We start from the raw sequence: 56,481 nt of genomic DNA, 5'->3' as shown, positions 1-56,481 counted from the left end.
GGTGGTTGCCGTAACCACGGTTGGCGCGGGTAATACCCGGGGTCTGGGCCATCACCTGGTCCAGCGAGACCAGATTCTTGTCGTCCATCAGCTTGCGCGTGACCACGGTGACCGACTGCGGTGTGCGACGCAGCGACTGCGGAGTCTTGCCGATGGTCACGGCACCGGTGGTGTACGAACCGGAACCTTCGGTGGTTTCACCCAGGCCGGTGCTGTTGATGCTGGTGGCCCCCAGTTCCAGCGCACCGTTGGTGGCGGCCGGTACCACGGTGAAGGTGCCGCTGCCGGTGACGATCACCTGCAAGGCATTGCCCGCCAGGGCCTTTTGCAATGCCTGCTGCACGCTCATCTCGCCGCGAATGGCGGGTGCCTGCTTGCCGGCAACCAGTGCAGGGTCGAGGGAAATGACCTGGCCGCTCTGCCGGGCGATGGCATTGAGGGTCTGCGCCAGGCTGGCGGCCGGCAGGTCGAAAGTCTGCACCTGTTGCCGGGAGGAGCTTTCGGCCTGAACGAAGGCCGCGGGCAAGACGGCCAGAGCGACGGCAAGGGCGAGGGGCCAGGGTTTGAACATGTTGGATGCTCCTGATGAGGTGAGTGTTGTCAGGAGAGAGGTGCAACGAGCGCGAAAAACCGGACACGAATGAGAAAAATTTTTACTTGCATCGCCATCAGCGCGCTTCGATCAGGGTCAGCCAGGGGCCATAGCGCTGGATGCGGATCGGCAATGTTTCGGCCAGGGCGGCAAGGGTGCGCTGGCTGTCATCCAGCGGGAACACGCCCTGCACCCTCAGGTCACGTACCTGCGGACTCACGCGGATGAAGCCGGACATGTACGGACGCAAAGCATCGATCAGCGTCGAGAGCGGTTCATCCAGCACGCTGAGGCGGCCTTCGACCCAGTCGGCGCGGTAGCTCTGGCCGGCCGCCAGCGGCTCGATGCGTCGCGCATGCAGCAAGGCCGCCTCGCCCTGCGCCAGATCGAGGCTGGGGCCCGTGGGCAACGACACCCGCACGGCATGTTCGAGTACCACCACACGGGTGCTGTCGGAAAGCTGCTCGACCAGAAAGCGGGTGCCCAACGCACGGGCATCACCTTGGGCGCTGCGCACAATGAACGGCCGCGCCGCGTCGGGCGCCACCTGGACCACCAGCGAGCCGCGATAGAGGCGCAACAGGCGTCGTCCGGCAGACAGGTCGAAATCGGCCGCGCTGTCGGCGTTCAGCACCACACGGCTGCCATCGGCCAGCGACAGCGTGCGACGTTCACCGGTGCCGGTGCGCAGCTCCGCCATCCATGAGCGCCCTGTGTCGCTGCGAGCCCCGAGCCAAAGGCCACCGCCCAGCAGTCCGAGCCCGGCGACACCGCGCAGCAGGTCGCGGCGACCGGTGTCCGCTTGCAGCAGGGTGTCGCGCAAGCTACCCGGCGCACGCCGCACCACGTCGTAGTGGCGGCCCAGGCCACGCTGCAATTGCTCCCACGCGGCGGCATGGGCCGGCGCCTGGGCCAGCCACTGCTGGAAAAGCGCCTGCTGCCGGGCTTCATCCTGCCCGGAGCGCAGCCGCACCATCCAGCCGATGGCCTCTTCGGCGACCGGGTCCAGCGCCCCCTGGCTCATGACTGCGCCCCGCTCAGATAGCACTGGCGCAGGGCCTGGGTCATGTAGCGGCTGATGGTGCGCTCGCACAGATCCAGGCGACGACCGATCTCGGCATAGCTCAGGCCATCGAGCTGGCTCATCAGGAAGGCTTTCTTGACCACCAGCGGCAAGCCGGCAAGGCAGCGGTCGATCGCGTGCAGGGCTTCCAGCAACAGGTGCGTCTCCTCCGGCGAGGGCGCCAGTGCTTCAGGCAGCAGCATTAGCCGTTCCAGATAGGCCTGTTCCAGACGCCGGCGACGGTGGCGATCGAAGATCAGCCGACGGGCAATGGTGGAAAGGTAGGCGCGGGGCTGCTCGATGCTGTCCGGATCGACCCGTGCAGCGAGTATCTGGCAGAACGCCTCGGCCGCGGTGTCCTCGGCATCCGCACGATTGCGCAACTGGCGCTGCACATGCTGGAGCAACCAGCGATGGTGATCGCTGAAGAAGAAACCCAGTTTGCTGAGGGAGGACGCTGGCACGGGGAAGACCTGGGAGAGCGAATGAGAATTTGTCGCATCTTATCGATTGCGCCCCCTCTCCCGCAATGCTCCCGGTTACGCCCCGCTCAAAACCCCGCGCCCGAAGGCTGCAAGGTATTCACCACCTGCTGGCGGAACCAGCGTCGCAACGGGTCTTCATGGGTGCGGGCATGCCAGATCTGCATCACCTCCACCTTCGGCAGGTGCAGCGGCAGCGCGTGGATGCGCAGGTCCGGATCACGCTGCACCGCCTCCTCGGCCAGCGAACGCAGACAGGTCAGCAGCAGGTCGGTGCCACGAACCAGGCGGGTGGGCGCGATGAAACTGGAAAGCCCGGCAGCGATCCGGCGGCTCAGGCCTTGTGCCTGAAGGGCCCGGTCCACGAGGCCGTCGAGATCCCCGGTCAATGTAGTGATCAGGTGCTCGCACTCGATAAAGGTCTGCAGGTCCAGGCCCTCTGCAAGCCGCTGATTCTGCGTCGAAGCCAGTACCACGAAGTCCTCGCTCAACAGCCGCTGCTGGTGAAAGGTGTCGGGCAGATCGGTGTAGAAACCGGCGATGGCGAGGTCGCAGGTACCTTTTTCCAGTTCGTCGCGGGGCAACTGGCCACGGGTGTTGTGGGTGATCAGCACCAGGTTGGGCGCCTCGCGGCGCAGTACCGGCAGCAGCCCGGGCAGCAAGGTCTGCTCCATGTAGTCGGTGCTGTACAGGTGCAGCCGCTCGGCGCGGGCGAGGAAGTCCTGGCCGTCGCACTGTTCGTAGAAGGCTTCCAGTTCGCCCACCAGCCGCTGCACATGGGGCGCGAGTTCGTGCGCCCGCGGCGTCGGCGTCAGGCCACGCGGGGCGCGAACGAACAGCGGGTCGCCGAACTGATGGCGCAGCTTGTTCAGCTTGTGGCTCAGGGCCGGCTGGCTCAGGGACATCCGCGCCGCCGCCACGGAACCATTGCGCTCCTGGTAGAGCACATGGAACACCAGCAACAGGTTCAGGTCTTTGTTGGCGATATTCATTTTCTGAAAGAGAGAAATAAAAGCTTTCGAATTTTCGAATCATAGGCCCGGCCCCAAGATGGCGTCCATCGACCCATGCTCACTCCGGAGAACCCCATGACCAAGACCACCCGACTGGCACTGGCCATCGCCGGCGCCCTGCTCGCCGGCTCCGCTGCCGCCGCCCCCAAGGGCGAAGTGCTGGTGCTGCTGTCCAGCGAGAACGTGCTGCCGCTCAAGGACGGCAAGCACTACCCGACCGGCTACTACCTCAACGAGTTCGGCGTACCGGCCGACCAACTGATCAAGGCCGGCTACAAACTGGTGCTGGTTACGCCCAGGGGCAACGCGCCGAGCGTGGACAAGCGCTCCGTCGATCCGCAGTACTTCGCCGGCGATGCCGCGGAAATGAAGCGCATCGAAGGCGTGGTGAAGGGCTTGCCGGACATCGGCGACACCCTGTCGATCAAGGAGGTGCTGGCGGGGAACCTCGACCGCTACGCCGGCCTGTTCATTCCCGGTGGCCACGCACCGCTGATCGACCTGGCCAACAACCCGGATGTAGGCGCGCTGCTGCGGCATTTCCACCAGGCCGGCAAACCGACGGCGGCGATCTGCCATGGCCCGATCTCGTTGCTGTCGGCCCAAGCCGACCCGGCCGGCTACCAGGCCGCGCTGGCGCGTGGCGAAACACCGGCGGCGGAAGACTGGATCTACCAGGGCTACCGCATGACCATCTTCTCCGACCCGGAAGAGCAGGTGTTCGAAAGCTCGCTCGAAGGCGAGCGCATCCTTTTCTACCCGGCCAAGGCGATGGAAGCGGCCGGCGGCAACCTCAGCTACGCCAAGGCCTGGAGCCCCAACGTGGTGGTGGACCGGGAACTGATCACCGGGCAGAACCCGTTTTCCGACCATGAACTGGCCAAGGCGCTGGTGAACAAACTGGACGAGGCCAGGGGCCGCTGATCCGCGCTGAGGGTGCAGAGCGTTGTGGACGCCACATCCGGGTGTACCATGACGCCCTTCGAATACAGCAAACACGACCCATGCCCAACGATTCCACAGTTTCCAACGGCCCCGGCCGGCCCAAGGACCTGGCCAAGCGCCAGGCCATCCTCGAGGCGGCCAAGGAGCTGTTTCTCACCCATGGCTATGCCAGCACCAGCATGGATGCGGTCGCGACAGCGGCAGGTGTGTCGAAACTCACGGTCTACAGCCACTTCAACGACAAGGAAACCCTGTTCGAGGCGGCCATCGTCGCCACCTGCCAGGCGCAGTTGCCTGGCCTGATCTTCGAACTGCCCGACGGCGTGCCGCTGGCGCAGGTGCTGATGAAGATCGGCCGGGGCTTCCAGGTGCTGATCAACAGCGATCACTCGGTGAAGCTGCACCGGTTGATCATCGCCCAGGGGCATCAGGACCCGAAACTCGGACAGATCTTCTTCGAGGCCGGGCCCTTGCGAGTGCTGCGCGAGACCGAGGCGCTACTGAGGCGGGCTGACGAGCGCGGCCTGCTGCGGATTGCCAATCCGTGTACGGCGGCCGAGCACTTTTTCTGCCTGCTCAAGGGCGGGGCGAATTTCCGCCTGCTGCTGGGCTATGCGCCGCCACTGGAGGCCGAAGCGGCCGAGGCGCATGTGCAGGAGGTGGTGGAGCTGTTCATGCGGGCGTATCGGATCTGACCTGAGGGCCTCATCGCTGGCAAGCAAGCTCCCACTGGTCCTTCATTGTGGGAGCTGGCTTGCCAGTTCGCTACGGCTTCAACGCCTTCTTCGGATAGATGTCATAGCGGCTGGATTTCCCCTCCAGGCTATGGCTCGGTTTCGCCCCTTCGATGATCGGCGCCTTGCGCGGGCGCTTGACCACCACCCGGTGCGTCGCCAGCGCCAGCGCCGCCGCCAGCAGCGACGGCGCATCCAGGTCGTCCCCCACCAGCGGCCGGAACACGCGCATTTCCTTCTTCACCAGCGCGCTCTTGTCACGGTGCGGGAACATCGGGTCGAGGTAGATCACCTGCGGTGGCTCACCCTCCCAGTTGCGCATGCGCTCGATGGAGTTGCCGTGCAGCAGGTTCATCCGCGCCACGATCGGCCCGACCTCAATGTCGGTCGCAGCCCGGGCCAGGCCGTCCTCCAGCAACGCCGCCACCAGCGGCTGACGCTCGATCAACTGCATCTCGCAACCAAGGGTGGCAAGCACGAACGCATCCTTGCCCAACCCCGCCGTGGCATCCAGCACTCGCGGACGCACGCCTTGGGCAATGCCCACCGCCTTGGCGATCATCTGCCCGCTGCCACCGCCATACAGCCGTCGGTGAGCGGCGCCACCTTCGAGAAAGTCCACCCGCACCGGTCCCGGCGCATCGGGACCGAGCTGCTGGATCTGCAGGCCATCGGCGCCGACCTGCACGGCGAACGCGGCGTGTTCGTCGGCCAACGGCAAGCCCAGTCGTGCCGCCCACTGCTCGGCCTGCGCCTGATAGTCGGCGGCCAGTGCCTCGACCCGGATCCCGCCTTCCAACCGCTGCTCCACGCTCACCTTCCTGCTCAAAAAAAGTTAAAGATCGGCGCTGGCGGCCGATAAAAAAAGTACGCGCTATTTTGCCAGAGCTCTTCGACGCCCATGTCAGAGATTGTTCAACTAAACCCCGGCTACCTGTCACCCGCTGACAACTATGGTCGACACAACACCCAGACCCTCGGTGGCGTCAGCCATCTGTGGCAGGACTTCTTCGCCCGCGCCCTGGCCGCGCAGCAGGAAGAAGGTGTGGTGCACGAACCGCTGCCCGTGGAAGAAGTGGACGTCGAGACCGGCGAGCCGATCACCGGCGCCCAGACCCTGGCGCAGATCCAGAGCCAGCGCCTGTGCAACGTGCAGGACACCGAAGTCGCCCCGCCGGAGCCGCTGTTCCTGCCCATCGCCGAATTCGAGCTGGACCTGCTGGACAAACCCGCCCCGCCCTTCAGTGCCGCTGAACTGATCGAGCAGCAGCGCCAACTGGACATCAGCAGCAACTGGGTGCGCCCGATCGTCATGAGCCAGGGCCATCCGCATCCGGAGCCCGGCCCGGCACCTTCACCGTATCCGCTGCATCTGCCGATCGCCGAGCTGGAGCGCAAGCTACTGGATCCGGCGCCAGAGCCGTTCGACGAAGCGACCATGGCCAAGCAGCAGCACGACCTGGAGTTCGACCAGCAGTGGGCGCGGCCGGTGGTATTGAACAACGTGCGCATCGCTGCTTAACGACATACTCGCCAGCCGCCCATATCCAGGTGGAAATGATTGTGGTGCGCGGCGTTGTAGTCCGGCCCCAGAACTGTGTTGAAACTCTCGCAAGCACCTTCGCGCACCTCTCGCAGAAAACGTGCTTTCTGCCCCTCACCGTTCCAGTCCCTTTGCAAATCGATGCGCTGCCCGTCCGCCAGGCGGAATCCGGCGATATCCAGGGCATTGGCCGTGGCGTGCTGGCTGCGCCGGCCTTCGGCGCGGTTGTAGACATTCCGGCAGGCGAAGCTGCCCAGATGATCCACCTGCGTCACCGACTGGCCGAACACCCGTTGCGCCGCCGGTTGCAGGCCGTGGCGCTCGAACAGGGCGAACGCGACTGCCACCGGGCACGTGGCGAGGAAGCTGCTGCTCAAGCGCACCGGCGCGCCCTGCACACGGACCACGTTGGTCAGCGGGCAGGTGGCGGTGGCGGGAGAATCAGCCTGCGCGCTATAGCGCAGTCCAGAGCTAGCAAGGGTGGCGGCGCACAACTGTGGGTCGTCACGCAAGCGGCCCAGTTTCCAGGACGTCAGCAGGTTTGGTGGCGTACGCACATCCAGCGGCGCCCAGGGATTCCACTCATCAGGCAGGCGCCAGCCCTTGTGCCAGCCGTACAGCGCCACCGCGCCCAGCACGGCGAGCAACACCAGTCCGCCAGGGCGCATGGCGTTCAGCGCCGAAACAGCTGGTTCAACTGATCGAAGGACAGCGCCCGGTCGGCGTAGTCGAACCGGCCATCGCCACGAATGCCCTTCGCCGCCTCGAAGAAGGCGCCGTAGGCCGCCCGGGCGAGGGACGAACCGACGCTGATGCGCTTGACCCCGACAGCCTGCAGGTCGTCGAAGGTCAGGCTGACGCCACTCAGGCCCATCAGGACATTCACAGGCTTGGGCGCCACCGCCCTGACCACGCGCTGGATGTCTTCGAGCGTGCGCAGGCCAGGCGCGTAGAGCACATCGGCGCCGGCCTCGGCGAAGGCTTGCAGGCGCGCGATGGTGTCATCCAGGTCGTTACGACCGTGCAGCAGGTTTTCTGCGCGGGCACAGAGCATGAATGGAAAGTCGAGGCTGCGGGCGGCGGCGACGGCGGCCTCGACCCGCTCCACTGCGCGGTGGAAGCTGTAGATCGGCTCGTCGGCGCGGCCCGTGGCGTCTTCGATGGAGCCACCGACCAGGCCGATACGGGCGGCTTCGAGGATGGTCTCGGCGCAGCCGGACGGCTCGTCGCTGAAGCCGTTTTCCAGGTCCGCCGCGACCGGCAACGCTGTGGCATCGACAATCGACAGTGCATTTTCCAGGGTCTGCTCGCGGGTAATGGCGCCTTCGGCGTCCGGCAACCCCTTGGCAAAGGCCAGGCCGGCACTGGTAGTAGCCAGGGCTTCGAAGCCGAGGCTGGCAAGGAGCTTGGCGGAGCCGGCGTCCCACGGGTTGGGGATGACGAACGTGCCAGGACGCTCATGCAGGGCTTTGAAGGCTTCGGCACGCAGGGTTTGCACATCCATGGTCAGAACTCCCAGGCAGACGACAGGAAATCACAACAGGCCGAGTTGTTCGACCTCCGGGCCCCGGTCGGGTTCAGGCAAAGCCGGCAGCCCCGGCAGGCGTTCCATCAGACCACGATGGAAACGCTGGGCCAGGGCCGCGGCGAGGTAATTGTCGGCGGTGTGCAGGAACACATAGGGCTGTCGGCCCTCTTCGATCCAGGCAGCGACCTTGTCCAGCCACTGGAGGAGGAACGGCTCGTTGGCCTCCAGCTCAGGGTGACCGATGAAGCGCACCTGCGGGTGCTGGCTGAACGCCGTGGGCCGCGGCGGCACCCGTGGTTTCTTCGACTGGGCGTGGAGCACGGCAGGCTCGCGAGAGGTGCAACTGAACAGCGCACGGGGGTCGAGGCAGATGCGCTCGACACCCCGGTCATTCAACAGTCGGTTGAGCAGGCGCTCGTCCTCGCCTTTGGCGAAGAAGGCATCGTTGCGCACCTCCACGGCGACCGGCACGCCGATCTCGTCGATGAAATGCACCAGTTCACCAAGGCGCGCCGGACCGAAAGTGGCCGGCAACTGCAACCAGTACGGCGACACCCGCTGATCCAGCGGCCGCAGCAGCTCGATGAAACTGCGGGCGGCATCCATCTGGGCGAAGAGGTCGCCGCTATGGCTGATATCGCCCGGAAACTTGGCAGTGAAGCGGAAGTGCGCAGGCATGACCTGAGCCCAACGCTGCACGGTGGCGGGCGCGGGACGGGCATAGAAGGTGGTGTTGCCTTCGACGGCATTGAAGACCTGGCAGTACAGGCCGAGGAAATCAGTGCTTTTGGCGTCGGAAGGATAGAGGTAGTCGCGCCAGGCGTTTTCACTCCAGGACGGACAACCTACGAAATACGGAAGGGATGACAGGCTCATCCGTTCAAATGTAAAGATCCAGCCCCAGTACTTCCATCTCCCAATCGACGAAGCCAGCCGTGGTCAGGTAGCTGGCCAGGGCGCTGGCGGTACGGCGGTTACGGGCACGGGGGAAGATCATGTCTTGCGGACGAGCCGGCAAGCCCGCGCTGCGGCTGGCGTTGCCGGCACTGTTGGCGGGCTGCGCCTCGACTTCGAACTCGCCGGCGATCGCGTCTTCCGACTCGTCTTCGACGCGCACCGGCCCTTTGCGCTGGGGGCGCTTGAGGGGGTAGGACTGCGATGAAAAGCCGTCGATGCGCATGGCGGAATACTCAGGGCGAATGATGGCAATTTAGCGGCACCTGAGATCCTGCGCAAATGCCTTACTGATAACTGGACCACATATAGCGGAAAAGGTTTGTGCCGATTGGCGATAACCGACCAGAGGTCGTCAGACGCCCTTCGGCGTTGCCACCTTGTCCCGCAGGTATACCGGTTGCGCCTGCTCGGCAGGCACGCTTTCGCCGCGCTGCCAGGCGAAGTGCGCGAGGGTCAGCAAATCCAGGGCATGAGGCAGCATGCTCGCATCCTGACCGTCAGCCTTGACCGCCAGACGCTCGCCGTAACCCCAGCCGGTACCGGCACCGAACCACTGGCCGCCACTGCCGTTCGGCAAGGCAACCTGCTCGGGCGGCAATACCGCTTCAACGCCCTGCAAACGCATCTCCCCGGCCTGCTCCGTATAGCAGCCCCAATAGACTTCATCCATACGCGCATCGATGCCTGCGGCGACCTGGGTCGCACCGTGCTCACGCAAGGCGCGCTGCGCCAGCACGGCAAGGTTCGACACCGGCAACACCGGACGCTCCAGGGCGAACGCCAGGCCCTGCACCACGCCGATGGCGATGCGCACACCGGTGAACGCGCCGGGGCCGCGGCCGAATGCGATAGCGTCGACCGCCGACAGCGCGATGCCCGCATCAGCCAGCAGGGTCTGGATCATCGGCAACAGCTTTTGCGCGTGCTGACGCGGGATCACCTCATAGTGGCTCGTGATCTTGCCGTCATGCAGCAAGGCAACGGAGCAGGCTTCAGTGGCGGTATCCAGGGCCAGCAAGGTGGTCATCGGGGGTTCCAGGCAATAGAGAAAAAAGAGCGGCATTATAAGCGCAGTTGCTAGCGTCAAGTGGCAAGCTGCAAGAAGAAGCCGACAGGGGCAGTATCGGCTTCTTCTTGCAGCTTTCAGCTCGTGGCTTTCAACTGAAAATGACAACGGCCCGCAAGCGGGCCGTTGGCGGAACCTCGGTAGCGGATCAGCTCAGGGCTGCCAGTACCTTGGCGGTGATGGCTTCGACCGAACCCACGCCAGGAATGTGGCTGACCTTCGGCTTGCCGTTGGCCGCTTCCAGCTTCTGGTAGAAGTCCACCAGCGGCTTGGTCTGCTCGTGGTAGACCTTGAGGCGACCACGCACGGTTTCTTCGTTGTCGTCCGGGCGCTGGATCAGGTCCTCGCCGGTGACATCGTCCTTGCCTTCGACTTTCGGCGGGTTGTAGACCACGTGGTAAACGCGACCGGAGTCCAGGTGCACGCGGCGACCGGCGATACGCTGGACGATTTCTTCGTCGTCGACAGCGATTTCGACCACGGCATCCAGAGCGACGCCAGCGGCAACCATGGCTTCAGCCTGAGGAATGGTGCGCGGGAAACCGTCGAACAGGAAGCCGTTCGCGCAGTCGGCCTGGGCGATGCGGTCCTTGACCAGGTTGATGATCAGGTCGTCGGAGACCAGCTTGCCAGCGTCCATGACAGCCTTGGCTTCCAGGCCCAGCGGGGTGCCGGCCTTGACCGCGGCACGCAGCATGTCGCCGGTGGAAATCTGCGGAATACCGAATTTCTCGGTGATGAACTTAGCCTGAGTACCTTTACCGGCCCCGGGAGCTCCCAGCAGAATTACGCGCATCTTGTGCTCCTCATTTTTTATAAGCAAATCAATGGATTCGCGAGATCGGCGAATCGCAGGAAATCGGGCGATGACCGCAAATCGGTCAAAAGGCTGCCCAAGATACACAGCGCACCGGGACCATACAAGCGGTCGAAAGTCGGAAAAACCTGCGACAACAAGCCACGGTGTACACGGGTTGCGATGAGCGCAACCAACCGTTCCTACGCCCGATTCCTATCCATCGCAGGGCGCCTTCCGACGCCCTGCAAACAGATTTCAGTCGCTCAACCGGTGTTGCGCAAACCGGCGGCGATACCTGCCACCGTCACCAGCAGAGCCTGCTCCAACGGGCTGTCCAGAGCGGCTTCGCGTTCCCGGGAGCGCGCCAGCAGCTCGGCCTGAAGCAAGTGCAGCGGATCCAGATAGGTGTTGCGCAGGCGAATGAACTCCAGGGTCGCCGGACTGTGCGCCAGTAGCACCGGTTGGCCGGTCAGCCCCAGCACCACCTGGCACGCCTGCGACAATAGGTCGCGCAGATGCGCACCCAAAGGTCGCAGTTCCGGTTGCACCAGACGTTCGTCGTAGGACCTGGCGATATCGGCATCGGCCTTGGCCAGAACCATCTCCAGCATGTCGATGCGGGTACGGAAGAACGGCCACTCCTCGCGCATCTGCGCCAGCAGCGGCCCCTGGCCGCGGGCCAGGGCATTGGCGAGCGCCGCTTCCCAGCCGAGCCAGGCCGGCAGCATCAGGCGCGTCTGCGTCCAGCCGAAGATCCACGGAATCGCCCGCAGGCTCTCGATACCACCGGCACGGCGTTTGGCCGGACGACTGCCCAGCGGCAGGCGGCCCAGTTCCTGTTCCGGCGTCGACTGGCGGAAGTACTCGACGAAGTCGGGGTTCTCTCGCACAACGCCACGGTAGGTTTTCACCCCGTCGGCGGCCAGTTGGTCCATTACTTCACGCCAGGCCGGCTGCGGTGGCGGTGGTGGCAGCAAGGTGGCTTCGAGCACGGCAGCCAGATAAAGGTTGAGGTTCTGCTCGGCGATGTCCGGCAAGCCGAACTTGAAGCGGATCATCTCGCCCTGTTCGGTGGTGCGGAAGCGCCCCGCCACAGAGCCCGGCGGCTGCGACAGGATCGCCGCATGGGCCGGGCCGCCTCCGCGCCCCACGGTGCCGCCACGGCCGTGGAACAGCAGCAGTTCGACCTCCTGCTCGCGACAGATCCGCACCAGGGTTTCCTGGGCGCGGTACTGTGCCCAGGCTGCGGCGGTCGTGCCGGCGTCCTTGGCCGAGTCGGAATAGCCGATCATCACTTCCTGCGGGCCATGCAAACCGGCGCGATAACCCGGCAGGCCGAGCAGGCGCTCCATCACCGGCCCGGCGTTGTCCAGGTCGGCGAGGGTTTCGAACAGCGGCACCACCCGCATCGGTCGCAGCAGACCGGCTTCCTTGAGCAGCAATTGCACCGCCAGCACATCCGAGGCGGCACCCGCCATGGAGATCACGTAGGAACCCAGCGAAGCCGCCGGGGCATTGGCAACCTCGCGGCAGGTGGCAAGCACTTCGGCGGTCTCGGCCTGGGGTTTGAAATGAGCCGGCAGCAGGGGGCGACGGCTGCTCAGTTCGCGCTGAAGGAAGTCGATCCGCGCCTCTTCATTCCAGTCGGCGTAGCGGCCAAGGCCAAGGTAATCGGTGATTTCACTGAGCGCAGCGGCATGGCGGGTGGAGTCCTGGCGTACGTCCAGGCGCACCAGGAACAGGCCGAAGGTCACCGCCCGGCGCAAACAGTCCAGCAGCGGCCCATCGGCGATCACGCCCATGCCACATTCGTGCAGGGAGTCGAAGCACAGTTGCAGCGGCTCGAACAGTTCGCGGTTGTCCTGCAGCACCAGCGGCCCGGGCGCCTGCGGTGCGGCCAGCGACGCCTGGGCCCACGCGCGGGTTTCCCGCAGGCGCTCGCGCAGCGGCTTGAGCACGGCGCGATAAGGCTCGGCACACTCGCCCACTTTCGCCCGCAACGCCGGACTGGCCTGTTGCATCGACAACTCGGCGGCCAGCGACTGGATATCCCGCAGGAACAGGTCGGCGGCCATCCAGCGCGCCAGCAGAAGCACTTCGCGGGTCACACTGGCGGTGACATTCGGGTTGCCGTCACGGTCGCCGCCCATCCACGACGCGAAGCGGATCGGTGCGGCCTCCAGCGGCAGGCGCAGGCCGGTGGCGGCATGCAGTGCCTTGTCGGCTTTGCGCATGTGGCTGGGGATCGCGTGCCAGAGGGAGTGCTCGATGACCGCGAAGCCCCACTTGGCTTCATCCACGGGCGTCGGCCGGGTGCGGCGGATTTCCTCGGTGTGCCAGGCTTCGGCAATCAACCGCTGCAGACGCTCGCGCACCTGTTCGCGCTCGGCGGGGACGAGGTCGCGGTGGTCCTGGGCCGCCAGTTGCGCGGCGATGGCATCGTATTTCTGGATCAGGGTACGGCGCGCCACCTCAGTGGGGTGGGCGGTCAGCACCAGTTCGATATTCAGCTTGCCGAGTTGCCGGGCCAGGGCGTCATCACTGTGGCCGGCGGCCTTGAGACGGGCCAGCAGTTCGGGCAGCACAGTGGCTTCGAACGGCTCGGGCTGGTCGGCGTCGCGACGGCGGATCAACTGATACTGTTCGGCGATATTGGCCAGGTTGAGGAACTGATTGAACGCCCGCGCCACCGGCAGCAGTTCATCGTCGGCGAGATCCGCCAGGGTCGAACTCAGCTGTTCTTCCCCGCCACTGCGGTCGGCCTTGGCGCTGTGGCGAATCGCCTCGATCTTCTGCAGGAAGGCCTCGCCGTGCTGTTCACGCACGGTGTCCCCCAGCAACTCGCCCAACAGATGAACATCTTCCCGCAAGCGCACATCGATATCGGTCATCAACCTTTCTCCACACCCTGGAAACATCGCGTTGCCAGCAGAGTGCCCCACTACCGCTCGTGCTTTCAAGGCGCATGCGCGAACGAACTGGCTACGCTTTAACCAGTCCCAATGGTTTTACGGAGGGCATCATGAAAATTCGCGAACTTGCTCAGTACTGGGAACAGAACGCCAAAGGCCGCTTGAGTCCTACCGGCCACACCCTGCACCTTGACGTCGAGGCCGCCGCGCGCCTTGCCGCCCTGGCCGAGATGTACCCCAAGCGCACCCCGGAGGAACTGCTCGGCGAACTGCTTGGCGCCGCCCTCGAAGAGCTGGAAGCCAGCTTTCCGTATATCAAGGGGCAACAGGTGATCGCCACCGACGAGGAAGGCGATCCGCTGTACGAAGACGTCGGCCCCACGCCGCGCTTCCTCACCCTTTCGCGCCAGCATCTGCGGGCGATGAGCAGCGGCAAGAACCGCCCGGCCCACTGAGAATTCAGGGGCCGCGTCGCGACCCCTACCCCTTTTTCACAGCAAAAGTTCCCCGTCAAACCCACTGACCGATCAGTCAGCAAAAGTCGCCTATCAAGCGGTACTTTTTCTGAACTTTTGAAAAAACGGCCAAGTCACAGCCAGTAGCCACTACGGCAAAAACCCTTCGCCGGCGGGCCTCTTCAGCCCGGGGGAAGGAGCCAAGTCGATGGACTGTTACGGAACTCGTCGTTCATCAGGAGTGATCCAATGGAGTTGACCACCATGAAGACCCGCATCGAGAAAACCCCGTTCCACCTGCGCGGGATCAAGCTCGCCGCCCTGGCCCTGGGCAGCAGCCTGGTACTGGCCGGTTGTGCTGGCAAGCCACCTACCGAGCAGTACGCCGTGACCCAGTCCGCGGTCAATTCCGCGGTCAGCGCCGGTGGCACCGAATTCGCCGCCGTCGAGATGAAAGCCGCGCAGGACAAGTTCAAGCAGGCCGAAATCGCCATGCACGACAAGAAATATGACGAAGCCAGGCTCCTCGCCGAACAGGCCGAGTGGGACGCCCGCGTCGCCGAGCGCAAGGCCCAGGCCATGAAAGCCCAGAAAGCCGTGCAGGACGCTCGCCAGGGCGTTCAGGAACTGCGCGAGGAAGGCATGCGTGCCGCCGAACCGACTCAGCCACAGCCTTGAGCGCTCTCGCCCCGTGCATTTCGTAATTCGATCAAAGGATGAACACTATGCGTAACCACGTGATGATCCCCGCCCTCCTGGCCCTGAGCATCGGCCTGGTCGCCTGCGCCACGCAGCCGAACCCGAACCTCGAATCGGCCCGGACCAATTTCTCGGCGCTGCAGAGCGACCCGCAGTCGAGCAAGGTCGCCGCCCTTGAAACCAAGGACGCCCAGGACTGGCTGAACAAGGCCGACAAGGCCTTCATGGACAAGGAAGACTCGAAGAAGGTCGACCAGCTCGCCTACCTGACCAACCAGCGTGTCGAGGTGGCCAAGCAGACCATCGCCCTGCGCACCGCCGAAGCCAACCTGAAAAACGCCGCCGCCCAGCGCGCCCAGGCTCGCCTGGATGCCCGCGACGCGCAGATCAAGCAGCTTCAGGAAAGCCTCAACGCCAAGCAGACCGACCGCGGCACCCTGGTGACCTTCGGTGACGTGCTGTTCGACTTCAACAAGGCCGACCTGAAAAGCAGCGCCTACCCCAATATCACCAAGCTGGCGCAGTTCCTTCAGGAAAACAGCGACCGCAAAGTGATCGTCGAGGGCTACACCGACAGCGTCGGCAGCGCCAACTACAACCAGACCCTGTCCGAGCGTCGCGCCAACTCCGTGCGCATGGCGCTGGTGCGTGCAGGCGTCGACCCGACCCGCATCGTCGCCCAGGGCTATGGCAAGGAGTACCCGGTCGCCGACAACACCAGCGATTCCGGCCGCGCCCAGAACCGTCGGGTGGAAGTGACCATCTCCAACGACAACCAGCCGGTAGCGCCGCGAACCATGAGCAGCGTGCAGTAAGCACCGGGCTGAAATGAAAAATCCCGCCAGGCTGGCGGGATTTTTTTGTGTTCGCGCAGGATGAACACGTTTAAGAGCACCTTTAAAAGCACTACAAAAAGCACTACCATCGCGTTGTTCAGGTCCGCCGAAAGCCGCTGCTGTTCGCCATCAGCAACGCCCTACGGCAATCAGGGCCGCACCCGACAGCCAACCCAATCAGGAAATGTTGCCATGGCAATGACATTCGCGGTCCTGGCCGATGTAGCCGCCTCGGTCACCGACCTTAAAAAGGATCCCATGGGCACCCTGCGCGAAGCCAACGGCGAGACCGTTGTCATCCTCAACAGAAACGAACCGGCTTTCTATGCGGTGCCGCCGGATCGCTACGAGGCGATGATGGAACTGATCGATGATGCACAACTGGCAGAGCTGGTCAGGCAACGACGTGGGGAGCCTACCGTCAGGGTAGATATCGATGAGCTCATTGCGCACGCCGGGGGCTCCGGCAACTGACTATTTGCTGGAGTTCAACCTGAAAGCGCGGAAGGAATTCGACCGCCTGGACGCTTCGATCCGGCTGCAACTGGCGAAAAAACTGAAAGCCCGCCTGGCCGGGCCACGGGTCGAGGCCGACAGGCTCGCGGGCATGCCGGATTGCTACAAGATCAAGCTGCGAAGCATCGGCTATCGGCTGGTCTATCAGGTGGTCGACGATCGGCTGGTCGTTCTGGTGATCGCCGTTGGCAAGCGAGAGAACAATCAGGTCTATTGGGCGGCAGCGGCTCGCATCACCCACTGACTGAAAAAAGCCATTGCCGGGAAGCCGGCAATGGTTTTTTTGCAATCACTCTGTCTGCTGCGGCGTCTCCTGCCCCATGCAGCGCACGGCCTGTTTCTTGTTGTCCACCAGCACACCGGTCAGGCCTTTCTGCTGCATGTCGAACAACACCAGCACGCCATCGATGCACTGGGCCATTTGCGGCGCGGGGTTGAGGGAGACCTTGTAGTCCTCGCCCGGCACGGTCTTGAGCATGGTGAACTCGGACAGCAGCAAGGCATCCTCCGGCTTGGCGAAATGCAGGTAGCCGTAATACCAGAGGGCACAGACGGTCCCCACGATGCTGCAGACTCCGGTGATGATCAGGGGGACGGCGTTGCGTTCTTCACTCATTGCGACTTCTCGTCAGGATAATTCGGGACTTCGGCCAGCCGGCGCAAGCCGTTGAAATGTTCGGGGTCGTCAAGGAAGCGCAGCATCACCTGGCGCCAGGTCGGGTCACCGAAGGTCTGCACATGCGCCCCTCGCACCAGTTGCAGGACCCGCGGCGGCGGCGCGGCCTGGTACAGGCGAATGCCGTTGTCCATGGGCACCAGAGCATCGTCGATGCTATGGAAGAACAGTTTCGGCGGGGTCTTAAGCTGGCCGATCGCCCGTATCGCGCTGTCACCGTCGGGCACCAGCCACGACAGCGGCACCTGCAATGGCCAGGTCATCCAGGAGGTGCTCAGGGCAAAACGCCCCACATCACGGTAACTGGCCGGTACGCCATCGAACACCAGCGCTTTGAAACGCGGCAACTGGTCCTGATGCTGCGCCAGGTAGTGAATCGCCATGGCGCCACCGAGACTCTGGCCCAACAACACCAGCGGCTTGTCATGGACCTCTGGCGCTTTGCCCAGCCAGTCCAGTGCGGCGCCAATGTCCTGGTAGACCTCCGGCAGCCGCGGCTTGCCTTCGGACAATCCATACCCACGGTAATCGATCATCAACACCTGCCAACCCTGCTCCGGCAGCCAGTAGCTGCCGCCCAGGTGCCAGGCCAGATTGCCGCCGTTGCCGTGCAGGTGCAGCACGGTGCCCTTCACTTCCACGCCCTCCTTGGCCGGCAGCCACCAGCCATGCAGGCGGGTGCCGTCTTCGGCGGTCAGGCTGACGTCGCGCCAGGCCAGGCTGGCCTTCTCGGGGGTGAACGGCTGGCCTGGCTCGGGGTAGAACAGCAACGAGCTACAGGCAGACAGCCCCAGCACCAGGCACAGGGCCAACAGCCCGCGCCAGCGCTCAGAGAATGTTCGAGTAGTCGGCTTCAATCCGGTCCAGGCTCAAGTGGTTGAGGAAGTTGGAAAAACACATCCAGGCCGACAGCGCGTTGAGGTCGCGGAACTGCTCCGGCAGGTACTTGGGCGGTGCCACCAGCCCCTCGTCCACCAGTTGACGCAGGGTGCGCATGTCTTCCAGGGTGGTCTTGCCGCAGAACAGCAGCGGGATCTGTTCGAGCTTGCCTTTTCTCACGGCCAACTGAATGTAGTTGTAAACCATGATGAAGCCCTTGAGGTAGGACAAGTCTTTGGTAAATGGCAGCCCGCCAGGCACCGAACCGCGGAACACCCGGCTGGCGTTGCCGTAGCTTTCTGCCATCTCGAAACCCTGGGCGCGGAAAAATTCGTAGACCTGCAGGAAGTCCGCCCCCTCTTCCACCATGTGAATGGCGCGGGTACGGTTGGTCAGCTTGCGCAGCCGGGTCGGGTAGGACGCGAAGGCGATGACTTCCATCAGGATCGCCAGGCCTTCCTGGGTCACCGTCGACGAGGGCGGGCCCTTGGCAAGGAAGGTGCAAATCGGCTGGTTCAGACCATTGAGGGTGGTGCCGACGTGCACCAGGCCCTCGTGGACTTCCAGGGCGCGCACATCGCGGCTGTTGAACATGGCGTCGGCGCGGATCTTGATGTAGTCGGCACCTGCCGCAGCATCGGCGACGATACCGTCGGACTCGAACACGCGGATCGTTTCCTCGGCCTCGCCGAACACCTTGTTCAGGCGGTGCTGGAGAATATCCACGGCCTGCTTGGCCGTGAGGTTCTTCGGTTCGTCCTTGAGGTCGCCACGACCGTCGATGTTGTTCAGGTAGTCCGAGAGCATCAGGCCGAGATCGGCCAGGGTCGGATCACCGGCATGGAACGCGTCGGAGGCCGCGCCGTACAATTCCTGCGAGATCAGGCCGAAGTCCTCGGTGCCGCGCGCTTCGAGCATGCGCACCACCATGCGGTACTCCTTGCACATGCGCCGCATGATCTGCCCGACCGGATTGAACTGCCCCAACTGGCGGGTGATGTCGCGCTCGATGTTCTGGAACTCCAGCTTCAGCGCGGCGGAATCGAACGACAATGGCCGGTTCAGGTAGTACGCCCGGTCCACCGCCGGCGGTTCCTTGCCCTTGGCCTTGAGAAAGCCCTGACGGATACTGTCGTCCCACTTCACCGCGTCGAGCACGCGAATCGGCGTCTGCGCCTGGACAATGCGGTCGGAAAGGGCCCGTATCGTCTGCTGGTACTCGTCCACGCTCACTCCTCGTTCTTCCGTTATTTGCCAGCCCGCTGGAACCGCGCCACTTCGACGAAGAGGTCGGAGTTGGCCGGGTCATCCAGATAGGCCAGGACACGTTCCATCGGGCTGTCGATCAACACCCCGTCGCCGTTGTCTTCCGGCACTTCGATGGTACGGCCGCTGAGTTCTTTCTTTTCCAGAGCCTGGTTGACCTGCTCGACATCGAGGTTGTAGACCACCAGTTCCTGGTTATCGATCACTTCGAAGCCGCCGATCAGGAAATTCCCGCCCATGGCCTTGGGCACGCCGGCCGAGAGGTACCAGCGGCTGCCGTGGCGCGAAACCGTGAAGGCGTACTCCTGACGGGGTTTGCCCTGGGCCTTGGCCAGCGCCTTGTAGGCGTTGCCGCCGGACCGGCTGATCTGCAGGGTCAGAGGCTCGCCCCAGGCATCCTTGCTGGTCCATTTGCCCAACAGGGCCTTCGGCGCTGGCTCGTTGGCCGGGATCGGCTCGTTGAACGTCACCAGGCAGCCATTCAACAGCAGGAAAGACAGGGCCAGCAGCACACGCCAGGCTTTCATCAGGATCTCCTTAAAGGGGCCGGCGACTCACTCCGCCGCCAGCACCAGGTGCAGGTAACGGACAAGAATAGCGAGCATCTGCCCTTCAGCCTGCGGTTTTGCGGCATCGAGCAGGCCCTGATATTCCATCTGCTCGATTATTGCCGTCAACACAATGGCGTCCTGCTGCGGCTGGCGCGAGCCCACGACCTGCAACAACTGGCAGGCGCCGCGCAGGAGAATCTGCTCATGGGCCCTCACCAGCTCCGCCAGCCGCGGGCTCAGCAGGGCTTCCTGGCGGAAGGCCTGTTCGGCCATGAGGAAGTCGCGACGGTTGTGCAACTGACGCTGCACGTACTCGGTGGTCATCTTCGCCACCTCGTCGGCCAGCCGCGCCCGCGAGGCCGGACTGCCATCGCCCTGGGCGAGCAACTGGCGCAGCACCACTTCGGTGTTTTCCCACAGTTTGGCCATGTAGGCGGCGCTGCGTTCGACGTACTGGGCGAAGGTGTCGGTCAGCAGGTCCTGGATATCGTTGAAGTAGTAGGTGGTAGCCGACAGCGGTACACCCGCCTCCGCCGCCACCGCGCGATGGCGTACGCCGCGCACGCCGTCACGCACGACAATGCGCATGGCCGCGTCGAGGATCTGCTGGCGGCGCTGCTCGCTGCCCTGACGGCTGGCCTTGCGGCCCTGGTACTGAACGCTTTCCGCTACGGCGGTGGCAACGCCGGCGGCACCCTGCTCAACCAATGTTGGGGACACTCTGGAAACCTCGGAAATCTGGGAGCTACAAGCAGCAAGCTTCAAGCTGCAAGAGAAAGCCGTCAGCAGCGCCGCAGCTTTTCCTTGCAGCTTGAAGCTTGAGGCTTGCAGCTCAGGAAACTCAGGCCGAAAAAAGCCGCCTCGAGGGCGGCTTTCTGGGTCAGGCCTGCGGACGCATGTGCGGGAACAGGATCACATCGCGGATCGACGGCGAGTTGGTCAGCAGCATCACCAGACGGTCGATACCGATACCTTCACCTGCGGTCGGCGGCATGCCGTACTCCAGGGCACGGACGAAGTCGGCGTCGTAGTGCATGGCTTCGTCGTCACCGGCGTCCTTCTCGGCCACCTGGGCCATGAAGCGCTCGGCCTGGTCTTCGGCATCGTTGAGCTCGGAGTAGGCGTTGGCGATCTCGCGGCCACCGATGAACAGCTCGAAGCGGTCGGTGACGTTCGGGTTCTGGTCGTTGCGACGGGCCAGCGGCGAGACTTCGAACGGGTACTCGGTGATGAAGTGCGGCTGCTCCAGCTTGCTCTCCACCAACTCCTCGAAAATCATCACCTGCAGCTTGCCCAGGCCTTCGTGGCCAAGGACCTTGGCACCCGCTTTCCTGGCGATTGCGCGGGCCTTGTCGACGTCCAGCAGGTCGGCCTCGGTGAGGTCCGGGTTGTACTTGAGGATCGAGTCGAACACACTCAGGCGCACGAATGGCTCGCCGAAGTGGAACACCTTGTCGCCGTACGGCACATCGGTGCTGCCCAGAACCAGCTGCGCCAGCTCGCGGAACAGCTCTTCGGTCAGGTCCATGTTGTCGGTGTAGTCGGCATAGGCCTGGTAGAACTCGAGCATGGTGAACTCGGGGTTGTGCCGGGTCGAAACGCCTTCGTTACGGAAGTTGCGGTTGATCTCGAAGACTTTTTCGAAGCCACCGACCACCAGGCGCTTGAGGTACAGCTCCGGGGCGATCCGCAGGAACATGGCCATGTCCAGCGCGTTGTGGTGGGTTTCGAACGGCTTGGCCGCGGCACCGCCAGGGATGGTCTGCAGCATCGGCGTCTCGACTTCGAGGAAGTCGCGCTTGGCCAGGAAGCTGCGGATGTGCGAGATCACCTGGGAACGCACGCGGAAGGTCTCGCGGGTTTCCTCGTTGACGATCAGGTCGACGTAGCGCTGGCGGTAGCGCTGCTCGGTGTCGGTCAGGCCGTGGTGCTTGTCGGGCAGCGGGCGCAGCGACTTGGTCAGCAGGCGCACGTGGGTCATCTCGACGTACAGGTCGCCCTTGCCGGAACGGGCCAGGGTGCCTTCGGCAGCGATGATGTCGCCCAGGTCCCAGGTCTTGACCGCCGCCAGGGTTTCTTCCGGCAGGGTCTTGCGGTTGACGTAGACCTGGATGCGACCGGTCATGTCCTGGATGACCATGAACGAACCACGGTTGAGCATGATACGGCCGGCAACCTTGACCGGAATCGCGGCTGCTTCCAGCTCTTCCTTGGTCTTGTCGGCGTACTGCTTCTGGAGATCGTTGCAGTAGCTGTCACGGCGGAAGTCGTTGGGGAAGGCCTGGCCCTTGGCGCGCTCTGCGGCAAGTTTTTCCTTGCGCAGGGCGATCAGGCTGTTTTCTTCCTGTTGCAGGTCTTGCGATTCGGTCTTGAGGTCGCTCATGTCGTCATTCTTTCCATCAGGTATTCGTTGCCCGTTCCGGGCAGGGCACGCGATCCCGGCGCCGGGCCGGGTCTCGCGGCAGTGGTGTGCGGCTTACAGCCCCTGCTTGAGGCTCGCTTCCAGGTACTGGTCGAGGTCGCCGTCCAGGACCTTCTGGCAGTCGCTGCGCTCGACGCCGGTACGCAGGTCCTTGATGCGCGAGTCATCCAGCACGTAGGAACGGATCTGGTGACCCCAGCCGATGTCCGACTTGCTGTCTTCCAGGGCCTGGGAAGCGGCGTTGCGCTTCTGCATTTCCAGTTCGTACAACTTGGCCCGCAACATCTTCATGGCGGTGTCCTTGTTGGCGTGCTGGGAGCGTTCGTTCTGGCAGGCCACCACGGTGTTGGTCGGCACGTGGGTGATCCGCACCGCCGAGTCGGTGGTGTTGACGTGCTGACCACCGGCACCGGAGGAGCGGTAGGTGTCGATGCGCAGGTCGGACGGGTTGATCTCGATCTCGACCTTGTCGTCGATCTCGGGGGACACGAACACCGCCGAGAACGAGGTGTGGCGACGGGCACCGGAGTCGAACGGGCTCTTGCGCACCAGACGGTGCACGCCGATCTCGGTACGCAGCCAGCCGAACGCGTACTCGCCCTTGATGTGCACGGTGGCGCCCTTGATGCCGGCGACTTCACCCTCGGACAGTTCGATGATGGTGGCGTCGAAACCGCGCTTGTCGGCCCAGCGCAGGTACATGCGCAGCAGGATGTTGGCCCAGTCCTGTGCCTCGGTGCCGCCGGAACCGGCCTGGATGTCCAGGTAGGCGTTGTTCATGTCCATCTCGCCGCTGAACATGCGACGAAACTCGAGCTGGGCCAGGTGTTCTTCCAGGCTCTGCAGCTCGGCCACGACGTCGCTGACAGCGCCTTCGTCGTTCTCCTCGACGGCCATGTCGAGCAGGTCCTTGCAGTCGGCCAGGCCACCGGAAAGCTTGTCCAGGGTCTCGACGACCTGCGCCAGCATGGCGCGCTCGCGGCCCAGGCCCTGGGCGTACTCGGGCTTGTTCCAGACGTTCGGGTCTTCGAGCTCGCGGTTGACTTCGATCAGGCGGTCATGCTTGTGATCGTAGTCAAAGATACCCCCGAATAGACTCGGAACGCTCGGTGAGGTCCTTGATGGTATTCAGGATCGGATTGATTTCCATGGGCGGGCGGCTCTCGTGCGGATGCTGTGAAAAGCCGGAGAGTATAGCGCAGGAGGGCCTGCCAGCTACAAGCGGCAAGCTACAAGCGGCAAGACAAGCCGCGCACCACTCCTGCCTTCACTTGTAGCTTGCCGCTTCCAGCCCGCAACCGGATCACCGTCAGGCGATGCCGACCTGGTTGCGACCGTTGTTCTTGGCCTGGTAGAGGGCGTTATCCGCCGCCGAGATCAACTGCCGGCAGGTACTGCCGATGGGCGGCGTCTGGGTCGCGATGCCGATGCTGACGCTGAGGAAGGAATCAGGCTGCGGCATGATGTGGGCGATGCGTGCGGCCGCCACCGTCTGGCGCAGCTTTTCCGCCAGCAGGCGCGCACCGCCGGGCGAGGTGTTGGGCAACACCAGGGCGAATTCCTCGCCGCCATAGCGCGCCGGCAGGTCACTGGGCCGCGAGCTGCAGCCGCGGATGGCCTCGGCCACCTGGCGCAAGGCCTCATCGCCCGCGAGGTGGCCGAAGGTATCATTGAACGACTTGAAGTAGTCCACGTCGATCATCAGCAGCGACAACTGCGACTGCTCGCGCATGGCCCGGCGCCATTCCAGCTCGAGGTACTCGTCGAAGTGGCGGCGGTTGGACAGCCCGGTCAGGCCATCGGAGTTCATCAGCCGCTGCAGCACCAGGTTGGTGTCAAGCAACTGCTGCTGGCTGACCCGCAGCGCCCGGTAGGCTTCGTCGCGCTGCAGCAGGGTCAGGTAGGAGCGCGAGTGGTAGCGGATGCGCGCTACCAGCTCGATGGTGTCCGGCAGCTTGACCAGGTAGTCGTTGGCCCCGGCGGCGAAGGCCGCGCTCTTGACCAGCGGGTCTTCCTTGGTCGACAGCACGATGATCGGGATGTCCTGGGTCGCCGGGTTGGCGCGGTATTCGCGCACCAGGGTCAGGCCGTCCAGGCCCGGCATGATCAGGTCCTGCAGGATCACCGTCGGTTTGATGCGGATGGCCTGGGCCACCGCTTCGTGGGGATCGGCACAGAAGTGGAAGTCGATGTTCTCTTCATGGGCCAGGCCCCGGCGCACGGCTTCGCCGATCATCGCCTGGTCGTCGACCAGCAGGACCATCGCCGAGTTCTCGTCAGAGGTTGAAAAGCCGTCGATCGGTAGATCATTCATGCGCGGTCACCTGGGCACTGCCGGCAGGCCGGCGTGGCTGAATACATAACGTCATTTCGAAAAAATTTCCATTAGTCGCGGAGCTATCCGCTCCAGCGGACGCACTTCCACGGCCGCGTCGATGGCGACGGCGGCCTTGGGCATGCCGTACACCGCACTGCTCTGCTGGTCCTGGGCGATGGTCAGGTAGCCCTGTTCACGCATCAGCTTGAGCCCCTGCGCGCCATCGCGGCCCATGCCGGTGAGCAGCACGCCCACCGCATCGCCCCGCCAGAACCGCGCCACACTCTCGAAGAACACGTCGATCGAGGGGCGGTAGATTTCGTTCACCGGCTCCGCCGTATACGCCAGGGTACCGTCGGCGAGCAGGCGGATATGGTGGTTGGTGCCCGCCAGCAACACCTGGCCCGGCTGCGGCGGCTCGCCTTCGCGAGCCAGGCGGACGTTCTGTCCGGAGGTGCTGCTGAGCCATTCGGCCATGCCCGCGGCGAACACCTGATCGACATGCTGGACCAGCACGATGGATGCCGGAAACGCCTTGGGCAGGCCCTTGAGCAGCACTTCCAGCGCCGCCGGACCGCCCGCGGACGAGCCGATGGCGACCAGGCCCTGGCGCTGCACGGACGGGCGCAGCGGCGCAGATACCGGGCGCACGCTGCTGGCGCGCTGCTGGCCGATCAACCAGGAGATATTGAGGATCTTGCGCAACAGCGGCGCCGCGGCTTCCCTGGGATCGCCGCCGCCAAGGGCCGGGGTGTCCACCACATCGAGGGCGCCGTGGCCCATGGCTTCGAACACCCGGTGCACGTTCTGCTTGCGGTCCACGGTGACGATGACGATGGCGCACGGCGTATCGGCCATGATCCGCCGGGTTGCCTCGATACCGTCCATCACCGGCATGATGAGGTCCATCAGCAGCAGGTCCGGGGTCTGCTCGGCACAGCGCTGCACGGCCTCGGCGCCGTTGCTGGCGACCCAGATCACCTCGTGCGCCGGCTCGAACGCCAGGGCGCGACGCAGGGCTTCCACGGCCAGGGGCATATCGTTGACGATGGCGATCTTCATCCCTGCGCACCCCCGATCAGTTCGACCACGGCATCCAGCAAGGCGTCATCGTGGAAGCTCGCCTTGGCCAAATAGTAGTCGGCCCCGGCGTCCAGGCCACGGCGCCGGTCCTCTTCGCGGTCCTTGTAGGACACCACCATGACCGGCAACGACTGCAGACGGCTGTCACGCCGCACCAGGGTCACCAACTCGATACCGTCCATGCGCGGCATGTCGATATCGGTGATCAGCAGGTCGAAGTCCTCGCTGCGCAGCGCGTTCCAGCCGTCCATGCCATCGACCGCCACGGCCACTTCGTAGCCGCGGTTGCTCAGCAGCTTGCGCTGCAGTTCGCGCACGGTGAGCGAGTCGTCCACCACCAGCACGCGCTTGCGCGCCACTTCCCTGGCCCCGCCACCGCCGCGCTCGATACGTTCCAGGCGACCGGTGCTGAGAAGCTTGTCCACCGAGCGCAGCAAATCCTCGACATCGACGATCAGCACCACCGAACCATCGTCCAAAAGCGCGCCGGCGGAAATGTCCTGGACCTTGCCCAGGCGCGCGTCGAGGGGCATCACCACCAGCACCCGCTCGCCGATCAGGCGATCCACCGCCACGCCGTAGAGGGTTTCGCGCTCGCGGATGACCACCACCTTGATGCTGTGCCCATCGCCCTGGCCGGCCGGGCGGTTGAGCAACTGGCTCGCCGAAACCAGGCCGATATGCCGACCCTCATGCCAGAAATGCTGGCGCCCCTCGATCTGCACGATGGCTTCGGATGGCAGTTCCAGGGTGCGCTCGATATGGGCCAGCGGGAAGGCATAGGCCTCGCCACTGACCTCCACCACCAGGCTGCGTACCACCGACAGGGTCAGCGGCACTTCGAGGTGGAAACGGCTACCGGCGCCGCTGCCCTGGGTCATTTCGATCTGCCCGCGCAACTGGCGGACCATGTGCTGCACCGCGTCCAGGCCGACGCCGCGGCCAGACACCTCGGTGACCTTGTCGCGCAGGCTGAAGCCGGGCAGGAACAGGAAGGTCAGCAGTTCCGCCTCGCTCATCTGCGCCACGGTCTCGGCAGGTGACAAGTGGCGCTCGACGATGCTGCGGCGCAGGCGCTCGAGATCGACGCCGCCACCGTCGTCGCTCAGTTCCAGAATCAACAATCCGGCCTGGTGCGAGGCGCGCAGGCGAATGGTGCCTTCCATCGGTTTGCCGGCCAGCAGCCGCTGCTCGGGCATTTCGATGCCATGGTCGACGGCGTTGCGCAGCAGGTGGGTCAGTGGTGCCTCCAGCTTCTCCAGCACATCGCGATCCACCTGGGTTTTCTCGCCCTCGACCTCCAGGCGCACCTGCTTGCCCAGGGAGCGGCCGAGGTCGCGAACCATGCGGGTCTGCCCGGCCAGCACATCGGCGAAGGGCCGCATGCGGCAGGCCAGCGCCGTGTCGTAGAGCAACTGTGCCCGTTGGCCCGACTGCCAGCCCAGCTCGTCGAGGTCGGCGGCCTGCTGCAGCAGCATCTGCTGGGTTTCGCCCATCAGTTGCTGGGTCAGGGCGAGCACTTCACTGACTTCCGCGCCCTGCTCGCCCGCCTCGATCTGCGCCTTGAGGCTGTCCAGGGCACGCAGGCTCTGGCCGTGAACGCGCTTGAGGCGCTGCAGCGTGGCAAGGAAGGGTTTGAAGCGCTGAGTCTCCACCAGCGCCTTGCTGGAGAGGTCCAGCAGGCTGTTGAGGCGCTCGGCGGTCACCCGCAGTACACGCTCGCCGCCTTCGGCGGACTTGCCTTTGCGCGCCGGACGCGGCTCGGGCTCGGCTTCGATCTCGGGCTCCGGCTCGGCCTGCACGACGGGCAAGGGAGCAGGCTCCGGGGCCGCTGGTGGCGCTGGTGGCGCTGGTGGCGCTGGTGGCATGGTCGCAGGCGCCGGCGCAACGGCGCCAGGCTGCAGCAGGCCCGCCACCTGTACGAGGTAGGCCTGGACGGCCGCCTCGGTGGCAGCGCCGTCGCCCGGCGTGGCGATACGCATCAGCAGGTCGGTGCCCTGCAGCAGCGCATCAATGTGTTCGGGCCGCAGGCGCAGCCGGCCTTCCTGGGCCTCGACCAGGCAATCTTCTATCACATGGGCCACGCTGACGCCGGCGTCGATGCCGACGATCCGCGCCGCGCCCTTGAGCGAGTGGGCCGCGCGCATGCACGCTTCGAGCTGGTCGGCCTGGGTCGGATCGCGCTCAAGCGCCAGCAGCCCGGCGCTGAGCACCTGGGTCTGGGCTTCGGCCTCGAGGCTGAACAGTTCCAGCAGCGAGGCATCGCGCATTTGTTCAGGGGTCATGAAAGGCTCCGATCAACGGCGGACAACAGCTGTTGTTCGTCCAGAACGCGCACACTGCGGTCGCGCCATTGCAGGACGTGCCGGGTGAAGCGGTTGTCGTTGCCGGCGTCGCTGCGGGCGCTCAGCGGATCGATGGCGTGGATACCGTCAACCTCATCCACCGGCAACACCACGGCGCCGCCACCGGCGGCGAGGATCAGCATGCGCGGCATGACCCGCGCCGACGCCGGGGCCACCTGGGTCAGCTCGATGCCCAGCAGATCGGCCAGCGACAGGCACGGCACCAGCGCGCCACGCACGTTGGCAACGCCCTGCAAGACCCGTGAGCGCTGATGCGGCAACGAGTGCACCGGCTGCATCGGTGCCACCTCGGCAAGGCAGCGGGTGACCAGCGCCAGCCACTCCTCGCCGAGACGGAACACCAGCAGCGAAGGGCCACTGTGGGCCTGCTCCTGCTGTTCCTCCCGGACGTGAACGTCCTGGGCCAGCGCGTAGCGGTCCAGCAGGCGGGTCGCGGCGGCGGCATACACCGCGCAGTTGCGGCAGTGCACATGCTCGGCCAGCAGCGGGCAACTCTTGTTGCCGTGGACGCCGATGCGGTTCCAGCAGTCGTCGATATGTTCGACGTCGCCGCTCAGCACATTGATCTCATCGATCATCGTTCAGCCCCCCGCTCGCTGCGGGCTGCCCGCTCGCGCAGCCGCCGGGCGCCGGCAGCGTCGCCCTGGGCATCCAGCAGCATGGCCAGATGCACCAGCGCTTCGTGATGCTGGGGTTCCAGATAAAGCGCCTTGCGGTACTGGCTGACGGCCTCGCCGGCGTCGCCAGCCACATCGCTGAGCAATCCCAGCCAGTAGAACACCTGGGCCGAAGGCTCGAACTGCTGCAGGTAGCGCTGGCACGCGGCACGAGCCTCGGCGCTGTTGCCACCGTTGGCGAGCGTAGCGATGCGGGCCAGCAATTCGTCGGCCTGTGCGCTGCGCGAAGGGGCGACCGAACGGGCCGCTGTCGGCGGCGCGATCGTTCGTCGTGGCAAGGTCGCCGGGGCAGTGGCCCGCGGCGCCGGCACCGGGGCCGAAGGCGCAACCGGCAGCGCCGCGGTCTTGCGCGGCGGGGCAACGGCCTGCGGCTCCTGGCGCACATAGGCAAAGGACTGCGCCATCCCCAGCGGACGCATGCCGAGCCGTGCCAGCAGGCTGCCCTCGGCTGGCCCGATGAACAGCACGCCGTCGGCCTGGGTCAGGTTTTTCAGCACCTCGAACACCCGTTGCTGGGTGGCCAGATCGAAGTAGATCAGCAGGTTGCGACAGAACACGAAGTCATAGCTACCCTCCCGCGCCAGCAGCGCCGGGTCGAGGACATTGCCCACCTGGAATTGCACCTGCCGGCGCACCCGCTCGTCGAGATGCTGGCCGCCGTCCTCGCCCTCGCTGAAATGGCGCGGGACGAAGTCCTGATGGCTGCCACGAAACGAGTTGCGACCGTACAAGGCCCGTTCGGCACGGGCAATGGAGTTGGGGCTGATATCCATCGCATCGACACGAAACGCCTGGGCCGGCACACCGCCGTCGAGCAGGGCCATGGCGATGGAGTAGGGTTCTTCGCCAGTGGAGCACGGCAGGCTGAGAATGCGCAGCGGACGCACGCCGCCCTGCTCGGCCAGACGCTTGCGCGCCAGTTCGAGCAGGGCGGAGAAGGATTCGGGGTAACGGAAGAACCAGGTCTCCGGGACGATCACCGCCTCGATCAGCGCCTGTTGCTCCTGGGCCGACTGCTGCAACCGCAGCCAGTAGTCATCCAGGTCGCTGGCGGACAACGCCGCGCTGCGCTGGCGCAAGGCGCGCTCGACCATCTGCTCGCCAACCGAGGCGACATCCAGGCCGATACGGTCCTGCAGAAACCGGAAGAAACGCCGCTCGATGGTCATGGCAGCACCTCGAGCGCTGTGCCTTCAGGCGGGAACAGCAGCCCACGGACCTGATCGTCGAGCAGGTCCTGCACGCCGATCCACTGCAACAGGCCCTGGGCGTCTTCACGGACCGGCCCCAGGTAGGGCGCCTCGCGATTGTCCAGGCCATAGGGGCGAAATTCGGCCGGGTCGCAGCGCAGGGTATCGCTGGCCTGTTCGAGAATCAGCCCCAGCAGCCTGTCTGGCCGCGCCGGGGCGGCGCGATAGTGCACCAGCACCAGTCGCGTACTGGTGCGCTGGGGTGCCGGCTGGCCGAAGCTCAGGGCGCTGATATCCACCACCGGCACCAGCGCGCCACGGTGGGCCAGAACACCGGCGACCCACGCCGGGGTGTGGGCAATGGGTTTGAGCGGCAGGCGCGGCAGCACTTCGACCACCTCGCGGGTATCGAGGGCGAAGCGCTGGCCGCCGATGCGGAACACCAGGAACAGCCGTCCCTGGCAGGCCGCGTCCTGGCTGCGGCGGGGCTTGAGGTCGGTCATCGCCACGTCAGACTTTGAACCGCGACACACCGCCGCGCAGACCGACCGCGACCTGGCTCAATTCGTCGATGGCGAAGCTGGCCTGGCGCAGCGACTCCACGGTCTGGCTGCTGGCATCGCTGAGCTGGGCCAGGGCGTGGTTGATCTGTTCGGCACCGGTGGCCTGGGCCTGCATGCCTTCATTGACCATCAGCACCCGCGGCGCCAGGGCCTGGACCTGATGGATGATCTGGCTCAATTGCTCGCCCACCTGCTGCACCTCGAACATGCCGCGGCGCACTTCCTCAGAGAACTTGTCCATGCCCATCACCCCGGCGGACACCGCCGACTGGATCTCCCGGACCATCTGCTCGATATCGTAGGTGGCAACGGCAGTCTGGTCGGCCAGGCGCCGCACCTCGGTGGCGACCACCGCGAAACCGCGGCCGTACTCGCCGGCTTTCTCAGCCTCGATGGCGGCGTTGAGGGACAACAGGTTGGTCTGGTCGGCGACCTTGACGATGGTCACCACCACCTGGTTGATGTTGCCGGCCTTCTCGTTGAGGGTCGCCAGCTTGTTGTTCACCAGGTCTGCGGCACCCATCACCTGATGCATGGTTTCTTCCATCCGCGCCAGCCCCTGCTGGCCGGAGCCGGCAAGCACCGAAGCCTGGTCGGCGGCCGAGGTCACCTCGGTCATGGTGCGGACCAGATCACGGGACGTGGCGGCGATCTCGCGGGAGGTCGCACCGATTTCTGTGGTCGTGGCAGCCGTCTCGGTGGCGGTGGCCTGTTGCTGCTTGGACGTGGCGGCGATCTCGGTCACCGACGTGGTGACCTGCACCGACGAACGCTGGGCCTGGGACACCAGGCCGGTCAGTTCGCTGACCATCTCGTTGAAACCGGTTTCCACGGCGCCGAACTCATCGTTGCGGGCCAGGTTCATGCGCACACTCAGGTCGCCACCGCGCAGCACTTCGAGGGCGCGGACGATACGTTGCATGGGTTCGGTGATGGCCCGCATCAGCAGCAAGCCACAGATGGCGGCGGCGATCACCGCCAGCGCCAGCGACACCATCATGCTGATCTTGGCGGTAGAAACGGCGGCAACGATGTTGTCGGTGGCGTGGTCGGCGGAACGGCGATTCCAGTCGATCAGGCCATTGAGGTTCTTGCGCCCTTCAGCCCAGGCCGGGGTCAGGTTTTCCATCAGCAGGCGTTGCGCCTCCTGATAGTCCTTCCGGTCGTAGGCCGCCAGCACGCTGGCCAGCGCTTGCTTGTAGCTTTCGACCAGACGCTTGAACTCGGCGAAGTTGGCCCGGTCGTCGGAGTCGTTCATGGTCTGTTCGTAGTTGCTCATCTGCTGGAGCAGACGTTCGTCGTAGCTCTTGTAGAGCGCCATGTCGGCGTCGTTGAGCTCGCGGTGGTTGGTCAGGCCGACCAGTTGCTGGGTCAGCACGTAGCTGTCGACCCAGGCACTGCGGATCATCGAGCTGTAGTAGACGCCGGGAATGCTGTCGGAGCGGACGGCTTCTTCGCTGGATTCAATGGCCATCAGCCGTGAATAGGCGGCGATGACCATCAACGACATGATGGCGATGATCACGGCGAAACTTGCCAGGATCCGTTGGCGCAATGTCCAGTTCTTCACAATCAGCCCTCAAGCGTTCTACGCGACAGGAAAAATGGGCTGATTATAGCTCAGGCCCTACGCCATCATGGGACTGATCCTACATGAGCAAATGGGCAAAATGACTTCATTTCTGGTCATTCGCCCATTTTGTTGATTTAGATCGTACGAACCTGCTTCTCGAGTTCGGCTTTCAGGGAAGGATCGAGGCGCAACTGGCGGGCCAGTTCGTCGAGGTAGGCGCGCTCCATGAAATGCTCCTCGTCCACCAGCATCACGCTGGCCAGGTACATTTCCGCGGCCATTTCCGGGGTGGCGGCGGCGCGGGCGACATCGGCAGGGTCCAGGGGCTTGTTGAGTTCGGCGTGGAGCCAGTGCTGCAGGTCGCGGTCGTTGCCGGAGAGTTTGACGAACTCACCCTCGATCAACTCACGCTCGCGGTCATCGACGTGACCATCGGACTTGGCCGCAGCCACCAGCGCCTTGAGGATCGCCTGGCTGTGCTGCTCGACCTGGGCGGGCGGCAGGCGGTCGAGGGTCTGTGGCTCCTGCCTTGGCGCGGCGGCCTGTTGCGCCTGCCAGTTGCCGTAAGCCTTGTAGGCCAGCACACCCAGCGCGGCGAGGCCGCCGTAGGTCAGCGCCTTGCCGCCGAACTTGCGGGCCTTCTTGTTGCCCAGCAACAACGCCATCGCCCCGGCGGCCAGCGCACCGCCGCCGGCACCGGACAACAGACTGCCGAGGCCGCCGCTACCGCCCTTGCTGGACGACGAGGCGTTGCCGGACTGCTTTTGCAGCAGATCCTGGCCGGACTTGAGCAGTTGATCGAGCAGACCACGGGTGTTCATTGCGAGCCTCCTGGGGCGAAGTTTCAGACAGTGGACGCTGAAACCTGATTAACCAATGTGAGAAAACACTGAGGAACAGGAGCCCGATGCTAACCGCGTGTTTCCGCGGGGCTGGGTGAAAATGTATTTCTGGCCGTGACAACGGTTGTGTGGGGTGGCGGGTGCATGTCGGCAGTGGTGTGGCGCTCTCGAGAACGAGCGCCGCCCGCGCGGCGCTTCGCCGGCAACGCCGGCTCCCACATCTGCTGCAACGCGCCATGGCCTGTGAGAGTTGAGTCGCCAGCCTTTGGTGCTTGGCGATGTATCGCGGGGAAGCTGTTGGGCTCGGCTCGATATCGCGTCGTACAAACAAGGCGATCAACCATGGCCTGCCAGACATAGGTACGTTGCAACAAATGTGGGAGCCGGCGTTGCCGGCGATGCGCCGCGCGGGCGGCGCTCGATCTCAAGAGCGCTGAAAATCCCTAGCCATACCCTCCGAAACGCCCGCCAGGACAATCACCCCAGAACCCCGGTCGCCAACCGATACTGCCGCGGCGTAAACCCCGTCAGCATCTTGAACTGCCGGGTAAACGCGCTGTGGTCCGTATACCCGCACTGCAACGCCACCTCGGTAATCGGCAACGCCGTGCTCAGCAGGCGCCGCGCATGCTCCAGGCGCACCTTGTGGATCATCTGCCGCGGCGTCAGGTGGAACACCCGCTTGCAGTAGCGCTCCAGTTGCGCCACGGAAATGCCCGCCACGCGGGTCAGTTCACGCAGGGTCACTGGCCGGTGGAAGTGGGTCTTGATGTATTCGTCCACCGCCGCCAGCCGCTGGTACGCCGGGTGGCTGTCGCTGGCCGACTGGACATCCACCGATACCCCGGCCAGACCGATGATCCGGCCCTGACGGTCATACAGCGGCCGCTTGTGGGTCAGGCACCAGCCCGGCTCCCGCGAGCCGTACAAGTGCAGTTCCAGTTGATCTTCCAGAACCCGCCCCTCCTGCAGGACCCGGCGATCCTGTTCGGTATAACCGGGCCCCAGTTGTTCCGGAAAAACATCGGCACTGGTTTTACCCAGCAAGTGCCTGAGTTGCTTGAAGCCACAGCGCTGGACCAGCGCCTGATTGGCCAGCAGATAACGCGCCTGAAGATCCTTTATGAATATCGCCGCATTGGGAATGGCATCGAACAACGGCAACATGAAAGCCATTCCCGACAATAACGCTTCCATGGACTCAGGCCGGCACTGATCGTTGCCCTGGCACAGGATGGCAAATGCACTTGGGTTCATCGAACGCACTCTCGTTATTGACCCACTGGTAAAAAATCCGCTTCGGCTTTCGCCCGGCGGCCAGCTTGCCGAACCCTCGCGCTGCTGTCGAGTCTGGCCAGACGCCGCGAACGGCGTGGCCTGCAAAGCCTCTGAAATTTTCCGAAGAGTCATAGGGAAATTTCCGAACTATGCCGATTTCGTCATCTCCCTTGAAGAAAACCATCAAGCGCCGAAGCGCCGATGAGTCCATCGTATTAACCGTTGCCGAGTCGCCGAAAAGTTGTCGCGAACAGCAACTCCCATAACAACAAACAGGTCGCGAACGACCGCACCACCTTATCGGGCGATCCCCGAAGCCGTGCATCAAAGTGACATCACTTCTGCCTATCCAATAACCCACAAGAAGGCGACTCCATGTCAGGCAAAGGCAAGTTCAAAAAACAACTTTCATTGATAGACCTCACCTTTATCGGACTGGGAGCCATCTTCGGTTCGGGTTGGCTGTTCGCCGCCAGCCATGTGTCGTCCATTGCCGGCCCCGCCGGAATCTTCTCCTGGTTGCTGGGCGGTTTCGCCGTGCTGCTGCTGGGCATCGTCTACTGCGAACTGGGCGCCGCCCTGCCCCGCGCCGGTGGCGTGGTGCGCTATCCGGTGTATTCCCACGGCCCGCTGCTGGGCTACCTGATGGGCTTTATCACCCTGATCGCGTTCTCCAGCCTGGTGGCCATCGAAGTGGTCGCCGCACGGCAGTACGCCGCCGCCTGGTTCCCCGAACTGACCAAGGCCGGCTCCAGCGATCCGACCGTCCTCGGCTGGCTGGTGCAGTTCGGCCTGCTGTGCCTGTTCTTCGCCCTGAACTACTACAGCGTGAAGACCTTCGCCAAGTCCAACAACCTGATCAGCGTGTTCAAGTTCATCGTGCCGCTGCTGGTGATCGGCGTGCTGTTCACCTTCTTCAAGCCAGAGAACTTCACCTCCCAGGGCTTCATGCCGTTCGGCCTTTCCGGGGTGGAAATGGCCGTGTCGGCCGGTGGCATCATCTTCGCCTACCTGGGCCTGACGCCGATCATCTCGGTGGCCTCGGAAGTGAAGAATCCGCAACGCACCATCCCGATCGCGCTGATTCTTTCGGTCCTGCTGTCCACCGCCATCTATGCCCTGCTGCAGATCGCCTTCCTCGGTGGCATTCCTACCGAAATGCTGGCTCAGGGCTGGTCCGGGATCTCCAAGGAACTGGCCCTGCCCTACCGTGACATCGCCATTGCCCTGGGCGTTGGCTGGCTGGCCTACCTGGTGGTCGCCGACGCGGTGATCTCCCCCAGCGGCTGCGGCAACATCTACATGAACGCCACCCCGCGCGTGGTCTATGGCTGGGCGAAAACCGGCACCTTCTTCAAGGTCTTCACCCGTATCGACGAGCAATCCGGCATACCGCGTCCGGCGCTGTGGCTGACCTTCGGCCTGTCGGTGTTCTGGACCCTGCCGTTCCCCTCCTGGGAAGCGCTGATCAACGTGGTCTCCGCCGCCCTGATCCTCAGCTACGCCGTCGCCCCGGTGTCGGTCGCCGCCCTGCGCCGCAACGCCCCTGACCTGGCGCGTCCGTTCCGGGTGCGGCGCATGGGTCTGCTCGGTCCGCTGTCGTTCATCATCGCCGCCCTGATCGTCTACTGGTCTGGCTGGAAAACCGTGTCCTGGCTGCTCAGCCTGCAGATCCTGATGTTCGTCATCTACCTGCTGTGCGGCCGCTTCGTGCCAACCCAGCACCTGAGCCTGGCCCAGCAAGTGCGCTCTTCGGCCTGGCTGATCGGCTTCTACGCCGTGACCATCCTGCTCTCCTGGCTGGGCAGCTTCGGCGGCATCGGCGTCATCACCCATCCGTTCGACACCCTGATCGTGGCCGCCTGCGCCCTCGGCATCTACTACTGGGGCGCAGCCACCGGCGTGCCGGCGCACCTGGTGCGACTGGATGCCGAAGACAGCGAAAGCGAAATCGAACACAGCGCCCAGGCGGCTCCGTCCGGCGCCCGCGCCCAACTGTCCTGAGCCCACGGAGCACGTCATGAGCGAGCGTATCAACCTCAGCCTGGAACAGGTCTTCGACCTGGCCCACCGTGCCCTGGCGCACAACGGCATGGCCGACGACCACGCCCGGGCGATCGCCGAGGTGATCACCCAAGGCCAGCGCGACGAGTGCCACTCCCATGGCCTGTACCGGGTGCTGGTGTGCGTGCGTTCGCTGCGCTCGGGCAAGGTCGATCCAGCGGCGCAGCCGGTGCTGAGCCAGCCATCGCCTGCGATCGTCAAGGTGGACGCCCGCTTCGGCTATTCGCTGCTGGCGTTCCAGCGCGGCCTGCCGCTGCTGGTGGAGGCCGCACGCACACAAGGCGTGGCGGCCCTGGTGATCCGCAACTGCTTCCACTTCTCGGCGCTGTGGCCGGAAGTGGAGGCCATCGCCGCCCACGGGCTGGCGGGCATGGCCATGACCCCGAGCCACGCCTGGGTGGCGCCGGAAGGCGGCCGCCAGGGCGTGTTCGGCACCAACCCGCTGGCCTTCGCCTGGCCGCGGCCGGAGGGCGAGCCGTTCGTTTTCGACTTCGCCACCAGCGCCATCGCCCGTGGCGACATCGAACTGCACGCCCGCCAGCAGAAGCCGATCCCGCTGGGCTGGGGCCTGGATGCCGAAGGCCGCCCGAGCACCGACGCCCGCGCCGTTCTGAATGGCGCCATGCAGACCTTCGGCGGCCACAAGGGCTCGGCCCTGGCGGCGATGATCGAACTGCTGGCCGGCGCGCTGATCGGCGACCTGACCAGCGCCGATTCCCTGGCCTTCGACGACGGCGCCGGCGCCACGCCATGCCATGGCGAGCTGCTGCTGGCATTCGATCCGAAGCGCTTCGGCGGCGACGACGTCGAAGCCGGCCAGCAACGCGCCGAACACCTGTTCAGCGCCATCACCGGCCAGGGTGCTCGCCTGCCCTCGCAGCGCCGTTTCGATGCCCGCCAGCGCTCACTCGCCGAAGGCGTGTGGGTCGATGCCGGCCTGCTGCGGGACATCCGCGGCCTGATGAGCTGACTCCGACAACAACGCATTGCCCAAGGACAGACCCATGAAACAGATCCGCGTGATCGACTCCCACACCGAAGGCGAACCCACCCGCCTGGTGCTGGACGGTTTCCCGCAACCGAGCGGCGAGACCATGGCGCACAAGCGCGACAACCTGCGCCAGCAGCATGACCAGTGGCGCCGCGCCTGCCTGCTGGAGCCCCGTGGCAACGACGTGCTGGTGGGCGCGCTGTACACCCCGCCGGTATCGCCCGACGCCACCTGCGGTGTGATCTTCTTCAACAACGCCGGCTACCTGGGCATGTGCGGCCACGGCACCATCGGCCTGGTCGCCTCGCTGCACTACCTGGGCCGCATTGCCCCCGGCGAGCACAGGATCGACACCCCGGTAGGCCAGGTCAGCGCCACCCTGCACGCCGACGGCGCTGTCACCGTGGCCAACGTGCCGTCGTACCGCTACCGCCAGCAGGTGCCGGTGGAGGTGCCGGGCTACGGCACCTTCCTGGGTGACATCGCCTGGGGCGGCAACTGGTTCTTCCTGGTCTCCGAACACGGCCAGGACCTGCAACTGAGCAACGTCGAACGGCTCACCGACTTCACCTGGAAGATGCTCCGCGCCCTTGAAGACCAGGGCATCCACGGCGAAGACGGCGGCCTGATCGACCATATCGAACTGTTCGCCGACGACGAAAACGCCGACAGCCGCAACTTCGTCATGTGCCCCGGCAAGGCCTACGACCGCTCGCCCTGCGGCACCGGCACCAGCGCCAAGCTGGCGTGCCTGGCCGCCGACGGCAAGCTGGCCGAAGGCGAGCGCTGGGTCCAGGCGAGCATCACCGCCAGCCAGTTCGAAGGCCGCTTCGAATGGGACGGCGAGCGCATCCGCCCGTTCATCACCGGTCGCGCCTACATGACCGCCGACGCCACCCTGCTGATCGACGAGAAAGACCCCTTCGCCTGGGGCATCTGAACCGATACCACCCACAGCACCCTGTGGGAGCCGGCTTGCCGGCGATGAGGCCCTAGAGGCCAACCACCTGACAATCCAGAAGGAACACCTCCCATGACCAGCAACATCTTCACCGGCACCATCCCCGCCCTGATGACCCCATGCACCCCGGACCGCAAGCCGGACTTCGACGCCCTGGTGAAAAAGGGCCGCGAGCTGATCGAGGCCGGCATGAGCGCCGTGGTCTACTGCGGCTCCATGGGTGACTGGCCGCTGCTGACCGAAGCCGAGCGCCAGGAAGGCGTGGCCCGCCTGGTGGCCGCCGGCATCCCGACCATCGTCGGCACCGGCGCGGTCAACTCCCGCGAGGCCGTGTCCCATGCCGCCCATGCCGCCAGGGTCGGTGCCCACGGCCTGATGGTGATCCCCCGCGTGCTGTCCCGCGGTGCATCGCCAGCCGCCCAGGAAGCCCACTTCGCCGCCATCCTCGAAGCCGCTCCGAAGCTGCCGGCGGTGATCTACAACAGCCCGTACTACGGCTTCGCCACCCGCGCCGAGCTGTTCTTCAAGCTGCGCCGCCAGTACCCCAACCTGATCGGTTTCAAGGAGTTCGGTGGCGCCGCCGACATGCGCTACGCCGCCGAGCACATCACCTCCCAGGATGACGAGGTGATCCTCATGGCCGGCGTCGATACCCAGGTGGTGCACGGTTTCGTCAACTGCGGCGCCACCGGTGCCATCACCGGCATCGGCAACGCCTTGCCCCGCGAAGTCCTGCTGCTGGTGGACCTGAGCAAGAAAGCCGCCCAGGGTGACGCGATCGCCCGCCGCCAGGCGCAGGAGCTGTCGGACGCCCTGCAAGTGCTGTCGTCCTTCGACGAAGGCTGCGACCTGGTGCTGTATTACAAGTACCTGATGGTGCTCAACGGCGACACCGAATACAGCCTGCACTTCAACCCGACCGACGTGCTCAGCGACGCCCAGCGCAACTACGCGCAGAACCAGTACAACCTGTTCCGCCAGTGGTTCGCCACCTGGTCGGCGGCCAACAACGTCGCCTGATGTTCCTTCGCGGCGCCTCGTGCGCCGCGCCCGTTTTTTCCTATCGAATTCATTTCAGGAGCCGCCATGACCCTGACAGGCAACATGCTGATCGGCCAACGTACCGTCGCCGGCAGTCGCGAAGCGATCCGGGCAGTCGACCCGGCCACCAACCAGACGCTGGAGCCGGCCTACCCCGGCGGCACCTACGAACAGGTAGAGCAGGCCTGCGCCCTGGCCTGGGCGGCTTTTGACAGCTTCCGGGAAACCTCGCTCGAAGCCCGCGCCACCTTTCTCGAAACCATCGCCAGCGAAATAGAAGCCCTGGGCGACGCACTGATCGAACGTGCCGTAAGCGAAAGCGGCCTGCCCCGTGCCCGGATCCAGGGCGAACGCGGTCGCACCTGCGCTCAGTTGCGCACCTTTGCCCGCACCGTGCGCGCTGGCGAATGGCTGGACGTGCGGGTCGATCCGGCACAACCGCAGCGTCAGCCGCTGCCACGCGCCGACCTGCGCCAACGGCAGATTCCGCTTGGCCCGGTCGCGGTCTTCGGCGCCAGCAACTTCCCCCTGGCGTTCTCCGTCGCAGGGGGCGACACCGCCTCGGCCCTGGCCGCTGGCTGCCCTGTGGTGGTCAAGGCCCACAGCGCCCATCCCGGCACCAGCGAACTGGTCGGACAGGCCGTGGCCCGGGCGGCACGCCAATGCGAGCTGGCGGACGGCGTGTTCTCGCTGCTGTACGGCTCCGGTCGTGAGGTGGGTATCGCCCTGGTCAGCGATACGCGCATCAAGGCAGTCGGTTTCACCGGTTCGCGCAGCGGCGGCATCGCCCTGTGCCAGACAGCCGCCGCCCGCGCCGAGCCGATTCCGGTCTACGCCGAAATGAGCTCGATCAACCCGGTGTTCCTCTTCCCGGCGGCCTTGCAGGCACGCGGCGACGCGCTGGCGCAAGGCTTCATCGCTTCGCTGACCCAGGGCGCCGGCCAGTTCTGCACCAACCCGGGCCTGGTCATCGCCCGCCAGGGCCCGGATCTGGACAGCTTCATCGCCAGCGCCGCCCAGCACATCTGGCAGAGCAAGGCGCAGACCATGCTCACCCCGGGTATCTACAGCGCCTACCGCAGCGGCATCGAAGCCTTGAGCGACAACCCCCACGCCGAGACCGCCGCCGCCGGCCTCGCCGCCGACGGTCCGAACCAGTGCCAGACCCACCTGTTCGTTGCCACGGCGCGGGACTTCCTGGCCGATGAAAGCCTGCAGGCCGAAGTCTTCGGTTGCGCCTCGCTGGTGGTGACCTGCGCCACCGACGCGGAAATCCATCAGGTCGCCGAGCACCTGGAAGGCCAACTGACCGCCACCCTGCACCTGGACGAAGCCGACCTCGACGCCGCCCGCCGCCTGCTGCCGACCCTGGAGCGCAAGGCCGGACGCCTGCTGGTCAACGGCTGGCCGACCGGCGTGGAAGTCTGCGATGCGATGGTCCATGGCGGCCCGTTCCCGGCCACCTCCGATGCCCGCAGCACCTCGGTAGGCACGGCGGCGATCCTGCGGTTCCTGCGGCCGGTGTGCTACCAGGACTTCCCCGACAGCCTGCTGCCGGTCGCGCTGCAGCACGACAATCCGCTGCACCTGCGGCGGTTGCTCGACGGGCAGAGAGAAGCCTGATCCATGGCCACGACCTTCACCCCCGGCGTGGACATCGCCGTGATCGGCGCAGGTATCGTCGGCGTCGCCTGCGCGCTGCAACTGGCCCGCCAGGGCCAGCGGGTGCTGCTGGTAGACCGCGAGACGCCGGGCATGGGCGCCTCGTTCGGCAATGCCGGCCATCTGGCGACCGAACAGGTGTTTCCCATCGCCGACCTGTCGATCCTCAAGCGCCTGCCGGCGATGCTCATGGACCCCATGGGCCCGCTGCGCCTGGACTGGAAATACCTGCCACGGGCCTTGCCGTGGTTCACCCGCCTGCTGCTGAACCTGCGGCCGCGGCCGTTTCGCCGCAGCGTGGCCGGCATCCGTGCGCTGAACGAAGGCAGCCTGGGGGCCTGGCAGCGCCTTCTGGGCGCCATCGGCCGCAGCGACCTGCTCAGGGAAGACGGTTCGCTGCTGGTCTTCGAGCGGCCCGAATCACGCCCGGCCATCGACGCCCTGCAGGCACGCATGCGCCAGCAGAACGTGCCGGTGGAACGCTGGTCTGCCGACGCGGTGCGTGCCGCTGCACCGCAGTTGAGCGAGCACTTGCAGGGTGGCCTGTTCTTTCCCGCCACCGGGCATTTCCTCGATCCCCATGACGCGGTAAAGGCGCTGTTCGAGGCTGCCAGTGCTGCCGGTGTGCAGTTCATTCAACGGGACGTGGGAGACGCCCAGGTAAAAGCCGATGCCGTGTCATTGCGTACCGACCAGGGCGAGTTGGTGGTGCCGAACGTGTTGATCGCCTGCGGCGCCCACTCCGCCCGGCTCACCACCGCGCTGACCGGCAAGCGGGTACCGCTGGACACCGAGCGCGGTTATCACCTGATGCTGCCCCACGAGCAGGGACGGCTACCGTTTGCCGTCACCTCACTGGAGCGCAAGTTCATCATGACGCCCATGAGTGGCGGCCTGCGCCTGGCCGGGACGGTGGAGTTCGCCGGCCTGAAGCGCCCGCCGAACATGGCACGGGCCTGGCAGTTGCAGCGCCTGAGCCAGGGGCTGTTCAAACGGGAATTGAGCGCGAAGGACGCCACGCCGTGGATGGGCTTCCGGCCTTCGCTGCCCGACTCGCTGCCGGTGATCGACCGGGTCTGCAAGGGTCGCGTGTTGCTCGCCTTCGGTCATCAGCACCTGGGGCTGACCCAGGCGGCGGTGACGGCGGAAATGGTCGCCGGGTTGATGGCGGCCAGCCCCGTGGACGGCGTGGAGGCGTATCGGCTGGAGCGTTTCTGAGCCAGTCGTTCGCGCCCGGACTCACGCCTGCGCGTGGGTCGCCGAGATCAGGAACTGCTGAAACGCCCGCGCCGCCTCCGGCATGGCCCGCTTGCCCTGCCAGATCAACCCCAGCTCCATCGACGGAATGGTCCCGGCCACCGGCCGGGCCTCGATCCGCTTGCCTTCCAGCGACCAGGGCCGATAGATCATGTCGGACAGGATGGTCACGCCAAACCCATGGGCCACCAGCCCGCGCAGCGCCTCCACCGATGAAGTGCGAAAGGCGATGCGCGGCTCCAGCCCCGCCGCCCGCCAGTATTTCATCGCCGACTGCTCGCCCTCGTCCACCGTCGCCACCAGGTAGGCGTGCCCGGCGATATCGGCCAGGGTCACGCTTTCCAGCGCCATCAGCGGGTGGTCGCTGGCCGCCCACAACTGCCGCCGCGAACGCATCAGCACATGACGCTCGAACGGCTGCGCCGCATCGACGTTGGACAGGATGGTCAGGCCAAGGTCCAGCGCGCCACTGGCAATGCCCTGTTCGATGCCCGGCCGGTCCATGTCGATGAGGTCGATCTCCACCTGCGGATAGCTACGCTTGAAACGCGCCAGCAAGGTCGGCAGGAAATACCCCAGCACCGTATACGAAGCACCGACCCGCACCGTCCCGGCCATGCTGTCACGCTGGAACAGCGGCTGGGCAACGGCGTCCTGCAGGGTGTCGAGGATGTGCCGGGCATGCTGGTAGAACTTGTGCCCTTCGGCGGTGAGGCTCACTCCGTGTGGCAGTCGCTCGAACAGGCGCACGCCGAGCATGTCCTCCAGTTGGCTGACCGCTGCGGTGATTGCCGACTGGGACACATGGACCGTCAACGCCGCCTGGGAAAACTGCCCCAATTCGGCGGCAGCGACGAAGTAGCGGAGCTGGCGCATGGAGATATCGCTGCGATTCGACATTTGATTTTCAGATACCTGTTCGCATTTTTTATGAATTTACGATAACCCGAGGCGCTTCATAGACTCCAGCGCACATCAGGGCACCGCGCTCCACGGCTGCCTGAATAACAAGAACTGGAGGATTAGCCATGAGTACGCCGCTTCCCACGCTGGACGACAAATACACCCAGGCCACCGGCAAGGTGCTGATGACCGGCGTGCAGGCGCTGGTACGCCTGCCGCTGATGCAACGCCAGCGCGACCTCGCCGCCGGGCTCAACACTGCAGGCTTCATCTCTGGCTACCGGGGCTCGCCGCTCGGCGGTTTCGACCAGGCACTGTGGAAGGCCCGGGATCATCTGCAAGGGCAGAAGATCAAGTTCCATCCCGGCCTCAACGAAGACCTCGCCGCCACCTCGCTGTGGGGCACCCAACAGGTCAACCTGTTCGAGGGCGCCAGCTACGACGGCGTGTTCGGCATCTGGTACGGCAAGGGCCCGGGCGTCGACCGCTGCGGTGACGTGTTCCGCCACGCCAACGCCGCCGGCACCTCACCGTTCGGGGGCGTGCTGGCCATCGCCGGCGACGACCATGGCGCCCGCTCCTCCTCGCTGCCGCACCAGACCGAGCACATCTTCAAGGCCGTGATGATGCCGGTGCTGGCGCCGTCGGGCGTGCAGGAATACCTCGACTACGGCCTGCACGGTTTCGCCATGTCGCGTTACTCCGGTTGCTGGGTAGCGATGAAAGCGGTGGCCGATACCGTGGAAAGCGGCGCCGTAGTGGACATCGACCTCAACCGCGTGCAGCCGGTGCTGCCGGACTTCCCGCTGCCCGAAGGCGGGCTCAACATCCGCTGGCCCGACCCGCCACTGGCCCAGGAGCAGCGCCTGCTGGAGCACAAGCTCTACGCGGCGGCCGCCTATGCCCGGGCCAACGGCATCGACCGCATCGTCATGGATTCGCCCAGGGCGCGGATCGGCATCGTCACCTCCGGCAAGTCCTACCTGGACGTGTGCCAGGCGCTTAAGATCCTCGGCATCGACGAAGCCCGCGCCGCCGCCATCGGCCTGCGGCTGTACAAGGTGGGCATGGTCTGGCCGCTGGACGCCGAGGGCGTGCGCCAGTTCGCCGAGGGCTTGGACGAGATCGTGGTGGTGGAAGAAAAGCGCCACATGCTCGAGTACCAGCTCAAGGAAGAACTGTACAACTGGCGCGAGGATGTACGCCCGCGCATCGTCGGCAAGTTCGACGACAAGGGCGAATGGGCGCGGCCCCACACCGACTGGCTGCTGCCGGCGATCAGCGATCTGACCCCGGCGCAGATCGCCCGCGCCCTGGCCCGGCGCATCCTCAGGGTTCACCCGAGCGGCGAACTGCAAGTGAGCCTCGCGGTACTGGATGCGCAACTGTCCGCCGGCCAGCGCTTCGACACCCTGATGGACCGGGTGCCGCACTACTGCTCCGGCTGCCCGCACAACAGCTCGACCCAGGTGCCGGAAGGCAGCAGGGCACTGGCGGGGATCGGCTGTCACTACATGGCAGCCTGGATCTACCCGCAGACCAAGACCTTCAGCCAGATGGGCGGCGAAGGCGTGGCCTGGATCGGTCAGGCGCCGTTCACGAAAACGCCCCATGTGTTCGCCAACCTTGGCGACGGCACCTACTTCCACTCCGGCCTGCTGGCGATCCGCGCCTCCGTCGCGGCCAGGGTCAACATCACCTACAAGATCCTCTACAACGACGCCGTGGCCATGACCGGCGGCCAACCGGTGGACGGCACCCTGACCGTGCCGCAGATCTCCCGCCAGCTCGCTGCCGAAGGTGTCGGGCGCATCGTCGTGGTCACCGACGACACCACGCGTTACGAGCAGGTCCACGACCTCGCTGCCGGCGTGCCAGTGCTGCGCCGCGACAGGATGGACGAGGTGCAGAAGGAGTTGCGCGCGTTCGCCGGCGTTTCGGCGATCATCTACGACCAGACCTGCGCCGCCGAGAAGCGCCGCCGACGCAAGCGCGGCAAATTCCCCGACCCGGCGCGCCGGGTGATGATCAACGAAGCGGTGTGCGAAGGCTGCGGCGACTGCAGCAGCAAGTCCAACTGCATGTCGGTGACCCAGGTGGACACCGAGTTCGGCGCCAAGCGCGAGATCGACCAGTCGTCCTGCAACAAGGACTTCACCTGCCTCAACGGCTTCTGCCCGAGCTTCGTCACCATCGAAGGCGGCACCCTGCGCAAGCCCAAGGCCCTCGCCCAGGGCAACGACGACTGGCAACTGCCGGCACCGGTGCTGGCGGACCTGACGCTGCCCTACAGCATCCTCATCACCGGCGTCGGCGGCACCGGCGTGGTGACCATCGGTGCGCTGCTGGGCATGGCCGCCTTCATCGAAGGCAAGGGCACACTGAACCTGGACATGGCCGGCATGGCGCAGAAAGGCGGCGCAGTGTGGTCGCATATCCGCATCGCCCGGCATCAGGAGCAACTGCACGCACCGCGTATCGCCGAGGGCGAGGCTAACCTGCTGCTGGGCTGCGACCTGGTGGTGAGCGCCAATGCCGAGACCCTGTCCAAGCTGCGCGAGGGCGTCACCCATGCCTTGGTCAACAGCGAGGAAAGCCTGACCAGCGCCTTCGTACGCAACTTTGCCCGCCAGGCGGAAACCGGCGATTTGCAGCGCCACCCGGACGCGCACTTCCCCACGGCTGGCATGAACGGCCAGATCCGCGAAGCGGTGGGCGACGAGCATGCGCAATTCATCGACGCCAGCCGCCTGGCCACGGCGCTGATGGGCGACTCCATCGCCACCAACACCTTCATGCTCGGCTTTGCCTGCCAGAAAGGCTGGTTGCCGGTGGGCGAGACGGCGCTGCTGCAGGCCATCGAAATCAACGGCGCAGCCGTGGCGTTCAACAAGGCGGCCTTCCTCTGGGGGCGCCGTGCGGCGGTGGACCTGCCGAGGGTTCGTGCGCTGCTGCGCAAGGACAGTGCGGCGGCGACACCGGCGCGTACGCTGGACGAAATGCTTGCTCGCCGGGTGACTTACCTCACCGACTACCAGAACGCCGCCTTCGCCGCCCGCTACCGGGCACGGGTGGAACGCTTCATCGCTGCCGAGACAAAGCTGCGCGGCGCCCCCGGCCCGCTGGCCGAAGCCGTGGCCCGGTATTACTTCAAGGTGCTGGCGATCAAGGACGAATACGAAGTGGCGCGGCTGTTCACCGGCGGCGAGTTCCTGAAGAAGGTCCAGGCTACCTTCGAGGGCGACTACCGGCTCAACTTCCACCTCGCACCACCGCTGTTGAACAAGGGCAAGAAGTCCAGCTACGGGCCGTGGATGCTCAAGGGGTTCAAGGTCCTGGCTGGACTGCGGCGGCTGCGCAACACCTGGCTCGACCCGTTCGCCCGCACCCGCGAGCGCCAGGTGGAACTGGCATGGCTGCGGGCGTACGAGGTGTTGCTGGATGAAGTGGAAACGGGGCTGCGAGCCGACAACCTGGACCTGGCCGTGAAGCTGGCGTCGCTACCGGATGCGGTGCGGGGCTATGGCGCGGTAAAGGATCGTTACCTGGGTAATGCCGAGAAAGAGAAAGCGCGGCTGCTGGATGAGTGGAGAAATGGGCCGCAGTTTCATGAGGCCAGCGCGGTGAGGATTCACGCCGTGCAGGTTTGAGGCGTCTGCTCTGGCCTCATCGCTGGCAACGCCAGCTCCCACAGGGTTTTGTGTCAGGCGACAAAACTGTGCCCGACACAAACTTTGTGGGAGCTGGCGTTGCCAGCGATGAGGCCGGCGAAAGCAACCGACGCCTAGGAGAGAAACGCCAGGAACCCCCGACACACTGCCGACAGATACTCCTCCTGCCGGCTGACGATCTGGAACTGCCGCACCGCCCACTCATCCTCCAGCGCCACACAGACCAGCGCCGGCCCGTCCGGCTGGCTGCTCACCGCCTGCTGCGGAATCACCGCAATCCCCAGTTCCGCCTGCACCATCCGGCACACCGCATCGAAGCTCTGCAGGTGAATCCCGTAGCGGATGCTCTTGCGTGCCGCCCGTGCGGCCTTGTCGAGCATGCGGTACAGCGGGCTGTCGCGGTGCAAAGCGATATGGCCGAAGTCGAGGGTGTCGGCAAACCGCACCCGCGCAAGCGTCGCCAGCGCATGGCCCGCCGGCACCACCAGCACAAGCTGGTCGGTGCGGTAGTCCTGCACCCGCAAGCCCTTCTCCGCCAGCGCCGCCAGGTCGGTGCCGATGCCCAGGTCGCTCTGGTTGCCGAGCACCGCCTCGGCCACCTGTTCGCTGGTGCGTTCCTGCAACTCGATGGCGATATGCGGGTGGGCGCGGCGGAAACGGCTGAGGTCGTCCGGCAGGAACTGGATGATGCTGGAGCGGTTGGCGCTGATGCGGATATGCCCGCGATCACCGCTGGCGAACTGCGACAGGTCGGCGGTCATCCGCGCCAGTTCGTCGAGCACATGCCGCGCATGACTGAGCAGGCAGATACCCGCCGGCGTCGGCTCGATGCCCTTCTGGTGGCGGTACAGCAACGGCGCACCGACCGCCTCTTCCAGCTCGGCGATGCGCTTGCTCACCGCCGAGGGCACCATGCTCTCGCGCTCGGCGGCGCGGGCGATGCTGCCCTCGTCGCAGGCGGCGATGAACAGCTTCAGCGAGGTGGGATCGAAGCGCCAGAGGGTTTGCATAGAAGGCCCGATATTTGGTGATGGCGGGGGTGAATTTTCATCACTTCAGCGTGTGCGAGGGAGTTCCTACCATGCACGACGTTGAGGAGATAACTATGACTACAAGAAAAATTCAATTCGATGGCCGTTTTCTGTTCCTGTCCTGCAGCAGCGAAGCCGTGAAGGCGCAGCTCCAGGGCCGGGATCTGCAACTGACCGATGCCCTGCCGCTGCGCGACAACATCTCTACCGACGAGATCACCCCGGTGGTGATCATGATGACCTACGATTCGCGCCTCGGAAAATACCCCTACGTGGGCTTCAAGACCGAGGGCGAACTGCCCATCGGCAACGACGCGGTGAAAGACGCCGGCTTCCAGATCACCGTCGCCGGCAAGCGCTATGGCAAGGGCTCGTCCCGCGAGTCCAGCCCGCTGGCGGAAAAGTCCGCGGGCATCCGCCTGATCATCGCCGAGAGCTTCGAACGGATCTACCGGCAGAACTGCGACAACATCGGCATCTACACCTCCACCGACTTCTCGCTGATCGGACGTATCCGCGCCGGAGAAGCCATCGACCTAGAGGAATTCCTGGTGGGCCGTGACGCCGTGACCCAGGAAGTGATCCGCGCCGGCGGCCTGCTCGCCTACAGCAAACTGCACCTGCCGCGTCAGCCAGAGAAGGTCTTCAATCCGCTGCCAACCCATCGCCCGCTGACGCTGGTGGAAAAGATCATCGAGCGCCGCCGCGTGGCCCCATCTGGTGAAGTCGCACGGGGCGACGGCCTGTTCCTGTCCGCCGACTGGCGCTTCAGTCACGACTACTTCACCGGCATGTGCGCGCACTTCATGCACGAGGCCTTTGGCGAAGACCTCACGCTGGCCCGCCCCCACGAAATCATCGCCTTCCAGGACCACCTGATCCTCGCCGACCAGAGCTACCCGCACATCCGCGACAACCTGCTGGCGGCGGTTGGCGGGCTGGCCTCGGCCCACGACGAATTCGTGCGCCGCTACCCGGTGGTGGCCCACGGCGCGCTCAAGGGGCAAAGCGGTTCGGAAGGCATCTGCCATGCGCTGATGACCGAACTGCACGCCCTGCCCGGCCAGGTGGTGGTGGGCACCGACTCCCACTCGCCGCACTCCGGCGCCCTCGGCTGCCTGGCCTTCGGCGCCGGCGCCACTGATATCGCCAACAGCTGGGCCACCGGTTTCATCCGCTGCCGCATGCCGGAGATCATCAAGGTCGAACTCACCGGCCGGTTACGCGCCGATGTCACCGCCAAGGACATCGTCCTCGAACTGCTGCGCAGCGAACCGATCCGCCAGGGCCAGGCCATCGGCGCGGTGTTCGAATACACCGGCGAGGCGGTACGCGCCCTGTCGATCGACGAGCGCGCCACCCTGACCAACATGGTCGCCGAACTGGGCGGCTTCACCGGCATCGTCGCCCCGGACCAGAAAGCCGTGGATTTCCTGCGCGAGCGCCGCGGCATCGAGGTGCAACTGGAAGACTGGCTGTTCAGCGACGCCGACGCCGACTACAAGGAACACATCGTCATCGACTGTTCGTCGCTGTCGCCGCTGGTGGCGGCTCCGGGTGATCCGGGCAACGGCATGGTCCTGACCGATCTGGACGAGCCGGTGGCGGTGGACATCGCCTACGGCGGCTCCTGCACCGCCGGCAAGCGCGAAGACTTCGACTACTACCACGAGGTACTCGCCTGGGGCCTGCGTCACGGCCTGAAGGTCGCCGACCATACCCGTCTGTACCTGCAATTCGGTACCCTGGCGGTGCGTGACTACTGTCGCGAACAGGGTTACCTGGAGACCTTCGAACAGGTCGGCGTCGAGCTGATCATGCCCGGTTGCGGCGCCTGCGCGAACTGCGGGCCGGGCTCCTCGACCCGCGCCGAACAGGTGACCATCAGCGCCATCAACCGCAACTTCCCCGGCCGCTCCGGTCCCGGCCAGGTCTGGCTCGGCAGCCCCTACACCGTGGCCGCCAGTGCCCTGCTCGGCCGCCTGACCAGCTTCGCCGACCTGCAACGCCAGGTGGCGGCGGAGGTCGCATGAGCAGCGCCGATCTCTGCGACCAGCACGGCGATGAACTGCGCATCGTGCCCGGCCACTGGCAGTGGTTCGGTGTCCGTCGCCAGTTCAGCGGGCCGGTGCTGACCCTGCGCGCCAATGGCTGCAACGGTGAAATCCGCACCGCCCTGGCCGAACCCGGCGCCGGGCGCGTACTGGTGATCGATGCCGGCGGCGACCCCGGCGCCCTGCTCGGCGACCGCCTCGCCGCGCTGGCCCTGGATAATGGCTGGGCCGGCGTACTGGTCCACGGCAATGTCCGCGACCGCCGGGCCCTCGCTGCACTCGACCTGGGCATCGTCGCCCTCGGCACCTGGCCGCAACGCTCGCACAACCGTGCGGGCGGCTCACCCGATGTTCCCCTTCTGCTCGGCGCGACCGTCGTCGAGCCGGGGGACTGGCTTTACGCGGACGAGGACGGCGTGCTGGTCGGCAGGCGAGACCTGTCGAACAGCCGCCCACGATGAGGATCACAATCACCACGACCGCGTGAAACCTGATGGCTGCCGGGCCCATTCGCCCGTCAGGACAACTCTCCGACAACTACAACAATGGAGACACCGCATGGCCACCCTGACCCAGAGCGCCACCGAGGGCGCTCGCGACCTGCAGGAACTGCTGCTGTACCGCCGCGTCGCCTGGCGCATCCTGCCGCTGACGATCATCTGCTTCCTGTTTTCCTATTTCGACCGCATCAACATCAGCTTCGCCAAGACCCAGATGCAGGCCGAACTGGGCCTGAGCGACGCCGCCTACGGCTTCGCCGCGAGCATCTTCTTCTTCGGCTACGTGCTCTTCGAAGTACCCAGCAGCTATGGCCTGAAGCGCTACGGCGCACCGAGCTGGATCTGCCGGATCATGGTGTCCTGGGGCCTGGCGACGGCCGCGCTGGTGTTCGCCTACAACGAGTTCACCCTGTATTTCCTGCGCTTCCTGATCGGCGTGATGGAGGCCGGCTTCGGCCCGGCGCTGCTGTTCTACCTCGCCTGCTGGTTCCCGAAGAAGAACCTCGCCAGCATGAACGGCCTGTGGTTCCTGTCGATCCCGTTGTCGGGGATGCTCGGAGCACCGGTATCGGGCTTCATCCTCGAATACATGAACGGCTTCCTCGGCCTCGCCGGCTGGCACTGGCTGTTCGTGCTGTCGGGCCTGCCGTGCGCTTTGCTGGGCGTGATCGTGCTGTTCCGTCTGGACCGCGATATCCAGTCGGCGAAATGGCTGACCCAGCCGGAAAAGGACATCCTCCAGCGCAACCTCGACAACGACCGCAAGGAGAGCAAGCCGATCCACGCCTCGCTGCTCAAGGTGATCTTCACCCGCGAGGTGGCGATCCTCTCGGTGATCTATTTCATGATCAAGCTCACCGGCTATGGCCTGAACTTCTGGATGCCACACCTGATCAGTTCGGCCGGGGTGAAGAACCAGCTGGCGGTCGGTTTCCTCACCGCCCTGCCGTACCTGGTGGCAGCGCTGGGGATGATCATCGTCACCCGCCGCTCCGACGCGTCCGGCGAGCGGCGCAAGTACCTCTGGCAATGCATGGTGGTGGGCGCCATCGGTTACTTCGCCGCCTGCTTCTTCAATGATCACTACGTGCTGCTGACCAGCTTCCTGATCCTCGCCACGGCGGGTGTGTTCATCGCCATCCCGATCTTCTGGACCATTCCACAACAGGCCTTCGCCGGCCTGGCGATTGCCGGCGGCATTGCCGCGATCAATACCGTGGGGCAACTCAGCGGCATGGTCGCGCCGCTGCTGGTGGGCTACATCAACGACCTCACCGGCAACACCTACATGGGCATGCTCGCCCTGGCACCGTTCTGCGTGATCTGCGTCGGTGTGATCCTCTGGGGCCTGCCGAAAGAGCGGGTGACGAAATGATCCGGCGTGCGCTGCTTGTGCTGGGCGTGAGCCTGGGATCAGGGCCGGTGCTGGCGGATTTCGTCGGTGATACCAAGGCCGGCCTGGAGATCCGCAACTTCTACTTCAGCCGCGACTTTCGCAACGACGAAGCCAGCCAGTCGAAACGCGAGGAATGGGCCCAGGGCTTGGTCTTCAAGGTGCAGTCCGGCTACACCGAGGGCACCCTCGGCTTCGGCCTGGATGCCCTCGGCCTGCTCGGGCTCAAGCTCGATTCCAGTGCCGACCGCGCGGGGACCGGGCTGCTGCCGAGAAATGCCGACCGGCGTGCGGCAGACGATTTCTCCACCTTCGCGCCCACGGCCAAGGTGCGCCTGGGCAACAGCGAGCTGCGCATCGGCGCGCTGACCCCGACCTTGCCGTTGCTGGCGGCCAACTACAGCCGCCTGCTGCCGCAGGTGTTCAATGGCGGGCTGCTGACCTCCACGGACATCGACAACCTCACGCTGACCCTGGGGCGGATTGATCAGGTGAAGTACCGGGACTCCTCGGACTTCGAAGACTTGGCCATCAGCGGCATGTCCGGGGGCTATTCCAGCAGTGCGCGCAGTGACGGGATGGATTACGCCGGGGCGGATTACAAGCTCGATGCGCTGACCTTGAGCTACCACTATGCGCGACTCGACGATATCTACCGGCGGGACTACGCCGGAGTGCAGTTCAGCCAGTCTCTGGGTGCCGGCAAGGTGTTCGGCGAAGTGCGCTACTTCGTGGCCCGGGATGAAGGGCGGGCGTTGGCGGGCGAGGTGGACAACCGGACCTGGAGTTCCAATGTCGGCTACAGGATCGGCGGGCACGGCTTCAGTGGTGGCTACCAGAAGGGCTCGGGGGATACCGCGTTCGCCTACCTCAACGGCAGCGACACCTACCTGTTCAGCGAAATGCTGGTCAGCACCTTCGCCCTGCAGAACGAGCGGGTCTGGCACCTGCGCTACGACTACGACTTCGCCGCCCTTGGCGTGCCGGGGCTGACGTTCAACCTGCGGTATGTAAAGGGCGATCAGGTCGATCCCGAGCATATCCGCACGGTGCAAGGCGCGGCGCTGCGGGCGGCGGGAGAAGACGGCAAGGAATGGGAACGGGCCACCGACCTGACCTATACCGTGCAAGACGGGCCGTTGAAGAACCTGTCGCTACGCTGGAGAAATGCCACCAATCGGTCGAACTATGCGGACAGTGCCGATGAGAACCGGGTGATCTTGAGTTATCAGGTCAAGTTCTTGTAGGTATCGCTGCCAAGGGCCTCATCGCTGGCAAAGCCAGCTTGTGTCTTCAAGGCCTCTTAAACTCAGAAGGGTGAGAGCGGTGGATGGCAGACTGAATGCCAGCGGTGCTTAAAGCACGAGTGGGAGCCAAGTCGCCATCCACCTCTCACTCTGACCAGAAGCCCGAACAGTTGGATGAGCGGCAAAACTCGAAATCACAAGCTAGGGATAGGTCAGAGCGCTCTCACTTCTTGAGTGTAAGAGGGCTTGGCGATGATTTCCTACTTTGTTGGTCTCGATGTTTCGAAAGCGACTGTGGATGTGGGGTTTCTTCCTGCGAATTACCCGCAGTTCCAGATCAGTAACGACTCTGATGGCTTCGCTCAGCTGATTGCATGCCTGAACGGGCTTGAAGTCGAGCGAGTACTGCTTGAGGCCACCGGTGGTTATGAGAGGGCTTTGCTCAAGGCCCTGCAGCTAAGCGGTCTTAATGTGGTTCGCGTCAATCCCAAGCGCGCTCGTGACTATGCCAGATCCATGAACAAGCTTGCCAAGACCGACAAAATCGACGCTCGGATGCTGGCGAAGTTTGCCCGAGATATCGAGGACTTGCCGCCGGTTGAGCCTAACCAGGCTCGGGATGAGCTGGGGGAGTTGATCAAGCTGCGAGGCAATCTGGTCAAGGATCGAGACAGCAGCAAGCGCCGGATACAACAAACCACTCAGGCCATAGCTATATCCACCTACACCGATCTCATCGCTTATCTGAACCAGAAAATCAAAGCACTGGATGAGGCGATTGAGAAGGCCTCGAACGCCCTGAATCAGGAGAAAGCCAGTCAGTTGAGATCGGTGAAAGGGATTGGAGTCATTGCGTGCGGCACGCTCATGGCATCGCTACCTGAGCTCGGAGCCGTGACAGGGCGCAAGATCGCGGCCCTGGTAGGGTTAGCCCCTTACAACAACGACAGCGGCAAGAAGAGCGGCCCCAGATCGATCGAAGGCGGGCGCTATGCAGTGCGCCGTGTGCTCTATATGTCGACCTGGTCAATGGTTCGCCACGATCCGGAAGTCAAAGCCGAATATGAGGCTCTGCGAGCGCGAGGCAAACTTGCCAAGGTCGTTATTGTGGCCTGCATGCGCAAGATCCTGGTACGTCTTAACGCGATGCTGCGAGACGGCACGAAGTGGAAAGAACCGAAATCTCAGATACCCGCAACCTGACAGCAAGCGAGGGCTGATTTACTGAAAAGCGGGCTTCGCCAGCGAAACCGCAATGCGGTATCGCTGGCGAAGCCATGCCTGAAGGGGGCGTTTGAAAAAAATCCTTAAAGACAGTTGCTCCCACAAGGATTGCATGCACTACAGATCCTGTGAGAGCTGGCTTGAACTGCGATGAGGCCCGAAAGTACACAAAAATTACTGGCGAAGCCCACCCCTTAAAAGACCTCGCGAAACATCCCCTGAAGCAGCTGATTTCCCGAGTCCACCAAATGGTTGTCATCGAAATACAACGCCCTGCCTTCCAGTGACCCCAGGCACTCCCCGTCCGGACATAACCACGGCACCGGATCGAGCACGCGCACCTGGCAACGGGCGGCGGCGAAATCGATGGCCTGGTTGGCCCGGCGATTGCGTTCGCGATAGGCCTCCAGCGGCACCGAGATATCCTCGGTGGTGCCGAGAATGCGCGCCTGCAGATTGAGCCCCTTGTAGACACTGAAAGACATTTCCGGAATCGGCCGGACGATGGTCACCGCGCGCCGTTCGGCCAGGGCGCAGACGGTACGGGCATACTCGGCTTCGAAGGCGCGGGCGAAGGCTTCCGGGGCCTGGTGGCGCTGGCCATCGAAATAGACGCGAAAACGGTTTTCCCGGCGGTTGTCGACATACAGCGCCGAGCGGCTCAGCAGCACCAGCGGCACACCCGGATAATCGTGCCTGAGCACGTCGAAACGGCGCTGGTTGAACGCATGGCACTTGCGCTCGAGTTCGGCGTCCTGCATCCGGAACGCCATGAGCGTCGGACAACCGCCTCGAGACCACGACAGCGCAGCGTCGCGATTGCCGATCTGCACGGCAGCGGCAGTGGACTCGGCATGGCTGTCGCCGAACAGGATCACCCGCACCTCGCCGTCTCCCAGACGGCAGTCGACCACATCACGGTCCGTCTCATCGGGATAGCACTCACGGCTGTACAGCGCGCTGGCATAAGGCGGCCGCTGGCGCTCCTCGAAGGCGAAACGCAACTGCGGGTACTGCTTCACCAGCGAAGCCCCTGCCGAGGCCATCACCACCAGACCCAGCGCCAGCCCGCAATGCCTGAGCAGGGCTTGCGAAGGCCGGCCCGACCTGGCGCTGCCGGACTCGACCCAGCGATACGACAGGTAGCCGAGGACGAACGTCAGCGCTAACGCCGCCGCCACATGCTCCGGACTGTCCAGCAGGCCGCAGATATACAGGAACACCACCAGCGGCCAGTGCCAGAGGTACACCGAATAGGAAATCCGCCCGATGAACTGCAACGGCGCGAGGCGGCTGAACGGCGAGTTGCTGTTGGCCTGGATCACCAGGGCGGCACCCAGTGCCGGCAGCAGGGCCAGATGGCCGGGCCAGGGGTCGCCGGCAGAAAAGACCAGCACAGCGAGCAGGATCATCACCAGCCCCGCGCCTTCACACAGCCCACGGCTGACACTGGAAAGTCGCAGCGGAAACAGGAACACCAGCCCGCCAAGGATCATCTCCCAGGCTCGGGTCGGCAGCAGATAGAACGCCGCCACCGGATGGCTTTCGGTCAACACCACCGACGCCGCCAGCGACACTGCGCCCAGCAGCGCCAGCACCCAGGCCATACCGCGCTCGCCGAGCCATCGGAACAGCAGCGGCACCAGCAGCGGATAGAACAGGTAGAACTGCATTTCCACCGACAGCGACCAGGTGTGCAGCAGCCAGTTTTCATGCAGGGGCGCGGAGAAGTAGTCACCGTCCTCGGCGAAATGCAGGTTCGACGTGAACAGCAGGCTGTTCTTGGCCGTGCGCAGCAGTTCCCGGTAGTCGTCCAGCGGCAGGTAGACGAAGCCGAAGAGCATGAGTGCCAGGCACAGCACCGCCAGCGCCGGGATGATCCGTCGCGCCCGCGAAGCGTAGAAGCCGGCCAGGGAAAAACGGTTCTGGCGCAGCCCCTCGACGATGATCCCGGTCATCAGGAAGCCGGAGATCACGAAGAACACATCGACGCCCGCGAAACCGCCGTCGAAGCCAGGAAGCCGGAAATGAAACAGCACCACCGCGATCACGGCAAGCGCGCGCAGGGCATTGATGTTGTTGCGAAAAACCATCGGGAAGTTCCGTTTTCTTTATTGTTATGGGTCCGTCAGTGGACCGCTCGGGCAACGGCAAAGCTGTCACCTTAGTCAGTTTGGCCGCTGCCTGCCACAAAGATTCGGCGCTGGTTGCCATCGGAAAAAAAGATATAGACTAGCTGCCATCAAGAAAAACTCATAAAAGCCCACGCCCATGATGACCCTGCGCCAGATCCGCCATTTCATCGCCGTCGCTGAAACCGGTTCGATCTCCGCCGCCGCCCAGGCGGTGTTCATTTCCCAGTCCACGCTGACCCTGGCGATCCAGCAACTGGAGCAGGAAATCGGCGTCAGCCTGTTCAACCGCCACGCCAAGGGCATGACCCTGACCCACCAGGGCCATCAGTTCCTGCGCCAGGCGCACCTGATCCTCGCCACCGTCGACAACGCCAAGCGCAGCCTACAACAGAGCACCGACCAGGTGGCCGGGCAGTTGACCATCGGCGTGACCAGCCTGGTGGCCGGCTATTACCTTGCCGACCTGCTGACCCGCTTCCAGCGCGCCTACCCCAATGTGGAGATCCGCGTGACCGAGGACGAGC

Annotated in this window: 52 protein-coding genes (2 of these 52 cut by a window edge); 21 read left to right on the top strand and 31 right to left on the bottom strand. The window is 64.9% G+C overall.

The window, feature by feature from the left end; translation table 11 throughout:
* From AC05QJ_RS07755 to AC05QJ_RS07740, 4 genes are all read right to left on the bottom strand, one after another.
* Positions 1–571 carry the 5' end (the start) of a TonB-dependent siderophore receptor gene (locus AC05QJ_RS07755; RefSeq protein ID WP_476746319.1) on the bottom strand. Its footprint begins 1,829 nt before the window's first position, so the window shows 571 of its 2,400 coding nt (coding positions 1–571); its start codon is at positions 569–571; the stop codon falls past the left edge of the window.
* Between the two features lie 97 nt (positions 572–668).
* Positions 669–1,616, bottom strand: a complete 948-nt coding sequence (locus AC05QJ_RS07750) for a FecR family protein (protein WP_476746318.1) — start codon at positions 1,614–1,616, stop codon at positions 669–671.
* Entirely contained in the window at positions 1,613–2,119 is a 507-nt protein-coding gene (locus AC05QJ_RS07745) for a sigma-70 family RNA polymerase sigma factor (protein WP_476746317.1), read from the bottom strand. The genes AC05QJ_RS07750 and AC05QJ_RS07745 overlap by 4 nt, the downstream gene beginning before the upstream one ends.
* Before the next feature lie 86 nt (positions 2,120–2,205).
* A complete protein-coding gene (locus AC05QJ_RS07740; protein ID WP_476746316.1) occupies positions 2,206–3,129 on the bottom strand; it encodes a LysR family transcriptional regulator in 924 nt (307 codons plus the stop codon).
* 96 nt (positions 3,130–3,225) lie between these two features.
* On the opposite strand from AC05QJ_RS07740, the gene AC05QJ_RS07735 reads away from it, so the two are divergent.
* Both AC05QJ_RS07735 and AC05QJ_RS07730 read left to right on the top strand, forming a co-directional pair.
* Positions 3,226–4,074, top strand: coding sequence for a type 1 glutamine amidotransferase domain-containing protein (locus AC05QJ_RS07735; RefSeq protein WP_476746315.1), 849 nt, complete (start codon positions 3,226–3,228; stop codon positions 4,072–4,074).
* A gap of 80 nt (positions 4,075–4,154) precedes the next feature.
* Positions 4,155–4,790: a TetR/AcrR family transcriptional regulator gene (locus tag AC05QJ_RS07730; RefSeq protein ID WP_476746314.1), complete on the top strand. Its 636-nt coding sequence runs from the start codon at positions 4,155–4,157 to the stop codon at positions 4,788–4,790.
* 70 nt (positions 4,791–4,860) lie between these two features.
* Here the strand turns inward: AC05QJ_RS07730 and AC05QJ_RS07725 are convergent, their stop codons facing one another.
* Positions 4,861–5,640 (bottom strand): class I SAM-dependent methyltransferase, encoded by a 780-nt coding sequence (locus AC05QJ_RS07725; protein ID WP_476746313.1) that lies wholly within the window; start codon positions 5,638–5,640, stop codon positions 4,861–4,863.
* A 90-nt stretch (positions 5,641–5,730) separates the two neighbouring features.
* Between AC05QJ_RS07725 and AC05QJ_RS07720 the strand changes: the two genes are divergently transcribed.
* The gene (locus AC05QJ_RS07720) at positions 5,731–6,351 is read left to right on the top strand and encodes an energy transducer TonB (RefSeq protein WP_476746312.1); all 621 of its coding nucleotides are present in this window, start codon (positions 5,731–5,733) and stop codon (positions 6,349–6,351) included.
* On the opposite strand, the gene AC05QJ_RS07715 is transcribed toward AC05QJ_RS07720, so the two are convergent.
* The 7 genes from AC05QJ_RS07715 to ppc form a co-directional block, all read right to left on the bottom strand.
* On the bottom strand, positions 6,348–7,040 hold the full coding sequence (locus AC05QJ_RS07715) for an extensin-like domain-containing protein (RefSeq protein WP_476746311.1): 693 nt from the start codon (positions 7,038–7,040) through the stop codon (positions 6,348–6,350). The two genes, AC05QJ_RS07720 and AC05QJ_RS07715, sit on opposite strands and share 4 nt — an antisense overlap.
* A gap of 5 nt (positions 7,041–7,045) precedes the next feature.
* The gene (locus AC05QJ_RS07710; protein WP_476746310.1) at positions 7,046–7,876 is read right to left on the bottom strand and encodes an isocitrate lyase/PEP mutase family protein; all 831 of its coding nucleotides are present in this window, start codon (positions 7,874–7,876) and stop codon (positions 7,046–7,048) included.
* Between the two features lie 30 nt (positions 7,877–7,906).
* The gene (locus AC05QJ_RS07705; RefSeq protein ID WP_476746309.1) at positions 7,907–8,776 is read right to left on the bottom strand and encodes a DUF72 domain-containing protein; all 870 of its coding nucleotides are present in this window, start codon (positions 8,774–8,776) and stop codon (positions 7,907–7,909) included.
* 4 nt (positions 8,777–8,780) lie between these two features.
* Positions 8,781–9,080 carry a hypothetical protein gene (locus AC05QJ_RS07700; protein ID WP_476746308.1) on the bottom strand — a complete coding sequence of 100 codons (300 nt, stop codon included), beginning with the start codon at positions 9,078–9,080 and terminating at the stop codon, positions 8,781–8,783.
* Between the two features lie 129 nt (positions 9,081–9,209).
* Positions 9,210–9,884: a tRNA (adenosine(37)-N6)-threonylcarbamoyltransferase complex dimerization subunit type 1 TsaB gene (tsaB, locus tag AC05QJ_RS07695; protein ID WP_476746307.1), complete on the bottom strand. Its 675-nt coding sequence runs from the start codon at positions 9,882–9,884 to the stop codon at positions 9,210–9,212.
* A gap of 187 nt (positions 9,885–10,071) precedes the next feature.
* Entirely contained in the window at positions 10,072–10,719 is a 648-nt protein-coding gene (adk, locus tag AC05QJ_RS07690) for an adenylate kinase (protein ID WP_476746306.1), read from the bottom strand.
* 266 nt (positions 10,720–10,985) lie between these two features.
* The gene (gene ppc, locus AC05QJ_RS07685; protein ID WP_476746305.1) at positions 10,986–13,613 is read right to left on the bottom strand and encodes a phosphoenolpyruvate carboxylase; all 2,628 of its coding nucleotides are present in this window, start codon (positions 13,611–13,613) and stop codon (positions 10,986–10,988) included.
* Positions 13,614–13,744: 131 nt separating this feature from the next.
* Between ppc and AC05QJ_RS07680 the strand changes: the two genes are divergently transcribed.
* The 5 genes from AC05QJ_RS07680 to AC05QJ_RS07660 all read left to right on the top strand — a co-directional run bounded on the left by AC05QJ_RS07680 (position 13,745) and on the right by AC05QJ_RS07660 (position 16,384).
* A complete protein-coding gene (locus tag AC05QJ_RS07680; protein WP_476746304.1) occupies positions 13,745–14,089 on the top strand; it encodes a pilin assembly protein in 345 nt (114 codons plus the stop codon).
* Between the two features lie 249 nt (positions 14,090–14,338).
* Positions 14,339–14,767: a DUF4398 domain-containing protein gene (locus tag AC05QJ_RS07675; RefSeq protein ID WP_476746303.1), complete on the top strand. Its 429-nt coding sequence runs from the start codon at positions 14,339–14,341 to the stop codon at positions 14,765–14,767.
* Positions 14,768–14,814: 47 nt separating this feature from the next.
* Positions 14,815–15,603: a lipotoxin F family OmpA-related lipoprotein LptF gene (lptF, locus tag AC05QJ_RS07670; RefSeq protein ID WP_476746302.1), complete on the top strand. Its 789-nt coding sequence runs from the start codon at positions 14,815–14,817 to the stop codon at positions 15,601–15,603.
* A 219-nt stretch (positions 15,604–15,822) separates the two neighbouring features.
* Positions 15,823–16,098: a type II toxin-antitoxin system Phd/YefM family antitoxin gene (locus AC05QJ_RS07665; protein ID WP_476747890.1), complete on the top strand. Its 276-nt coding sequence runs from the start codon at positions 15,823–15,825 to the stop codon at positions 16,096–16,098.
* A complete protein-coding gene (locus AC05QJ_RS07660) occupies positions 16,061–16,384 on the top strand; it encodes a type II toxin-antitoxin system RelE family toxin (RefSeq protein WP_476746301.1) in 324 nt (107 codons plus the stop codon). Before AC05QJ_RS07665 ends, AC05QJ_RS07660 begins: the two co-directional genes overlap by 38 nt.
* Before the next feature lie 45 nt (positions 16,385–16,429).
* On the opposite strand, the gene AC05QJ_RS07655 is transcribed toward AC05QJ_RS07660, so the two are convergent.
* The 16 genes from AC05QJ_RS07655 to AC05QJ_RS07580 all read right to left on the bottom strand — a co-directional run bounded on the left by AC05QJ_RS07655 (position 16,430) and on the right by AC05QJ_RS07580 (position 33,802).
* The gene (locus AC05QJ_RS07655) at positions 16,430–16,756 is read right to left on the bottom strand and encodes a hypothetical protein (RefSeq protein WP_476746300.1); all 327 of its coding nucleotides are present in this window, start codon (positions 16,754–16,756) and stop codon (positions 16,430–16,432) included.
* Positions 16,753–17,673: an alpha/beta hydrolase gene (locus tag AC05QJ_RS07650; RefSeq protein ID WP_476746299.1), complete on the bottom strand. Its 921-nt coding sequence runs from the start codon at positions 17,671–17,673 to the stop codon at positions 16,753–16,755. Before AC05QJ_RS07650 ends, AC05QJ_RS07655 begins: the two co-directional genes overlap by 4 nt.
* Complete coding sequence (locus AC05QJ_RS07645; RefSeq protein WP_476746298.1) at positions 17,645–18,922, bottom strand: flavohemoglobin expression-modulating QEGLA motif protein; 1,278 nt, start codon at positions 18,920–18,922, stop codon at positions 17,645–17,647. The genes AC05QJ_RS07650 and AC05QJ_RS07645 overlap by 29 nt, the downstream gene beginning before the upstream one ends.
* Positions 18,923–18,942: 20 nt before the next feature.
* Positions 18,943–19,488 carry a hypothetical protein gene (locus tag AC05QJ_RS07640; RefSeq protein WP_476746297.1) on the bottom strand — a complete coding sequence of 182 codons (546 nt, stop codon included), beginning with the start codon at positions 19,486–19,488 and terminating at the stop codon, positions 18,943–18,945.
* A 27-nt stretch (positions 19,489–19,515) separates the two neighbouring features.
* Positions 19,516–20,220: a TetR/AcrR family transcriptional regulator gene (locus AC05QJ_RS07635; RefSeq protein WP_476747889.1), complete on the bottom strand. Its 705-nt coding sequence runs from the start codon at positions 20,218–20,220 to the stop codon at positions 19,516–19,518.
* A gap of 172 nt (positions 20,221–20,392) precedes the next feature.
* On the bottom strand, positions 20,393–21,895 hold the full coding sequence (gene lysS, locus AC05QJ_RS07630) for a lysine--tRNA ligase (protein ID WP_476746296.1): 1,503 nt from the start codon (positions 21,893–21,895) through the stop codon (positions 20,393–20,395).
* A 93-nt stretch (positions 21,896–21,988) separates the two neighbouring features.
* Positions 21,989–23,084 (bottom strand): peptide chain release factor 2 gene (prfB, locus tag AC05QJ_RS07625; RefSeq protein WP_476746295.1). Its coding sequence is split into 2 segments (ribosomal slippage): positions 21,989–23,011 and positions 23,013–23,084, totalling 1,095 coding nucleotides; the frame shifts between segments, so codons are not numbered across the junction.
* Between the two features lie 159 nt (positions 23,085–23,243).
* On the bottom strand, positions 23,244–24,248 hold the full coding sequence (locus AC05QJ_RS07620) for a diguanylate cyclase domain-containing protein (protein ID WP_476746294.1): 1,005 nt from the start codon (positions 24,246–24,248) through the stop codon (positions 23,244–23,246).
* A gap of 51 nt (positions 24,249–24,299) precedes the next feature.
* The gene (gene cheB / locus AC05QJ_RS07615; RefSeq protein ID WP_476746293.1) at positions 24,300–25,313 is read right to left on the bottom strand and encodes a chemotaxis-specific protein-glutamate methyltransferase CheB; all 1,014 of its coding nucleotides are present in this window, start codon (positions 25,311–25,313) and stop codon (positions 24,300–24,302) included.
* Positions 25,310–27,619: a response regulator gene (locus AC05QJ_RS07610; RefSeq protein WP_476746292.1), complete on the bottom strand. Its 2,310-nt coding sequence runs from the start codon at positions 27,617–27,619 to the stop codon at positions 25,310–25,312. Before AC05QJ_RS07610 ends, cheB begins: the two co-directional genes overlap by 4 nt.
* Positions 27,616–28,278, bottom strand: a complete 663-nt coding sequence (locus AC05QJ_RS07605) for a chemotaxis protein CheW (protein WP_476746291.1) — start codon at positions 28,276–28,278, stop codon at positions 27,616–27,618. The genes AC05QJ_RS07610 and AC05QJ_RS07605 overlap by 4 nt, the downstream gene beginning before the upstream one ends.
* Positions 28,275–29,546, bottom strand: a complete 1,272-nt coding sequence (locus AC05QJ_RS07600; protein WP_476746290.1) for a CheR family methyltransferase — start codon at positions 29,544–29,546, stop codon at positions 28,275–28,277. The genes AC05QJ_RS07605 and AC05QJ_RS07600 overlap by 4 nt, the downstream gene beginning before the upstream one ends.
* Complete coding sequence (locus AC05QJ_RS07595) at positions 29,543–30,070, bottom strand: chemotaxis protein CheW (protein ID WP_476746289.1); 528 nt, start codon at positions 30,068–30,070, stop codon at positions 29,543–29,545. Before AC05QJ_RS07595 ends, AC05QJ_RS07600 begins: the two co-directional genes overlap by 4 nt.
* 7 nt (positions 30,071–30,077) lie before the next feature.
* Positions 30,078–31,700 (bottom strand): methyl-accepting chemotaxis protein, encoded by a 1,623-nt coding sequence (locus tag AC05QJ_RS07590; RefSeq protein ID WP_476746288.1) that lies wholly within the window; start codon positions 31,698–31,700, stop codon positions 30,078–30,080.
* Between the two features lie 137 nt (positions 31,701–31,837).
* Entirely contained in the window at positions 31,838–32,524 is a 687-nt protein-coding gene (locus tag AC05QJ_RS07585; RefSeq protein ID WP_476746287.1) for a tellurite resistance TerB family protein, read from the bottom strand.
* Positions 32,525–33,022: 498 nt separating this feature from the next.
* The gene (locus AC05QJ_RS07580) at positions 33,023–33,802 is read right to left on the bottom strand and encodes a PAS domain-containing protein (protein ID WP_476746286.1); all 780 of its coding nucleotides are present in this window, start codon (positions 33,800–33,802) and stop codon (positions 33,023–33,025) included.
* A 396-nt stretch (positions 33,803–34,198) separates the two neighbouring features.
* On the opposite strand from AC05QJ_RS07580, the gene AC05QJ_RS07575 reads away from it, so the two are divergent.
* The 6 genes from AC05QJ_RS07575 (at position 34,199) to AC05QJ_RS07550 (ending at position 41,760) form a co-directional block, all read left to right on the top strand.
* Positions 34,199–35,827 (top strand): APC family permease, encoded by a 1,629-nt coding sequence (locus AC05QJ_RS07575; protein WP_476746285.1) that lies wholly within the window; start codon positions 34,199–34,201, stop codon positions 35,825–35,827.
* A gap of 16 nt (positions 35,828–35,843) precedes the next feature.
* The gene (locus AC05QJ_RS07570) at positions 35,844–36,857 is read left to right on the top strand and encodes an Ldh family oxidoreductase (protein ID WP_476746284.1); all 1,014 of its coding nucleotides are present in this window, start codon (positions 35,844–35,846) and stop codon (positions 36,855–36,857) included.
* A gap of 34 nt (positions 36,858–36,891) precedes the next feature.
* Positions 36,892–37,818, top strand: coding sequence for a 4-hydroxyproline epimerase (locus AC05QJ_RS07565; RefSeq protein WP_476746283.1), 927 nt, complete (start codon positions 36,892–36,894; stop codon positions 37,816–37,818).
* A gap of 93 nt (positions 37,819–37,911) precedes the next feature.
* Positions 37,912–38,859, top strand: coding sequence for a dihydrodipicolinate synthase family protein (locus AC05QJ_RS07560; RefSeq protein ID WP_476746282.1), 948 nt, complete (start codon positions 37,912–37,914; stop codon positions 38,857–38,859).
* 66 nt (positions 38,860–38,925) lie between these two features.
* Positions 38,926–40,503 carry an aldehyde dehydrogenase (NADP(+)) gene (locus AC05QJ_RS07555; RefSeq protein ID WP_476746281.1) on the top strand — a complete coding sequence of 526 codons (1,578 nt, stop codon included), beginning with the start codon at positions 38,926–38,928 and terminating at the stop codon, positions 40,501–40,503.
* Positions 40,504–40,506: 3 nt separating this feature from the next.
* Positions 40,507–41,760: an NAD(P)/FAD-dependent oxidoreductase gene (locus tag AC05QJ_RS07550; protein WP_476746280.1), complete on the top strand. Its 1,254-nt coding sequence runs from the start codon at positions 40,507–40,509 to the stop codon at positions 41,758–41,760.
* 21 nt (positions 41,761–41,781) lie between these two features.
* Here AC05QJ_RS07550 and AC05QJ_RS07545 read toward each other — a convergent pair whose 3' ends face one another.
* Positions 41,782–42,699 (bottom strand): LysR family transcriptional regulator, encoded by a 918-nt coding sequence (locus AC05QJ_RS07545; RefSeq protein WP_476746279.1) that lies wholly within the window; start codon positions 42,697–42,699, stop codon positions 41,782–41,784.
* A 128-nt stretch (positions 42,700–42,827) separates the two neighbouring features.
* On the opposite strand from AC05QJ_RS07545, the gene AC05QJ_RS07540 reads away from it, so the two are divergent.
* Positions 42,828–46,352 (top strand): indolepyruvate ferredoxin oxidoreductase family protein, encoded by a 3,525-nt coding sequence (locus tag AC05QJ_RS07540; protein ID WP_476746278.1) that lies wholly within the window; start codon positions 42,828–42,830, stop codon positions 46,350–46,352.
* A 134-nt stretch (positions 46,353–46,486) separates the two neighbouring features.
* On the opposite strand, the gene AC05QJ_RS07535 is transcribed toward AC05QJ_RS07540, so the two are convergent.
* Entirely contained in the window at positions 46,487–47,383 is an 897-nt protein-coding gene (locus tag AC05QJ_RS07535; RefSeq protein WP_476746277.1) for a LysR substrate-binding domain-containing protein, read from the bottom strand.
* 95 nt (positions 47,384–47,478) lie between these two features.
* Between AC05QJ_RS07535 and AC05QJ_RS07530 the strand changes: the two genes are divergently transcribed.
* From AC05QJ_RS07530 to AC05QJ_RS07510, 5 genes are all read left to right on the top strand, one after another.
* Positions 47,479–49,437, top strand: coding sequence for an aconitase family protein (locus AC05QJ_RS07530; protein WP_476746276.1), 1,959 nt, complete (start codon positions 47,479–47,481; stop codon positions 49,435–49,437).
* Entirely contained in the window at positions 49,434–49,919 is a 486-nt protein-coding gene (gene rraA, locus AC05QJ_RS07525; RefSeq protein ID WP_476746275.1) for a ribonuclease E activity regulator RraA, read from the top strand. Before AC05QJ_RS07530 ends, rraA begins: the two co-directional genes overlap by 4 nt.
* Positions 49,920–50,016: 97 nt before the next feature.
* The gene (locus tag AC05QJ_RS07520; protein WP_476746274.1) at positions 50,017–51,333 is read left to right on the top strand and encodes an MFS transporter; all 1,317 of its coding nucleotides are present in this window, start codon (positions 50,017–50,019) and stop codon (positions 51,331–51,333) included.
* Positions 51,330–52,598, top strand: coding sequence for an OprD family porin (locus AC05QJ_RS07515; protein WP_476746273.1), 1,269 nt, complete (start codon positions 51,330–51,332; stop codon positions 52,596–52,598). Before AC05QJ_RS07520 ends, AC05QJ_RS07515 begins: the two co-directional genes overlap by 4 nt.
* Positions 52,599–52,850: 252 nt before the next feature.
* Positions 52,851–53,801, top strand: coding sequence for an IS110 family transposase (locus AC05QJ_RS07510; RefSeq protein WP_476743356.1), 951 nt, complete (start codon positions 52,851–52,853; stop codon positions 53,799–53,801).
* Positions 53,802–54,016: 215 nt separating this feature from the next.
* Here AC05QJ_RS07510 and AC05QJ_RS07505 read toward each other — a convergent pair whose 3' ends face one another.
* Positions 54,017–55,915, bottom strand: a complete 1,899-nt coding sequence (locus tag AC05QJ_RS07505; RefSeq protein WP_476746272.1) for an acyltransferase family protein — start codon at positions 55,913–55,915, stop codon at positions 54,017–54,019.
* A 178-nt stretch (positions 55,916–56,093) separates the two neighbouring features.
* On the opposite strand from AC05QJ_RS07505, the gene AC05QJ_RS07500 reads away from it, so the two are divergent.
* Positions 56,094–56,481, top strand: the 5' portion of a protein-coding gene (locus AC05QJ_RS07500) for a LysR family transcriptional regulator (protein ID WP_476746271.1). 524 nt of this gene lie beyond the right edge of the window; the window shows 388 of its 912 coding nt (coding positions 1–388); the start codon lies at positions 56,094–56,096; its stop codon lies off the right edge, out of view.

The organism is Pseudomonas sp. TUM25319, from assembly GCF_056388475.1.
Note: the sequence above shows the minus strand (reverse complement) of the source record. Positions and strands in the feature narration are given on the sequence as shown.

Excerpts from the sequence above, each read along its gene's own strand:
- AC05QJ_RS07540 (WP_476746278.1), top strand. The coding sequence starts at position 42,828 with ATGAGTACGCCGCTTCCCACGCTGGACGACAAATACACCCAGGCCACC.
- rraA (WP_476746275.1), top strand. The coding sequence starts at position 49,434 with ATGAGCAGCGCCGATCTCTGCGACCAGCACGGCGATGAACTGCGCATC.
- AC05QJ_RS07555 (WP_476746281.1), top strand. The coding sequence starts at position 38,926 with ATGACCCTGACAGGCAACATGCTGATCGGCCAACGTACCGTCGCCGGC.
- AC05QJ_RS07575 (WP_476746285.1), top strand. The coding sequence starts at position 34,199 with ATGTCAGGCAAAGGCAAGTTCAAAAAACAACTTTCATTGATAGACCTC.
- AC05QJ_RS07530 (WP_476746276.1), top strand. The coding sequence starts at position 47,479 with ATGACTACAAGAAAAATTCAATTCGATGGCCGTTTTCTGTTCCTGTCC.
- AC05QJ_RS07520 (WP_476746274.1), top strand. The coding sequence starts at position 50,017 with ATGGCCACCCTGACCCAGAGCGCCACCGAGGGCGCTCGCGACCTGCAG.
- AC05QJ_RS07580 (WP_476746286.1), bottom strand. The coding sequence starts at position 33,802 with ATGAACCCAAGTGCATTTGCCATCCTGTGCCAGGGCAACGATCAGTGC.
- AC05QJ_RS07605 (WP_476746291.1), bottom strand. The coding sequence starts at position 28,278 with ATGATCGATGAGATCAATGTGCTGAGCGGCGACGTCGAACATATCGAC.
- AC05QJ_RS07560 (WP_476746282.1), top strand. The coding sequence starts at position 37,912 with ATGACCAGCAACATCTTCACCGGCACCATCCCCGCCCTGATGACCCCA.
- tsaB (WP_476746307.1), bottom strand. The coding sequence starts at position 9,884 with ATGACCACCTTGCTGGCCCTGGATACCGCCACTGAAGCCTGCTCCGTT.
- AC05QJ_RS07680 (WP_476746304.1), top strand. The coding sequence starts at position 13,745 with ATGAAAATTCGCGAACTTGCTCAGTACTGGGAACAGAACGCCAAAGGC.
- ppc (WP_476746305.1), bottom strand. The coding sequence starts at position 13,613 with ATGACCGATATCGATGTGCGCTTGCGGGAAGATGTTCATCTGTTGGGC.
- AC05QJ_RS07505 (WP_476746272.1), bottom strand. The coding sequence starts at position 55,915 with ATGGTTTTTCGCAACAACATCAATGCCCTGCGCGCGCTTGCCGTGATC.
- AC05QJ_RS07675 (WP_476746303.1), top strand. The coding sequence starts at position 14,339 with ATGGAGTTGACCACCATGAAGACCCGCATCGAGAAAACCCCGTTCCAC.
- AC05QJ_RS07620 (WP_476746294.1), bottom strand. The coding sequence starts at position 24,248 with ATGAATGATCTACCGATCGACGGCTTTTCAACCTCTGACGAGAACTCG.
- adk (WP_476746306.1), bottom strand. The coding sequence starts at position 10,719 with ATGCGCGTAATTCTGCTGGGAGCTCCCGGGGCCGGTAAAGGTACTCAG.
- AC05QJ_RS07570 (WP_476746284.1), top strand. The coding sequence starts at position 35,844 with ATGAGCGAGCGTATCAACCTCAGCCTGGAACAGGTCTTCGACCTGGCC.
- AC05QJ_RS07735 (WP_476746315.1), top strand. The coding sequence starts at position 3,226 with ATGACCAAGACCACCCGACTGGCACTGGCCATCGCCGGCGCCCTGCTC.
- AC05QJ_RS07600 (WP_476746290.1), bottom strand. The coding sequence starts at position 29,546 with ATGACCATCGAGCGGCGTTTCTTCCGGTTTCTGCAGGACCGTATCGGC.
- AC05QJ_RS07595 (WP_476746289.1), bottom strand. The coding sequence starts at position 30,070 with ATGACCGACCTCAAGCCCCGCCGCAGCCAGGACGCGGCCTGCCAGGGA.
- AC05QJ_RS07545 (WP_476746279.1), bottom strand. The coding sequence starts at position 42,699 with ATGTCGAATCGCAGCGATATCTCCATGCGCCAGCTCCGCTACTTCGTC.
- AC05QJ_RS07515 (WP_476746273.1), top strand. The coding sequence starts at position 51,330 with ATGATCCGGCGTGCGCTGCTTGTGCTGGGCGTGAGCCTGGGATCAGGG.
- lysS (WP_476746296.1), bottom strand. The coding sequence starts at position 21,895 with ATGAGCGACCTCAAGACCGAATCGCAAGACCTGCAACAGGAAGAAAAC.
- AC05QJ_RS07550 (WP_476746280.1), top strand. The coding sequence starts at position 40,507 with ATGGCCACGACCTTCACCCCCGGCGTGGACATCGCCGTGATCGGCGCA.
- AC05QJ_RS07750 (WP_476746318.1), bottom strand. The coding sequence starts at position 1,616 with ATGAGCCAGGGGGCGCTGGACCCGGTCGCCGAAGAGGCCATCGGCTGG.
- AC05QJ_RS07730 (WP_476746314.1), top strand. The coding sequence starts at position 4,155 with ATGCCCAACGATTCCACAGTTTCCAACGGCCCCGGCCGGCCCAAGGAC.
- AC05QJ_RS07720 (WP_476746312.1), top strand. The coding sequence starts at position 5,731 with ATGTCAGAGATTGTTCAACTAAACCCCGGCTACCTGTCACCCGCTGAC.
- lptF (WP_476746302.1), top strand. The coding sequence starts at position 14,815 with ATGCGTAACCACGTGATGATCCCCGCCCTCCTGGCCCTGAGCATCGGC.
- AC05QJ_RS07660 (WP_476746301.1), top strand. The coding sequence starts at position 16,061 with ATGAGCTCATTGCGCACGCCGGGGGCTCCGGCAACTGACTATTTGCTG.
- cheB (WP_476746293.1), bottom strand. The coding sequence starts at position 25,313 with ATGAAGATCGCCATCGTCAACGATATGCCCCTGGCCGTGGAAGCCCTG.
- AC05QJ_RS07705 (WP_476746309.1), bottom strand. The coding sequence starts at position 8,776 with ATGAGCCTGTCATCCCTTCCGTATTTCGTAGGTTGTCCGTCCTGGAGT.
- AC05QJ_RS07535 (WP_476746277.1), bottom strand. The coding sequence starts at position 47,383 with ATGCAAACCCTCTGGCGCTTCGATCCCACCTCGCTGAAGCTGTTCATC.
- AC05QJ_RS07715 (WP_476746311.1), bottom strand. The coding sequence starts at position 7,040 with ATGCGCCCTGGCGGACTGGTGTTGCTCGCCGTGCTGGGCGCGGTGGCG.
- AC05QJ_RS07655 (WP_476746300.1), bottom strand. The coding sequence starts at position 16,756 with ATGAGTGAAGAACGCAACGCCGTCCCCCTGATCATCACCGGAGTCTGC.
- AC05QJ_RS07510 (WP_476743356.1), top strand. The coding sequence starts at position 52,851 with ATGATTTCCTACTTTGTTGGTCTCGATGTTTCGAAAGCGACTGTGGAT.
- AC05QJ_RS07700 (WP_476746308.1), bottom strand. The coding sequence starts at position 9,080 with ATGCGCATCGACGGCTTTTCATCGCAGTCCTACCCCCTCAAGCGCCCC.
- AC05QJ_RS07640 (WP_476746297.1), bottom strand. The coding sequence starts at position 19,488 with ATGAAAGCCTGGCGTGTGCTGCTGGCCCTGTCTTTCCTGCTGTTGAAT.
- AC05QJ_RS07740 (WP_476746316.1), bottom strand. The coding sequence starts at position 3,129 with ATGAATATCGCCAACAAAGACCTGAACCTGTTGCTGGTGTTCCATGTG.
- AC05QJ_RS07610 (WP_476746292.1), bottom strand. The coding sequence starts at position 27,619 with ATGACCCCTGAACAAATGCGCGATGCCTCGCTGCTGGAACTGTTCAGC.
- AC05QJ_RS07585 (WP_476746287.1), bottom strand. The coding sequence starts at position 32,524 with ATGAACACCCGTGGTCTGCTCGATCAACTGCTCAAGTCCGGCCAGGAT.
- AC05QJ_RS07565 (WP_476746283.1), top strand. The coding sequence starts at position 36,892 with ATGAAACAGATCCGCGTGATCGACTCCCACACCGAAGGCGAACCCACC.
- AC05QJ_RS07665 (WP_476747890.1), top strand. The coding sequence starts at position 15,823 with ATGACATTCGCGGTCCTGGCCGATGTAGCCGCCTCGGTCACCGACCTT.
- AC05QJ_RS07710 (WP_476746310.1), bottom strand. The coding sequence starts at position 7,876 with ATGGATGTGCAAACCCTGCGTGCCGAAGCCTTCAAAGCCCTGCATGAG.